The sequence below is a fragment of the Methylobacter tundripaludum SV96 genome (assembly GCF_000190755.2).
Lineage (GTDB): Bacteria > Pseudomonadota > Gammaproteobacteria > Methylococcales > Methylomonadaceae > Methylobacter_A > Methylobacter_A tundripaludum.
Genome location: NZ_JH109153.1, coordinates 399,764 through 457,434, shown reverse-complemented (window position 1 = coordinate 457,434; position 57,671 = coordinate 399,764). Strand labels below are relative to the sequence as shown.

The following is a 57,671-nucleotide window of genomic DNA, read 5'->3' as shown; positions in this document are numbered from 1 at the left end:
CCTTCACCGATGCCTCGCCGTTTGTTACGTTCATGTTGCAAGCCCTGCGGGATGCTATGCGCGAGGCGGGTGATACCGATCAAGTAAGCGATCAAGTTACCGACTAAGCCATGTAGGGTACGCTGTGCGTACCATCGAATGTTGAAAGGTACGCACAGCGTACCCTACGAGACTACAAGCCCTGCGGGATGCTATGCGCGAGGCGGGCGATACCGACCAAGTAAGCGACCAAGTAAAAATGCTGCTTGAAGCCATTGGCAACAGCGAACTGAGCGGTTCCGAGCTGATGAATGCATTGGGCTTTTCTCACCGTCCGACTTTCAGGGCAAACTACCTAAACCCTGCCATGGAAAGCGGCTGGCTTGACCGCACCCAACCCGGATCTCCTAGAAGCCCGACGCAACGCTACCGTTTATCCGAAAAGGCCAGGATCTGGCTGCAAACCAGGAATGAAGCGTGAGGATTACAAGGCTTGCATCCTCGCCGACTAATCAAATCACAACTATTTCCCGCTGATCAATCACTTCGCCTATAACACAAGCCTTGGCTACTCCATTTTGATGCAGGGCATTTAGACATTCCTGCGCCTGATCGGATGGCACTGAAAACAACAGCCCGCCGCTGGTTTGAGGATCGAACAGCGCCGGGAACTTTTGATGGCTCACATCGGCACTCAATGCTGTTGACTTAAGGGTGCGGACTCCTTCTCCCTCAGGGAGAAGGTTGGGATGAGGGGGGGCAAATAAGCTTTCTTCCTTATTCTGATTTCCCCTCACCCAACCCTCTCCCTCTGGAGAGGGCTTTGTGCAGCTTAAGTCAACAGCATTGACCTCGGCACTCAGCACGGCGCTTAAAGACCGATAATTTTCCTCAGCAATAGACGCGTAATAGCCTTTGGCGAATAATTCGTCAACACCATCGAATAAGGGGATCGCCTTGTAGTCGATTTTAACACCCACCTGACCGGTATTTTTCCCCATCATCTCAAACGCATGGCCTAGCAGGCCGAAGTCTCGTAGGGTACGCACAGCGTATCCTACGAGACTGAAAGCTATGTTTAAAGAGGCAAGACGATGAAAAGAAATTTGTTCGATGAACTCAGTGAAGGTTTTGATGCTTTGGCGGAGCAGCGCCAAGGCAAGCGCACGTTGAGAACTCACGACGTTGAGATGAAGCCTGCGCCGGAATTAGCTGCCGCTGAATTGGTGGCATTGCGGGAGCCATGTAGGGTACGCTGTGCGTACCATCGAACATTGAAAGGTACGCGCAGCGTACCCTACGAGACTGGAACGGTGCTGATAAATTGGATTTTTATAAAAGAATCCATTTTCCTGTATTTTATGGTTGAAAAACTAAACCGGCTCACATGAACTACCAACCGCCCTATACCATCACCCCAGCCATCCTGAACTTGGTCGCAGAAATCAGTGAACTGATCGGCCGCTATACGATTTTGGCCGAGCAAAACCTGACGCCGCGGCTGCGCCGGGAAAACCGGATTCGCACGATTCAAGCTTCGCTGGCTATTGAAAACAACACGCTGACCTTGGAACAAGTGACTGCGGTGATTGACGGCAAACGCGTGCTGGGTCTGCCGCGCGAGATTCAGGAAGTTCGTAACGCATTTGCCGCCTATGAAGCGATGGATAACTGGCATCCGGCTTCTGAAGCCGATTTGCTGGTTGCGCATGGTTTGCTGATGTCGATGTTGGTTGACCAGCCGGGAGTATTTCGTTCCGGCGGTGTCGGCATATTTCGGGGTGAGCATCTGGTGCATATGGCGCCGCCCGCCGACCGGGTGCCTTATTTGATGGTCGATTTGCTGGATTGGCTGAAACGCAGCGAAGAGCATCCGTTAATCAGCAGTTGTTTGTTTCATTACGAACTGGAATTTATTCATCCTTTCGCCGACGGCAACGGTCGCATGGGGCGATTGTGGCAAACGCTGATTCTTCGTCAGTGGAAACCCTTGCTGGGTTATTTGCCGGTAGAAACTATCATTCGCGAACGGCAGAACGAATATGATCGAGTGCTGGCCGAAGCGGATGAGCGCGCCGATGCCGCGCCGTTTGTCGAGTTCATGTTGCAAGCCCTGCGGGATGCTATGCGCGAGGCGGGCGATACCGATCAAGTAAGCGACCAAGTAAGCGATCAAGTAAAAATGCTGCTTGAGGCCATTGGCAACAGCGAACTGAGCGGTTCCGAGCTGATGAATGCATTGGGCTTTTCTCACCGTCCGACTTTCAGGGCAAACTACCTAAACCCGGCCATGGAAGGCGGCTGGCTTGACCGCACCCAACCCGGTTCTCCTCGAAGCCCGACGCAACGCTACCGTTTATCCGCAAAGGCCAGGATCTGGCTGCAAACCAGGAATGAAGAGTGAGGATTACAAGGCTTGCATGCTCCCCGACTAATCAAATCACGACTATTTCCCGCCGATCAATAACTTCGCCTATCACGCAGGCCTTGGTTACACCGTTTTGATGCAGGGCTTTTAAACACGCTTCCGTCTGATCGGACGGCACTGAAAACAACAGTCCGCCGCTGGTTTGGGGATCGAACAGCGCCGGGAACTTTTGATTGCTTATCTCTGCATCCAATACGGCACTTAAAGACCGATAGTTTTCCTCGGCAATAGAAGCGTAATAGCCTTTGGCAAATAATTCGTCAACACCGTCGAATAAGGGGATCGCTTTGTAGTCGATTTTAACGCCCAAAGCTTGACCGGTATTTTTCCCCATCATCTCAAACGCATGGCCTAGCAGGCCGAAGCCGGTAATATCCGTGCAGCCGGAAACGCTAAAGGATTTGATGATTTCCATCGCGGTTTTGTTGGATTGCAGCATGCTCGAAAGCGCTTGATCCACCAATTTGCCGTTGGCCTGGGCCAGCATATTGGCGGCGAAGATGGCGCCGGTGCCGATGGGTTTGGTCAGTATCAGCCGGTTTCCGGGTTGAGTGAGCTGTTTTCTTAAAACCTGCTCCGGCGCGACTTCGCCCTGGACTGCGAGTGATATGGCAAGCTCCGCGCCTTCGCCGGTATGGCCGCCGACCAGGGAGGCGGCGCTTTGGGTCAGAATATCCAGCACGCCCGACATCACTTGGAAAATATCTTCCTGCTGAATCTTCTTGTTTGCAGCGCCGAGCGTCAGGCCGACTTGCGCGGTCTTGGCAACGCCGCCCATCGCATAGATGTCGCTTAACGCATGTTGGGTGGCGATTTGCCCCAGCATGTAAGGGTCCGAAATAAACGAGCGGAATTGGTCGATGCTTTGCAGGCACAGGGTATGCTCGGAAAACCGGGTCAACGCGCAGTCTTCGCCATCCTTAACGCCCAGCAAAACGGCGTCGTCGGTGGGGATGTCCAGCTTGTTCAAGCTCAGCGTTAGTGTGGAAGCGGCAAGTTTGCTGCCGCAGCCGCCGCAGGTATTGCTTTCCCAATCTTCGGGGACCAGCGTGGTCTTGGGCATCGGCATGGCGTTATCGAAATGCCGGGGCTTTACGCTGAAAGTCTTGGCCTGAAAGCGCTTCATGAAACGCCTGTCGATGCCGTCCTTAACCGTCCACAACAATGAAGGCCACATCCATCTGAGGATTGATGCGCTATCCTGATGAACCAAGGCTTTGCGCTCGCCGATGGTGATTAAAGACAGCACGTTTTTCTTGGGATGAAAGGTTTTCAACGCCGTTTTTCCGGTGAAAAAAGCGCGGATATTGTGCTCAAGCACCATGCCTTGCCGGACCGCATAAACGCCCGCTTTTTTCAGCGGGGACGGCGAAAAGTGTATGCAATCACCGGCGGCAAACAGATCGTGTTCGTTTTCAACCAGCAGGTTTTTGTTGACCTTTACAAAACCGTCCGGGCTCACCGGTAGCCCCGAGTGTGTAAACCACTGCGGCGCGGCGGCTTGCGTAGCCGTCAGCACCCGGTAAAAATCTTTAGTCTGGGCAAGTCCTTTGTCGTCTTTAAGCACCAGGCCGTTTTCCTGTTCTTTAAGCGCCTGGGTGTTTTTAAAGACTTTTATGTCCAGCTCTTCGAGCGTTTTTGACAGTCTTCTTTGGGCTGAAATATCTTTGGCTGAAACCAGGAACTCATGCCGGTGGATAAGGCTCACTTCGGCATTCCAGTTATGTTGGTCGATCAACATTTTCAGGATAATCGAGATTTCAACGCCGGATGCGCCTGCGCCAACCACGGCAATTTGCAGGGATTCGCTGCCTTTATAAGCTTTCAGATCGACGATCAATCGCTCCCAATGTGCAATAAACCTGGAAATCGGTTTAAGCGGAATAAGCTTTAACGCCGCCTCGGCCGATGAGTTTTCTAGGCTTTGAGGCGCTATGCCGACGTTAATGGACGCGCAGTCGTAACTAACTTCCGGCCTGTTCTCCAGCTGGATTTTTTTCCGTTGCGGATCGATGCCGATGATTTTGGCCTTGATAAAACGCTGGCCGAGTTCCTCGCAGATGCGTCTTAAATCGAAATGGCATTCTTCATAGGAATAATAGCCCGCCAAATAGCCGGGTATCATGCCGGAGTACGGCGAATGCGTTTGGTCGGATATCAGGGTGATCCTAAGCCCGCCTATCGGATTCATAACCAGCATTTTCAAGACCTGGATGTTGGCATGCCCGCCGCCGAGCAAAACCAAGTCTGAAACTATCGGGGTTGAATTTTTATTCATAATGCAAAGGATTTCCGATAATGAATCTAGCAAAAAGCATTGTCCACGAAAGGCACGAAAGGCACGAAAGGCACGAAAAATCGTAACTATTCAGCGTATGCCCAATAGAACACGGATTCGCTGGTTCCCAAGCTTCGGCTTGGGAACCAGCGCAAGATACGCTGAATAGTTACGAAAAATCTTGCAACAAGATTCTTTCGACTGTTTTTTTTCGTGTCTTTCGTGATTTTCGTGGCCCCTATTTTTTATAGATCGATCTCTTGATGGGAAGTTCTTTTTTGAGAATCGACTAAAAAATCCAGACAGTCCTGCCAAGTGCCTTGAAACAAGGTCTTTCGTGATTTTAATGACAGCGAATGGATATAAAGTTTGTCGTAATAATGCGTCAGCAGGCGCTCAATCCAGTCGAGATAAGCGTCTGCGTAAGCCTCATTCAGCGCATCGAATTGGAAGGATTGGCTCAGCATAGTCTTAATGTTATCGCACTCCAGACCGCCCAGCTTGTTCCTGATCCGTTCGACATTTTTGGCAAAGCCGGCCTCCAGTTCGTATAACGCCATGCCGCCTACAAAAGGCGCTTGGATATATTCCTTAAAAATTTCCAATGCCCGAACCCGGGCCGGTGTTTCGATCATCACCATCGGCGCAGGGACCATTCGCGCATAAAACTGATCAGGCACGTGGCATCGACCGATATTAGGGCTTTCATCCTCCAGAACAAAGTTATCTGGAACTTGATATAACGCTTGCGCCAACTTGTTTTCAAACGTGGCTTGCTGGGGCTGGCTTTTGCCAATATGGGCTCCGAAAGCGCTGCCGCGATGATCGGCAAGCGCTTCAAGATCGACAAAGTGCCGGAGCCGATGGATTAAGCGGGTTTTGCCCGATCCGGTCATGCCGGAAAGGACGACAAAGGGGGAGGGATTCTCTATGACCTTAAGCGCCTCATGTCTTAAACCTTTATAGCCGGAATCGACCCGGAAAACTTCAAGTCCGTTTTGATAGACCCAATCCTGGGCTAACCGGGAGCGCAGACCGCCGCGCCAACAAAAGATCAAAGCGGATTGCCGGGGATGGCTTTTAATCGAGTCGCACCATTGCTGAATCATCCTCTCCTTATAATCGCCGCTGACCAGTTTGTGTCCCAGCGCCTTGGCGGCTTCCGAACCTTCGGTCTTATAGGTCAGTCCCACATCATGGCGATGGGCATCTGATAGTATCGGGATGTTTAGCGTGTTTTCGAAGTGCGCCTTTTCATATTCCCCCTCCGACCTTACATCAATAACGGCCACTTGATTATTGGCGCTAAGCAGACTAAAAGCCTCGGCAGCGGGAAGGGTAGGGTGATGGTTCATATTGAAATTATGGTCAGCAAGAATTCGCCTTAATATAACAGAAACGGCTGGCGATCTTCTTGCTGCACCAGGAAGAGGGCGTTGATTTGATTTTTTGATTTGTCCGGTGAGATGGGCGTTTTTAGATGCAAACTATGGACTGTATTTATGTGTCGACAGGCCGGCATGCCCGCTTCCATGGACTTCACACGGAAAACCAGGTAGGGCGGCGGGTAATCTTGGTAGGGTGCGTTAAACTTAAACGCACCCTTATTCACGATATGAAAGTAATAAAGTACGGTGCGGATTTGATCCGCTACCTAATTATGCGCGGTTATTTACTCTTCCAATACCCGTTGCCGCCGCTGCAATTTGGCTACCCGTTTTTGCACAAGGGTCTTGGCTGCATCGGCACCGATATGCGCTTCGCCGCGCTGTTTGGCTAATTCCATTTGTTTTTCACGCTCCATGAAACGGGTTTTCCGCTCAGCGGTGATTTTGTCGTAACAATGGGGGCAGCTGACGCCTTGCTGATAGTGTTCGCTGGCTTTGTCGGCTTCGGTGATCGGCAGGCGGCAGGCGTTGCATTGGTCGTAGTTGCCTTTTTCAAGCTGGAGATTAACCGTCACCCGCTCGTCAAAGACAAAGCATTCGCCTTCCCAAAGCGTTTCCTGGGCGGGGACTTCTTCCAGGTATTTTAATATGCCGCCTTTGAGATGATAAACCTCGTCAAAGCCCTGTTCTTTTAAGAAAGCCGTGGATTTTTCGCAGCGGATACCGCCGGTGCAGAACATCGCCACTTTTTTGTGTTTCCCGGGGTCGAGATTTTCTTTAACATAGTCCGGAAATTCGCGAAAGCTTGTGGTATTCGGGTTAATGGCGTTTTTAAAAGTGCCGACTTTAAATTCGTAGTCGTTGCGGGTGTCCACCAGTATCACATCAGGATCTGAGATCAGTTTGTTCCAATCTTTAGGGCTGACATAAGTGCCCACCACGCGCTTGGGGTCGATACCTTCCACGCCCATCGTCACGATCTCTTTTTTGAGTTTAACTTTGGCGCGGTTGAAAGGTAGTGTGTCGGTCAGCGATTCTTTGTGATCTATATCGGCCAGACGCGGGTCGCTGCGCAACCAATCCAGCACCGTGTCGATGGCTTGGCGTGATCCGGCTATCGTGCCGTTGATGCCTTCGCCGGCCAGCAACAAGGTGCCGCGGACGTGGTTGGCTTCCATGACATCATGCAGGGGTTGACGTAAAGCCTGGTAATTTTCCAGGGTGACAAATTTGTACAGGGCACAAACTACTATGTGAGACATTAATTATTCCTTGTTGCGGGCTGGAACGTAAATCCAGTGCAGATAAAAACGATAGGCTTTCAGGGAATTAACTTTCTGAAATGTAAAAAAATCCTTTGAGAAAAACTTTCAAAGAAGCGGTTGAATGATAACACTAAATCTTTTCAAAATTAATTTATGGGAAACATAGGAAAACATATTAATAGCCCTGATGTTAAGCGGTATTAATGTCCCTGGATTCAAGTCATAAATGCCATCGTGGTAAATATTACACGTATTGAAAAAATATACCTTGACAGCATACTGTCGAGAAGATCATACTGCACCCAGCTTGAAAATAAGATTTACCCTCTGCTTACCATTTCGATGTATCTTCTGTAGTTCCTCGTCCTGTTTTTCATTTTGTAACTTCCAAATTTACCGGCTTGACCCGCCTTTTTAAGGCTTTTTATATTCAAATATTTTATAGGACTTTTTATGTCTACAATGACTACTGGCATCGTTAAATGGTTTAATTCTGATAAAGGCTTCGGCTTTATCGAGCAGCAATCAGGTCCCGATGTTTTCGTACATTTTCAACAAATCAATAACTCTGGTGGCTACAAATCGCTGGATGAAGGCCAAAAAGTACAGTTCAGCGTAGCGCAAGGCCAAAAAGGCCCGCAAGCTGAAAATGTAAGCGTCATCAGCTAAGTTATAAGTTACATGCTGCGGCACAATTACCCGTGCCGCAGTTTATATTCAAAAATTCAATCAAAGCCTGTCATAAATTAAAGTCGACTAACTTTAAATGTTATTAGCAAGGCTTCTTAATCATCCTGTCCAATCGGATGGTTTCAATCTGCTCGCTGTCGCAACCTTAAATATTTGCCGGTAAAGAGCATCAAAATCCACCCTGTAATAAAGCTTTCTCGCGTGGTTTTTAAGGCTTTACTTGTAGTCATTTGACTCCTTGATAGCGTCTACATCGCCGGATACGAAAACGGCAGAATTAATCTAGCAAAAAATTAGCCTGTTTCAGGCGATCATTCGGCTCAGCGTCGGTGGTTTCATCTTTTAAATTCACACCTGAAAACTGTAACTTTTCGGCCTCATTAAGCAAAAACAGTAATTTCTTTAACGCCTGCTGATAACTCAGTCCGTTGTTATGGATATTGGAAATGCAATTGCGGTCGGCATCGGTGCTTATGCCCGATCTGGCCTGATAGGTAAAGTAAATACCCATGCTGTCTGGCGAGCTTAAGCCCGGTCTTTCACCGATTAATACGATACACAGACTGGCTGCATAGTGTTCCGCGATAGCATCGCCAATCGCTACGCGCCCGTGTTTTACCAAACACAGCGGAGGCAATCTGTAGCCCTTTTGTTGCAGTTCGGGCAGCAATAAACTCAAAAACGGTTCGGCGTGATATTCAATGGCGGTAGACGATAATCCGTCGGCAACAACGACAACCGCATCAACCGGAATGGGCGCGCTGTGCTGCAAACAGGCCATAGCCGATGCGCTTAACAAGCGTCCGAGATCGGGGCGCTGCAAATAGACAGACTGATTTTCCGCCTGGGTTTGCAAGGTCAGCGTTTGATAGCCCTGCACATTCAAGCGCTGTTCGAGTCCTGCAAAATCCAGCGGGATGTTGACCGCATCGCGGGCCAACGCATGCGCCAGCTGAAAATCCAGACAGGCGCGGGTCGGCAGGCTCATTCCCGCCCGTCCCAAAGCGATGCGCGCCGGGGTGAATTGTTTCAGGCTATGCCACGGATCTTGGGCAATCGTCGGTTCGTTATCGTCGCTCATCGCCTTACTCGCTCAGGTTTTGCAAAGACGATTTAAATAATGCCGGTACATCAGGCCGTTGTAGCAACTGATTTTCGGCATTAAAAATGCCGTGTTGTTGCAGCCATTGCTCAAACTCCGGCGCGGGCCGCAAGTCCAGCAGTTGGCGCAGATAAAGCGCATCGTGGAAAGACGTGGATTGATAATTGAGCATCACATCATCCGCGCCGGGAACGCCCATAATAAACGTGCCGCCGGCAACGGCCAATTGGGTGAGCAGCATATCCATATCATCCTGGTCGGCTTCGGCGTGATTGGTGTAACAGACATCGCAGCCCATCGGCAGGCCCAGCAGTTTGCCGCAGAAATGATCTTCCAGACCGGCGCGGATGATCTGCTTGCCGTCGTAAAGATATTCCGGGCCGATAAAACCGACCACCGTATTGACCAGCAGCGGTTTGAATTTGCGCGCGACCGCATAAGCCCTGGCTTCGCAGGTTTGCTGGTCCAATCCTTGATGGGCATTGGCGGACAGCGCGCTGCCTTGCCCGGTTTCAAAATACATACAGTTATCGCCCAAGGTGCCCCGGCCCAGTTCAAGGGCGGCCAGCCGGGCTTCGTTTAATAAATCCAGGTTGATGCCGAAGCTGTCGTTGGCTTTTTGCGTTCCGGCAATCGATTGAAACACCAAATCAACCGGCGCGCCTTGTTCGATGGCTTTCAAGGTCGTCGTTACATGCGCCAGCACACAAGACTGCGTCGGTATTTGATAACGCTCGATCACATCATGCAGCATGTGCAGCAAGCGCGAGGTCGCCTCAAGATTGTCGGAAGCCGGGTTAATGCCGATAACGGCATCGCCGCAGCCATACAGCAAGCCGTCCAGCAGGCTGGCGGCAACACCGGCCGGATTATCGGTAGGATGATTCGGTTGCAAACGCGTGGATAAGCGGTTTTCCAGGCCGATGGTGTTCCGAAAGCGGGTGATCACGCGGCATTTTTTAGCGACCCAAATCAAATCCTGGATACGCATGATTTTGGATACAGCGGCCGCCATTTCCGGCGTGACGCCTGGGGCTATCGCGGTCAGCGCTGCTGTTGTCGCCTGCTCGGACAGCAACCAGTTACGAAAGTCGCCGACCGTCAGGTGACTGATGGCCGCAAAAGCGGCGCTATCATGCTCGTCGATAATCAAGCGGGTGACTTCATCCTGTTCATAAGGCACCAGCGCTTCATTAAGGAATTGTTTTAGCGGCACATCGGCCAGCACCCACTGCGCCGCGACCCGCTCAAGGTTATTGACGGCGCCCACACCGGCCAGATAGTCGCCCGAACGTGCCGGGGTAGCCTTGGCCATCAGGTTGCGCAGGGTTTTAAAATCGTAGGCCTGATCGGCTATGTGGGTCTTATACATGAGCGGCTTATCCAGAGATATTCGGGATGCTCAAGATAACATTATCTTGTGAAAACGGCGTTACATAAGCTTACGTATTGCCCGCGAAAATAGATGAACGGGCCTTAACTGAATGGCCGTGATGGATGAGATAGTGAGTAGGATGTTCCTACGCAGGAAACAAGATATATTCCCGTGTCATTCGTGGCCTGTCTTTTTCGCGGCGGTGATGGGCAATGCATAACATAAGCTTTTTAAGCAAAATAATCGGCAGCGCCAAACCAATCTACCGCGTTTTGATTTACAGGCGTCGGCTTTTCGCTAACCAACTCGTCAAGGATATATTCCAGCCCATAAAAATTGCCATTATCAAAAGCCTGATTCATCGGTGCGACAATATCGCTATGCGTATCGAAATTCTGGTTAACCATTTGTTACCTTCCTATTTCACTGACTGATGCACAAAATTAAGTGTCATACAGATACATTTCTTGTCATGAGAGGAAATAATTTCTGTAATTCTTGGCTAACATGCGCTTTGCTCGCTGAACAGAAACTGAAGCGGTAGGGATAAGTGGCCGGTTCTAACATTTCGATGTGTTGAAATAGTAGAGCCTCTCTTTGCATGGCGGGATTGGGTGCTCGTAAGTCGCCTTGTATTCAGCAGATGCGCTGAATCTGTGATATTGACCGGCTATTTTCGCCCCGTAAGCGTTATTTCTGTTGCTCTGCGGTTTCCCGTAATTTTTGTCGAGTTTGTTCGAACAGTGCGGCCAAGCCTGCGCAGGGGTTTGGGGTATCGAGCGTTTTAAGCAAGGCGGCTGCCAGGCCAAAATCGGGGTCATTGTTCGTGGATTTATTGGAACCGCGTCTTGCAATGCCAGCAGCAATTGCCGCATCCGAACAAGCCAGTTCGATCAGTTTCGGCTGTAGCACTTGAGTACGGTAAACGCCCAGTTGCAACGGGTTACGGTATTCACATTCCAGCAAGGTTGGATTATCGCTGTAGCAGCCTGTTTGGCTGATCGGTTTTCCCGAGGGTAATTTCGTACCGGCGGAATTCATGCGATTCTGAAAGGCACTGAATTGTTCGCCCTCCAGTATCGGCTTGAGCGTTGATTCCAGCTTGCGTTGTTGCTGCTCGCTCCAATCCGACACCAAGCTTTCGGCAATGAATGCGCCATCGAGATTGGCTTGTGACCAGTCAATCCCCAGCAGTTCCGCTTCACGTAGTTCCGCACCCTGTAGTTCGGCCAAGGCCAAGTCAGTCCCCTGCAATTTCGCATAGACCAGATTTGCACCTTGAAAATTCGTCTCGCGCAAGTTAGCGCCCTGCAATTTTACCCCGCGCAAGTCTGCGCCCTGAAGCTTCGCCCCGTTCAGGTTTGCACCCTGCAAATCCGCCCCGCGCAGATCCGCGCTCTGAAGTTTTGCCCAACCCAGGGCTGCGCCTTGCAGATTCGCCCCGCGCAAATCCGCGCCCTGAAGATCAGCCTCGATCAGGCCCGCACTCTGTAGCTGAGTCCCACCCAAAATCGCACCCTGCAATTGCGTTTTGTCCCAACCGATTACGCCCTGTAGCTTCGCTTTTAACAGGATCGCGCCCTGTAACTGGACATGGCGAAGATCGGCTTTGGGTAATACGGCACCGAAAAAATTGGCAAAGCGCAGGTCGCGATTTTGTAAATTGAGTCCGTCGAATTCCTTAAAGGCCGCGTCACGGACTTGTTTATCAGGGTCTATTGCCCGAGTTAATAGCGACAAGGACACTTCTTTGGGTACCAGCCTGGCTTCTCTGAGATTCAGGTTGCGTGGAAATAAACCCAAATTGAACCATGAGCAGGGACCGAGCATCACCTGGAGAATGGATGCTTCTGATTTTTCAGCCATTGCCAGCGTCGTGCAGGACACAACATCATATTTATGGGCGGCGACACTCAGCCATGACTCAGGCACTTTGCGGATCAACCAATCCTCGAAGTAGCGGGGCGCATTCTCAGGCTGGTCTTGCCCCGAGGCGTAATAAGTCTGTACGGTAATACTGCCGGGTATCACCGCGATAATGCTGAGCAGAATAATCACCGGCACAGAGACTAATAAGAACACCATGCCCTTCGGTTCGGTTTCAGGGGGCAGCATAGGCTGGTGGGCAATTTCACGCGCGGGCAGATTCGGCCGGAGACGCTGAATCAATCGCGTTAGCCGGTTCCATCCGAGGGCGCTCAAATACCGGAGCCAAGCAGGCCAATAACCCAGCAAGCGAGCGCTAAAGTTCTGCCACCATTCCTGTGCCCGGTCTTGAGGCGAGGCGATCAGCGGCCACAAGGTAATCAGCATGGCCGCATCGACCCAAACCGAGAGGCGCTGCGACCAGGTGATAGCTTCGTCATGAAACGGAAGGAAGCGGATTTGTGCGGCCAGCAACATTAATAAAGGTAAAGCGATGACGGTAATGCCGACCACCAAGGATAGCAGCCAGCGGATCAACCAGACTTCAGAACGCCCTGCGATCAGATGAGTGAAAGGGAAGATGAACAAGCGGTTGCGCACCTGTTGCCCGGTCGGCGTATCGGGAAGGTCGCGATCCAGATTCCACAGCTTGCAAGAGAGCAATTCCAATTGCATGAGCAGGTTAAAATGCAGCAGGACTACCATCCACGGCACGAAGCCGTAAAAAGTGGTCAGCGGCAGATCCACATCCAGAATCGGCAGTTTGACCGGGCTGATGCGCAGCAGGTCATCATGCGTTGTGCCCCAGACGATGACGCCGAGATAGGTAACGAAGGCCATAAACGCGACATGCAGCGCCGCCACGGTCTGAGATGCGGAGTTGGCCGCTTCCAGAAGTTTCTCGATATGCGATGAGAGTTCGTCGTTGCTTTGCGGTAGCGGATCGGACATGGCGGTTGGGCTGGTTTCGGAGGCTTAATTTGATGAAGTATAAAGCAAATGAGGTCATTCATTTGAATTCAGCGCAGCTATCACCCGAATCTACAATCCTCCATCACTCTATTCTTAACCAATAACCCTGTTCAATCGATCCGCGATGGCAGATCCCAATATCCGCCGATAGAAACATGCTTGTTGTTTTAATCCAGTTAATGGGCGGGATAAGTGATGATTTATTTTCGCCTTTAACTCATTCCACAGGTACAGCATTAGGCGCCCAAACCTTTGGCGTACTCATGGCATTTTCCTTTCACTTCAAGCCAAACGCTTTTAACTGGCTACCGATAACTTTATCGTACCCCTCGACCCGGTAGATCATGACATACACCTTGCCATTCGCAACAACCGGCGGGATCATACGGGACATCATGCCGAGCCCTCCGTGGCAACCACCCACATTTCCCGTTGAAAACAGGCGCTTCATATTCCGGCTGCCGGGTAGGATAGACGTCGCATCGTAGGCAATCAATTCGCCCTCCGCAAATCCTTTATTGGCATCCCCGCATTTTGCATAAACGGCCCAAACAAGGGCTGTATCGAAGTCGATGGCGGTATCGGGAGCGCCTTGCAATTTGGATGGCTTGCCGGAAACCATCAACAAGCCGCCCGGCATCCCGCCTGGCGCACCAATGCGTGCGGACGCCAGCTCCTCGCCTTCCGCACGGAATACCGGACGCCGATCGCGTGTTGTTGAGAAATCGTACGCCTTGAGGGACGCATTCTCGCCCCACACATACACAATGCCGCCGCCAGCATCCTTCTGGGCCAACGCGAGGGCGTGGATGTGATGGGTCCTGCCGTTTTCGGGACCGCCTTCAATTTTGCAGGGCGTAAACCAATCATCGTCAACTACGCAAGGAATGCTTCGATTCAGTTCGTTTGCCCGCAGCCAGCTTTGTTGCGTCTCGCCGTCCTTATCGCCGCTGAAATAGGACCCTATCAGGGGCGGCCGAAACATTAGTTTATTGAACCGGTCGTTATGCCCCAGATCGGTTTTATCCAACGCATAAATAATGCCGTCTTTGGTTCCCTGCAACAAAACATCCGATCCGGGAATCAGCAGGGGTCCGGCAGAACCGAAATCCCAATCGGTCCCTGCTCGTAACCTAAATTCGCCATCCGGTCCACGAGGCGGCGGGACTGCACGTCCGCAGGAAACTTCGCTGGTGTTATCTTGCCAAAGACAGCCTGCGCCGGAAGTCCGCTCATCGAGAAAGGCTTTATACCAGTCCGTTTTTTGCAGTTCGGGGCGCTTGCCGGACAGACTGGGCAGGTAGCGCAACTTGATCATGCTCTCGGTAAGGTCGTCGCCGCCGTTATTGGATGTGCCATTCGACGTAGCGACGTAGATCATGTCGCCTTCCGTCACCGGTGCGCCACCCGCTTGCCAGATACCGCCTCCCCAGGAATTAAACGCTGTGGTACAAAAAATCGCCGGATCACGGGAGAAGCCTTGTTGATTGAGCAGGGCGCGGGTATCGTAAGCGATCACAAAACCGTGCGGATTATCGCGCTTATCGTCGTTAGGGTGCTCCCCATTTGCCGCAAAGGCGAGTACCAGGCCCTTGTTGCCGGTCAGCGCCAGACCGGCGCGCAGTTTCGGGTAAGTGTATTGTTTGCCTTGCCCGTCGACGGCATTGGCATCATTGAACCCGCAGTTGTTACCTTCCTGGGATTGACCGAAGATACGCACCGGCTCGGCTTTTTTGTCGCCGGTTTTGGCGTCGAGGATAAACACCTTATAGTCGCGATAACGGTCGTCACCTTTATTTTTTTGCACCCATGCTGCGACGAACAGGGTGTTAGTGGAGGGATCAATGATCGGGGTTGCCGAAATTCCCCAATCGGGCGTATGCCCCCACATGTCCATATCTTGCGTTTCCTTTCCATCCTTCCTGGTTACGGTATTAATGGGTGGGCCGAGCTCTTTCTCATAAACCTTGTTATTGGTCTTCGCATTAATGCCGATTACCTTATTTTTCATCGTCGTGACAATCACCAAATCATTTCCATTGATCCCCTTTTCGAGCACAAGGGGTTGAGTTTCCACTTTAGCGTCGAAATTGAAAGTGTTAAGCAGGCCAAATTGCGCATTATTGACGTTAGATTTATTCAGAATGAATTCTTGATTGTTGGATGCGGTTCTAAAGTGATTCCCGGCCCTTTCGTTGATGCTGACCGCCTGGCTAGCCGGCGGAGCGAGAAGAAAGAAAAACACCGCGCTTAAGTAACCGGCCGTTGCAAATTTCATAGCGTGTATCCAAAGGGAGGAAAATCAGCGGCCAAGCCGGGGTTTGGCTTAACCGCGATAAATTAACGGGCCCAACGCTATTCGCTCAAGCGTTTTGGGGATCAGCGAACTTCAGCAGGTTTCTGAAGAGGGCATGGCAGCCGCTCAATATGGGCTTCCAGCTAATGGGAGCCGCATTGACATAAGATTCATCATCGGAGTCCAGCAAGCCGTAAAACACTTCGGCGACGATACGCCCGCCAACCCCGCGCAGTTGCGTACCGACCCCTTTAGGATCGTTCAATAGAAAACTCTCTGGAAATTCGTCCAGTTGATTCCGGCTTGCAATCTCATCCACCAACGGCGCTTGCGCTTCGGCCAGGATATAGAACCATAGCGGCGTGTCGTCCAGAAGTTCATCGGGAATCGGGACAAATTTAAAAAACGTCTCGCCATCCCGGTCGAATGCCTGACGCGTTACCAAGTGCTGCTTTTCGATCGGAGTGAAGTTAAAGCCGCTGTTTTTAAGCAGCGCGGCAAATATCTGGCCGCTTTGGATTTTATAGGTATTGCCGCGCAGCAGATTGAGCAGGGCCAAAGAAGGGCGGGGCGGCTCTCCCACCGTATCGGGAAGCGCGCCAATCTGGGCAATCGCTTGTTGCGTCGTTTCCTCGCCGGCCACCTCTTCTCTCGGTAGAACGGCTAAGGGATCAACCAGCGTTGTGTCAATTTTGTAGGCAAATTGCAAGCGCTCCCGGCCATTTGGGGTTTCATCGGCCGCTTCCTCGCGAGACTCTAACGGAAATTCTCCGGGCAAGGTTTCAGGGAAAAACCGCCCCCAGGTATCGACCACCTGATTATTGGTTACCGGATCAAAACCCAGCAGGCTACCCGCACCGGCGAGTGTTGTATTGTCATCGCTAGAAGGAAAAATATTGAACCTGTTCTCAAGCCCCGAATTCAAGCGATAGCCGGTTCTGACCATCGAATGGCCAAAACGGTAGGCGGCGGCGACAAATTCTCGCGGCAAACTGCCGCGCTTATCTTCCGTGTAGAGCAGATACCTGTCTTTGCGCTCTTCAGGATCGCAGCATTGCAGGTCCTCCAACACTTCCGCAGCGATTATCCGAGGCAAAAAATCCTTTACGATGATTTTTTGATAGGCCCAGCGCACTTCATTTCGCGCCGACTCGAACAGTTTATTCGGGGTGTTCCAGTTCTCCGGGTCTTGCTGATTCAGTTCGTCAATCACCGCATTGTGATACTTGACGAAAGCCAGCTGGATTTGACTGACGATGGAATTTTCATCGTTGCGTTTATCACCGATAATCGCCCGTCCCAATGGATTGCGCAACAGGTCTTGTCCGGCAGGATCGTTCGGCTCTGGCGATTGAGGATCATTTTTGAATAATAGTTTGTCGCCATCATACATGAAGGGCTGTGCGGCCGGTCCGTCTCCATACAGGCAGTCCAGATCGAATCTCGGTGTGCGCAGATTTGTCGGGATTGCCGGGTTCGTTGGATCAAGCGAAGAGCTGCTGTCAAAGGTCAGATCGTGATCGATGAACTGGCCAAGATAGGTGTAGCCCGCGGGCACCAGCAGGTTTTCTTCGGGATCAGGGCCGTCTTTAACGGTATCGACTTCGCCTTTCATGTCTTCGGCAAGCTTGGCAAGGACTCGCGGGTGGTAGCTTTTTTTACGTAGAGGCAGTAGCGATGTAAAGTTTTGCTCGCGTTTCCCAACGTTACCATGACCTAGTTCATTCATTTGCGTCTCCTTTGTTTTGATGGATGAAAAACTCAGTTTCCTTAAGTATCCTTCACCTTCGTTTATCCTTTTTACAGGGCAAAGGCCGGATGTCTACTCAGTCGCATCTTCCATCTCGCTAACCTTTTAAAAGTTGTTTTTCCCGGCTGGAAAAACGGCGATGAATAGTGGGAAAAATTGAAAGCCGCTTGGCGTCCCACGGTAGGTTTGGTGTTCCGTCTTTTTTATGCGGATAGGTATCAGTCAGTTTTAGTTTCGTTAGTTTCGCCTTAAATTTCAATAGATTAAATATTAAATAAGCATTAAAAAATCGCATTTATACGACTTATTAGACTTATTACTTAAGCAACTGATGTTACGCAGTTAAGTAGTTACGCAAAAGTTATTTGGAATTTTTTACCGATGTCACTCAGGATTTCCAACACCCACTTTTTCAAGTGTCCGTAACTTTGATAGGCATCAAGCGGCAACCATTCGTACTTAACTTTACGCCAGAGTATTTCGATCAGGTTCAGCTCCGGGCTGTAAGGCGGAAGAAAATGTAAGCACACACCACGTTGTTGCCAGCCCGCCAGCTTTTCTTTGAATACGCCGCTACGATGAATGGAAGCATTATCCAACACCACACAGCACGGCACTTTAGTTTCTTCGTACTTGCCTGCATACGTTTCGACAAACGCATCAAAGGCATTGACAACCGTATCCGTTGTCACCGATTGTTCGGAGCTGTGGAAAAACAGATCATTGCTGCGACTCAAAAAACCTAACACATTCATGCGCTTGCTACGATAGCAGGGTATTTGTCGGGTCTCGCCAATCCGTTGCCATCCATAGGGTACACAGGGTGTCGTGCTAAATCCGGATTCGTCAAAGTAGTAAAGCTTCAATTCCCCATCATCCTCTTGCTGTTTCAAGGCCTTCAGATATGCCTTATCACGTTGGAAATCTGCTTCATTACGCTTTCCCTTCACTGATTGCCGACAACGTTTCCAGGCATAGGCACTTTTTTTAAAATTCGTTTAAAGGTGTCAAGGCTGGCTTCCTTGCCCGTCTCCTCCAGCAATCGTGCTGCGGCGGCCTTGGGCTGGTGTGGGTTTTTGTCAATATAGCCCAGAAAAACGGCTTGTTCCTCAACCGTGAAGCGCACAGGCCTACCGCTTCGTGGACAATCGTAAAGCCCTATTAATCCCTCTGTTTCCCATTTGTCTAACCATGAGCTGACAGTCTCATGCTGGGACTCAAACAATTCGCTCAGCCGTGCAATTACATACCTTCTATTATTCAATAAGATAGCATGTGCCCGTTGTCTAACCCGGAATAATGGGTGGTTACGATAGGCTTCGGTTAACGTTACTTCCTCTTCCGGGGTCAGTTTGGCGATGAATTTCAGGTGGACTCCTAATTTTTGTCTGTTATTGCAATCGTTTCCAGTTTGACACAATAAATTTACTTCCTAATAACTTTCGCATTACTACTTAGTCGAATTTCGACCGCTTTAACGTTAAGGAGTCGCTAGCGCGACACTTGATTGAATCGGGTTGTCGCACCCGAAGGCGAGTTACTTTCTTTTGCTTCGCCAAAAGAAAGTAACCAAAGAAAAGGCGACCCGGTTGCCGCTTATTTCCTGTGCTCCTCGCTTTTATCGAGGGTCAGCAGAAGGGGCTCCTGCCCCTCTGCTGACGTGCGGCATCCCTGCCGCGCCCCTAACGGGCTGTTCTCGATAAAAGCTCCGGTGCTCGGCGCGGCAAACGGGAGAAATACCATCCGTGCGTAATATCAGTTAAGCAATAAAACGCGCATTGATTGTGTAATTAAGGAAGCCGCTGAAAATATCGTGCTTCGACATGTTCAGCGTAAACGAAGCGTGTTACGAAAATAGGGGAGGAACCACGCCGCCGTCGTTAGAGTCGTCCACGGTGTCGATGCGGTCATTCTGCCGGAGCCAAAAGGCTGGTTTCCCTCGCTACAATGGACGGTCACTATTTCCTTAGGTACTCATGCGTATAGCATTTTAAGTTCAAAATGTTGTATTTTTAAGTTGTGGCGGGAAATACACGAGTAACTCTTGGATGCTTCAAATCTACATACTGACTCTGTTTATGAGGTATGCCGATTTGTTGCGTATAGCTTACTGGGGCGCTTTTCTTGTTTCAACGAGGGAACTTAGATTGCAGAAAGGAAGGCTTTGTATTGCGCCAAGATTCATCCCCTATTAGGGAGCAGGTTTTAATTAGGCTAGCCACATCAGGAGTATTCTTAATGCGCAGTGTCATAACCGAAATTTCATCCAAATTGTTCGGGTTATCAATTTTAATTTTTATTTTAGCGTTATTAATACCGTTACTGAGAGGGGCGCCTTCACCGGCAGAACAGGGCGACTCAGTGGTGCATGAGTCGGCTAACGCACCCAAGAAAACTAACGAGGGATTGGAACTGAAACACACGCAAAGTCCTGCGGTAGATGATGGATTGCAACCGCCGATAACGCAGCTTCAAGGCGAGGTTACGCAAAACCAAGCGAAGGGATTAACCGAATCCGCTCAAAACAAGGGATTGGAATTGGAACCTACGCAAAGTCCTGTAGATGAGGGATCGCAGCCACCCATAACGCAGCCGCAAGGCGAGGTTACGCCGGACCTGGCGAAGGGATTAACCGAATCCACTCAAAACAAGGGATTGGAATTGGAACCTACGCAAAGTCCTATAGATGAGGGATCGCAGTCGGCCATAACGCAGCCGCAAGGCGAGGTTACGCCAGACCAGGCGAAGGGATTAACCGAATCCGCTCAACCGGCAGGCGATTCCGGCTTTCCAACACCGGCAGCTGAAGGAAAACGATCTTCCCAGCACGAGCCAGTGAGTCTACTCGTTCTTGGCGGAGGTTTCTTTTCGTCGGGGCAGATAACGCCCCGTGCAAACATACAAGACGCGATCGATAATATTATCCCGCTCATCCAAACGCGACCTCTGGATAACGTCGTTGTTGAGGGACATGCGGACAAATGGGTGCCGTTCGGCGCAAGCCCTGCGCAGGTCTCAAAATTGAATGAAAACATCTCATTGCGGCGTGCAAATGCAATCGCCCAGGTGTTGAAGAAAAAGGGCATCGCCAGTGACAGAATCATTGTTCATGGTCTTGGTGACACTGTTCCGCTTGCTTCCAACCTTACTTATGATGGGCGAATGAAGAATCGCCGAGTGGAGATTAAGCTTTTGCCCGCTCAATAGTAATAGTTAAGTTTCACGTTGCTTGGAAATTATTTGTTGTTAGAACCCTGTCGTTTGAAAACGTTATTGATTAAAAATACTTTTTCGATCCAGCCTGCTATAGACGTTTGGTTGAATGATCGATGGTCTATGGGCGGAAAGACGTTTGACGGTAGTGGAGGGACTGATCGGTGACGAGTTGTTGCTTTCTCCCATACAAGAATTGCTGCGTATCAGCCCTGAATCATTTCGTCTTAAGGGATAGGAGTATTTGCTTAAAGTCCGCAACGAGGGCAATCGCTGTTGGGTGATTAAACTATCCGACGATGTGCTGGAGTGCATCCGGCTTTTGAACAATCTAGCTAGAGCAAGGTAGTATGTATACACATCATTTTTCATTGCAAAGTCTGCCGTTTGAAAACGTTCCCGATCCGGCATATTTTTTCGACCAAGGCGATTATAGCCGCGTGTTCAGTCGCATGATCGATAGTTTGTGGGCGGGAAGGGGCTTGATGGTGGTGGCGGGACCCATCGGCACAGGGAAAACCACCCTGTGTCAGAAACTGATGGCGTCCGTTTCCGAGAGAACCCGAATCATCTGGTTGGGCGAGCCGCCGGATACCAGCGAAGATCTGTTGCTTTTCCTCACGCAGGAATTTCATATCAGCCCCGGATCGCCCAGCAGGATTTTTGTTTTAAGGGATATTAAGGAGCATTTGATAAAACTCCACGACGCGGGCAACAGCTGCCTGTTGATTATGGATGAGGTGCATAAAATATCCGACGATGTGCTGGAGTGCATTCGGCTTTTGAATAATCTTGAACAAGGCAGCATTAAGCTGATCCAAATGCTCTTACTGGGGCAGGAGGAATTTCTCGTTACATTGTCCCGGCCTGAACTGGAGTCGTTTAAACAGCGCATCGCCTGGATGGAGACCATCGGCAAAATGACGCCTTTGCAAACGCATGAATATATAACGCATCGGTTGAAAATCGCGGGGAGTCAGTCGAGAATTTTTACTGACGATGCGATGGAAGCTATCATAATCGCTACGCGCGGTACGCCTCGCTTGGTCAATGCGTTTTGCGACAGGGCGCTACGCGTTAGCTATGAAGCCAACAAAACTATCGTTGATCTAGTCAGTGTGAGACGGGCGGCCGATGATATAGGGCTGGGGACCGAGGTTTTTTTATGGCTGACGAATCGGGATAAGAAAGCGGCAAAGATTGCTGAGTCGGAAGCTTCATCTATTAAAGCCCCTCCCAGTCCGGCTATGTCGTCCGCTCCAAAAAGAACAGAGTCCGCGCGCCCCGTTGACAAAAAACGGCCGGTGGATGCGCAGCGGGATGTTTCCCACTGGTCGGTATTTACGATCGTGAACGTGTTGTTCGATAAGACCCTCGGTAGGTTTTCAGACCATCCCATAGTGCAGCTTATCGCCTCTATTCTATTGTGTGCGGCGAGTGTTTATTTTTTTATTATAAATACGGGAATGTAGCGATGTATTTCATACGCGCTACCCGCTTATTCCGGACCCGCTGCCAGGGCAATCGCCGCCCGTTGATCTTTGGTGAAGGATAGCGGCGGAAGACGATCTTCGAGCAGGGTATCGACGATGGTTGCCGATGCATCGGGTTTGGCAAAACGCAAGGCATTGAGTTTCATTCGAGCCAACCTGTCAGGGTCTTCCAGCAAGCGCTCCAGTTTGAAGGGGAGGGTGGTCAAGTCGTTGCATTTGACCGCGATGCCTTCTTCCAAAAGATGATCGCTGTTTCTTTCCTCTTGGCCGGGAATCGGGGACACCACGCACATCGGCAGTCCGCAGGCGATAGCCTCGGAGGTCGTGATGCCGCCGGGCTTGCCGATGAAAATATCGGCCATTTTCATCAGCTTGTGCATTTCGTCGGTATAACCCAGAACCTTAAACCGGGCGCTTCGATTATCGACCAATTGCACGATGCGCTGTTTCAGTTCGTCGTTGCGTCCGCAGACAACCACGGTCTGCGCGTCGCTATTCAGGTTGAGTATTCGCTCCACCATGTACTCGGTGGGGCCTACGCCAAAAGCTCCGGCCGACAGCAGCAAAACCGGATTTTCAGGATTTAGTCCCAGTCGAAGCCGTTCTTCTACGCGGTTGACGGGTTGTTGGAATACGGGGTCGATGGGTATGCCGGACACGGTGATTCTTTCGTTGGGAATGCCGAGCATTTCAAGATGCGCTTTGGTTTCATCGATAGCAACAAAATAGCGATGAAATGAGCGCGACAACCACATCGCATGAAAATCGAAATCCGTGACCACAATGGACAGGCGCGCTTGCAACTGTTGGGTTGCAATCAGGTGGGAAATGATTCCGGCGGGCATGAAGTGGGTGCAGACGGTGATGTCCGGGTCGAATTCCCGGATAAATCGCACCAGCGGCTTGGTATTGAGCCGGTCTATCATGTGCCGCATTCTGTCCGTGTGCCAGGGTTCGTCGCTGGTTTTATACCACCAGCCGAGGAAATTCGGCGCAGATCGCACCAGCGAGGTATAAAAGCTGGAATAGAAATCCCGGAACAGCTTGTTGGTGTATTGCAGCGCATCGTTATTGACGACTTCGGCAACCCGGCCGTCGGCGGCAAAGGACAGCTCCAACGCTTCGGCCGCTCTGATGTGGCCGGTTCCCGCACCCGCCGACATAATTAAAACCCGTTTTTTCATCAGCGTATTAACAGCCAACATTAATCCTGGTCATGACCGTGTTTTTTAAATAGCAAACCCATTGCAGCCGACAAAAATAGCCCAAACACGATCACAACGGTATGCACCGAAAGTCCGGCGTCAATCATCAACGCATAAGCGCCCAGCATCAATAAAATGCTAAGATTTTCGTTGAAGTTTTGTACGGCGATAGAATGTCCCGAACCCATGAGTTGATGGCCCCGGTGCTGTAGCAATGCATTCATGGGTATCAAAAAACAGCCTGCCAGGGCGCCAATCAAGATCAGCAACAGCGCCGCCGGTCGCCAGTCGGTCACCAAGGCCATGGCTAATACGACGAAACCCATAGCGATTCCCAAAGGTAATACTTTCACCGCATGTTCCAATGGCACAACCTTGGCCGCCACCACCGAACCGATGGCAAGACCCACCGCAACCAGGGCAGTCAATTGAGTGGCTTGCTCCAGATCGAGCTTTAGCGCTACCGCAGCCCAGGCCAGAATAATCAAACGCAAGCTGGTTCCCGCTCCCCAAAACAGCGAGGTTACCGCGAGAGAGACTTGTCCCAACGGATCTTTCCACAGCAGCAGGAAGCCGCGCCAGAAATCCGCCAACAGGAACCCTGGGGTTCGATTCGGCAGGGTATGTTCAATGGACAGTTTGGGAATATAGCAATTGAGTATTGCCGCGACGATATAAAGACCGAAAATAATAAAGATCGCAAACTCGGGAGCGGTATCAATGCCGCCATTGAACTCAAGCGCTCCCAGTTGATGAATGACTTGATCCTCAACGCGATGACCGATCAATAATCCGCCGAATATGGCGCCCAAAATAATGGACGCAACGGTCAGGCCTTCCATCCAGCCGTTTGCCCACACCAATTTATCGGTTGGGAGATATTCGGTCAGGATGCCGTATTTAGCCGGCGAATACAAAGCAGCACCCACGCCGACAAAGCCGTAGGCGAGCAGCGGATGCAAACCCAACAGCATGGTGGCGCAACCGACTATCTTAATGCCGTTGCTAATGAACATGACCTGGCCTTTCGGCAGAGCATCGGAAAATGCGCCGACAAAGGGGGCGAGTACGATAAAGGAGAACACGAAAAATTGCTGTAAGACAGGAATTTGCCAGGAGGGCGCATCCAGGCTTTTGAGCAGCGCGATAGCGGCGAACAGAAGCGCGTTATCCCCCAGTGATGAAAAAAATTGTGCTGCAAGAATGGTGGTAAAACCGCGATTCATAGAATTATTTGCCCTGTGCGACGCTACGAAAACCGGAGTCGTTGCACTGTAAATGGTTAAAAAAGTTTGTTTAGTTTATCAGCTACGGGCTTAAATCGGGGCAAGCGATGTGTTAATCGTTAATCCTAAAGGGTTCGCTAAAAATAACTTCCTCTTAGGGTTCACACGCTCCGTCCCGTATATACTGAGGTTGGTCGTGACTCGCGGCGCAGCGCGCCTTGACTGATAGCTGGAGTGCAGGCTTCGCCTGCAAGCGCAAGCAAAGCTTGCACTCCCGTTGCAATAAAGCCGTCTGCTCGCAGAGTCCCTCGGACACTTGTGCATAAGGATGAGCGCAGAGCGCGGAAACGATAAGTTCATGTTTGGGGAAGTTATTATTGACCAAATCCTAAAAGCCGCAGTTAGTCCGCGAAAAGCACGGAAGACTCATTACAGCCGTTCAGCTTTTTTGGCGATGAGTGACAATTTGCTCTCTAGTCAATGTTTACTTCCATGATCTCATTATGGGCGATAGCCGACTCAATCCTGTGCCACCTTACGAGTTCCAACGTTCCATTGAAGTGCTCCACTATGGCTGTGCAACTTTCCACGAAATCCCCCGTGTTGACATATAAAAATCCGTCTATTTCCTTAATTTCAGCGTGGTGTATATGCCCGCAGATAACGCCATCAAGATCCTGGTCTTTAAGCGTGCTGACGATACTTTCTTCATAATCGGAAATAAACTGAACCACATTCTTGACTTTGAATTTGACAAAGGCGGCAAGCGAGAAGTTCGACTGCATGCCAAACCATCGCCTGACCATTCGCAGCAAGCGGTTAATCTCAATCAAAAAGTCATATCCATCGCTGCCCAGCTTGGCAAGCCACTTGTGGCACTTGGCAATGGTGTCGTACTCGTCGCCATGGACAACCAGAAACTGCTTTCCGGCGGAGGTGACATGCACATCTGAGTTTTTAACGACGATGTCGCCAAAGACGTAATTGTCGTAATGCCTGACGTTTTCGTCGTGGTTGCCGGGAATATAGATGACCTGGGTGCCATGTCTGGCTTTGCGCAGGACTTTCTGAATCACCGTATTGTGATCTCTGGGCCAATACATTTTCTTGGAAAGCGCCCAAAAATCGATAATGTCGCCCACCAGGTAAAGTTTTTCACTCTCATTGTATTTTAGAAAGTCGAGTAAAAGGTCGGCCCGGCATTGGGTGGAGCCAAGATGTAAATCGGAAATCCAGATGGTTCGATAGGTGGTGATATTCATAATCAAACTTTTAATAGTGTATTACCAGCAAGAGGGGTTATGTCGATGACCGTTTAACCGGTATTGGTTGAGTTCTCATGGTTTGCCAGGAAAAGTCTACGTTATTTGAATATTAACAAACGCAGATGAAAGTTATGTTACAAGTCGGCAAAATGACTGTCTTGAGCCGTTGGAATAAACTTCAAGGTTCGGTTGGCTAATTCAGGAACCGGTTCGCGCTGATGGATAACGGGATTTTTGAATGGGCGGAGTGAAATAAGGCGCTCGATACTAACGTAGCCATTTCCGGCAGAGGTTATGGCGGGCGGTAGCACCTTTCTGAAATTTATCATTTTTAGAGGCTGTTTTTATTAAATTACACGCAGAATAAACAGGGAAGGGGAACCCGTATTTATATGAATTTCAATGTCTTGTTAGCAAGTTTTTTATTTAAAAACAATGCGATAATGAACTTTTACGGTCAAATTAGAGGCTGGAATGAGTCTGGCAAAGTGAACTCGCATGCTCGGCAGTTGTTGCGGTCGCTGTCGGCATTTTATCGATATTTAAACAATAATTTCTTGCCGAAGAGCGAGTGATTATTTTGTTGCTTTTACACAAAAAAGCAGACAAAGCAGTCAAAATTCATCTGTTTGTTTAACCGTATGCGGTGCCAATAGTAAGCACCTTCTTGGCGGGTAATGATGATGTTAAATGGACTGTTGCAGACTAACAACGGGTAGGCGGGACACCGGTCAAGACGCCGGAATACTTGGCTTTGCTTAGCTTGATTAATAATTAAATCACTTGTTTTGCTTATTTAACGGGAGGATTATTTGCGCTCGGATTAAACAAATATCAGGTAACTAACAATGAAAATTATCACAGTAATAGTTTTGCTAGCCTCTTTTTTTGCGATAGCTGGCGCTGCTCTTTTCCAGCTTTTTGTTTTGCTGACAAATAATCTATTTTTCCAGCAAGATTACAATCGGCGTATCTCACGGCAAGGTTAAGTTCATGGCGAGAAATGCGTTAAGTCTGCGTAGTGAGTTGGTCATCAAGTATTGATGACCAACGAACCTCATGCCGATTACAGGGACTTGTTCAGCAAATTAACCTGAACATCCATGCCCTTCAAAATACAACCCAAGCCGAATTGATGAAATATCGAAACATCGGCAGCATCGCGTCCAAAAGCAATAATCACCCTGCCGCCGCGTAAATCGCCCTGAGTGGCATCGAAAGCATACCATCGATCGCCGATATAGGCCTCAAACCAGGCATGCAAGTCCATCGGTTCAAGCTGATACAAATACCCTACCACCAGTCGCGCAGGTATGCTGATACTTCGGCACAGTGCGATGGCGAGTTGCGCAAGATCCCTGCAAACGCCATAGCCGCGGTTATGAACTTCAATCGCCGACAGCGGCAAATCGCTGGAACCTGGAATATATTGGATGGAGCGGCGAACCCAATCAGTAATTTTGCCGACCTGATCGTAACCCGGCAGTGCATCGCTCACTATCTCTCTGGCAAGATCGCCAAATCGGTCCGATTCGCAATAGCGGCTGGGTAACAGATAAGGCAGGATTTGATAAGGAAGATTCTGGATCTCAATAAAATGCGCGCCAGGTGCGCTATCTATATATTCAGCCGTGATGACCTCGGCAGAGGTACGAATAATAAATTCTCCGGGCGGAGCAACCAGCCGTTGACAGGAATTGCCGTAGTTGTCTTTGCTCTCGATTATCGGCACGTCAGGCTCGACAACATAACTGGATTTTGTAATCCATTGCTGTATACCGTTCAAGGGGCGCAGCATTAAAATTAACACCGTCGGGGCGTCCAGCTGGAAATGAAGATTGCAACTAACACCCAATTTCATACTGATTTTACTTTTAAAAAAGCGCCTACTCGCATAAAAGTCCCACCGATTGAATCTGGCTGTAGGCGTGTCTCAGCCATATTTTGACGCGTTGCCGCTCCAATAAACCCAAGGCGTTCAGGCTTTCGGTATCCTTGTTTGTTGCTGCCCAAAAACTGGAGCTGTTGCCGTCAATCTTGGTCATTACCGGCGAATGCAGCCGCTTCAATGTCATCACCCCGGCATTCAACGCCAAGGCACGCTCTTTAACGCCTGACGATTCTAAAAGAGCGAAGCTGTCGTCGCGAAGCTGGTTCTGTACCAGTATGTAATTCAATCGAGAGCCGTATTGATCGAGCAGTTTGCCGAGCAAATCCACGCAATCCTTGCCGGAGTCCATCACATTCCAGTAGTACAGGGCAATTCCCAACTCTTCCGCCAGTTCCAGCACGCCGGATTCATCGATCCATTTTGCCAGCGGATGATGGGTTTGGGCTGCGAGATCAACCAGGATGCGCTGCCCCGGATTCGCTAAGGCCGTCTCCATAATCGCATCCAGACTTTGGTAATGATCAATGACGGTAGGCGATGCATAGTCGGTATAAAAACGCAGCAAGGAACCATGCGAACGGTCCGTGTCGAAACCGATAAACGGTATTTCGTTGTCTATCATGTATTGAGCCAGCACACGGGCTACGACGGACTTGCCTACGCCGCCTTTTTCGCCGCCGATAAAATGAATAGCGCTCATTGTTTCTCCATTAAGTTAAAGTTTCAGGCTCATCCTAAAAACCGCAGTTAGTCCACGAAAAGCACGAAAGACACGAAATAAATCAGCCTGTTTTATATCGCTTCGAATATTTTTGTGCTTTTCGTGGACGAAATGATTTTTCTAGGTTCATGGTTTTATTGAAATCCGGGTTATTTATTCAAGCCGTAACCGAGTTAAAAATGTCCATTCAGTCAGCAGAAAGCAATAATCAAACCAATAGCCTTTTATTCATGGCCGGCACCCGGTACGTGCAGCGCAGTACGGGATGACTGTTCGGGGAAAAGCGTTGTTGCGAATCGATCCACAATAGTTGTGGGCATTTTTAGTGCAAAAAACAGGTTTCCATCTCAAATTGGTGCAAATCATTGCGAAGATAGGCTGTTTCGGTAAGCCGTGATGCAGGGCAAGCCGCAAGGCTAAGCGTAACCGCAAAGAATACGAAGTCGTCCTCTGTTGGTGGACTTAAATTATGGCGCATTAATTGCTGGTTATTACGTATCCATGGGATTATAGTCGCGGCTCGACGCGGCTGAGCGGCTATCCTGAGAGTCTATATTCTAAAATGACGCATTAATTGAACATGAATCCGACTCAACACGACAAACTAGAAACTTATTTCCGGCAGGTGCAGGACATTATCCTGATCCGGCAGGATTGGGTGACCGGCTTATTGCCGGCCAGTACCGCGGTCAACGTGCATGGCAATTATACCGATGCCTGGGTCAGGGATAATGTTTACAGTATTCTTTCGGCATGGGGGCTGGCGCTTGCTTACCGGCGCGTTGAAGACAGCTACGTTGAAAAAAACAGCGGACGCGCTTATTTGCTGGAGCAGAGCGTCGTCAAGCTGATGCGCGGACTGCTGACGGCGATGATGCGCCAAGCGCCCAAAGTCGAGAAATTCAAGCACACGCAGAATCCGCTGGACGCCTTGCATGCCAAGTACGATACGAAAACCGGCGCGGTGGTGGTGGGCGATCATGAATGGGGACATTTGCAACTGGACGCCACGTCTTTATTCCTGTTGATGCTGGCGCAAATGACGGCGTCCGGCTTGCGCATTGTGTTTACGATAGACGAAGTCAATTTTGTGCAAAACCTGGTTCACTATATCAGCCGGACTTACCGCACGCCCGACTACGGCATCTGGGAGCGCGGCCACAAAACCAATCATGGCATTGCCGAGTTGAACGCCAGCTCAATCGGCATGGCAAAAGCGGCGCTGGAAGCGCTGTCCGGCTTTAATCTGTTCGGCAAGGAGGGCGGGCAAGCGTCTGTCGTTCATGTGATCAGCGACGACATCGCCCGAACGCGAATTACCCTGGAGTCGCTGTTGCCGAGGGAGTCCATTTCCAAAGAGGCGGATTCCGCCGTGCTCAGCATCACCGGGTTTCCGGCTTTCGCGGTTGATAACCCGATAATCCGGGCAAGAACAGAAGCGATTATTTGCGAAAAACTGGAAGGCCGATACGGCTGCAAACGCTTCTTGCTGGATGGCCACCAAACCGCCATAGAAGACAGTCATCGCCTCCATTACGATCCGCATGAATTAAAACAATTCATGGATATTGAATGTGAGTGGCCGTTGTTTTTTACCTATTTACTGCTTAACAACGTGTTCACCGGCGATAACGATGCGGCCTTGCGCTATCGCGCTAAATTGGAAAGTCTGCTGGTTGAACAAGATGGGCGGCAATTATTGCCGGAACTTTATAGTGTCCCCAAAGACTTAATCGAAGCGGAAAAAGCCAATCCACACAGCCAGCAACGCGTCCCGAATGAAAATGTGCCTCTGGTTTGGGCGCAAAGTCTTTTTATGCTGGGCAGCCTTATTCAGGACGGTTTGCTGTGTTGTGAGGACATCGACCCCTTGGGGCGGCACAAAGTCGTTAAACAAGCTCAGGATCGCAAGCTGCAAATTCAGTTACTTGCCCAGGATGAAATCGTACAAAACAGCTTAATGAAATACGGCATTCGCACTCAAACACTCGCCGCGATAGCCCCTATCCAAATCAGGGAAGCCAATGAACTCGCCGATGCCTATACGCATGTCGGCAGGAATGACCGTATCGGCTTGACAGGCAGGCCGTTGAGGCAGCTGCGGACGCTGGCAACCTCCAAGATGTATATACTGGCAGGCGAGTGTCTGCTTTTCCTGCCGCAATGTCTTAATCAAAAAGGCTTCTACCTTGCGATGGACAACCGCTTGCTCATTCAGCGCTTACGACTGGAACTGGCCTATATCTATAAGCATTGGGACAGACCGGGTAATCCATTGGTGGTGATGACCATAAAACAGAATATGTTGGGCAGCCATAACCGTGAAGTCCTGATTGAGTTCATCAAAGAACTGCAACAAGGCTCTACGTTGAGTATTCCGGTGCAACTCGGAACCCTTGCCGATTTCGCGGAAACTTCAAGCCATGAAAAAATCAACTATCTGCATGACTTCCAATTTTCAAAAGCCACTTGGGAGGAAGCCGAGCGACCTTTTTTTTCGGTATTACCCATAGGCACGGTGCCATCGGCACCGCTGGATACCTACACGGTGACGGAGTGGGAAATCAGCGCCGATGAAGTGCTTATCGAGCAACTAAAAACCAACGCCAACCTGTACGCACAACTTGAACTCTTAAATTTACTGAGTTTTCGTCATGGGCTGGATTACGACACCGGATTATCGGCGGCGGATGGCGCTATCGGTTATGTGCGCGACTTGCTGGAAGAAATCTACCAGCGGGCCGGAGATCAACATGCCTGGTATATTGTCAGGCGTTGTGCGGGTCTGCTGGGCAAATACGACATCAACCTGGAACAGGCGGCCACCGATATACTGGTTCGCCAACATGCATTGACCTTAGGTCGTGCTTACAGCGGCAGGGCAACCTTGACGCGCCCGGCCGATTCCTCGGAAATTTTGCAAACTATCCGCGCCTACAATAATAATGATGCCAGTGAACACATCATTATTCAGGAATTGATCATTTATTTGGGCATGTTGATCAAGTCTAACCCCGAATTGTTCATCGATATGCATACCGTAAGAGTAGGGCATATCCTGCAGCTGCTTGTTGCAAGACAAAAACGCGAATCAGGCTGCGGCACATTAGACCAGGCGTTTAATGCAATCCTTTCTTTGCCGCCTTACCAATTGTCCGGAAATGTAAAAGAAACGCTGGAGGATTACAGTAATACGGAAGATCAACTGGGTTTGGCTGAAACGCTGCACTATGAAGGCGATTGTCGGGAGTTAACCGGCGCGCGCTTCCCGAAAAACATGGACCCGAAAGATCATTCGGAAATTGACGATTGGTACGGATGGCGTGAACAGCAAGGCAGTGTCGGCAGGGAAAATGATGTTTTTTTTGCCAGTGTCTGGGACATCCTGCACCACTGCAAAGGCTTGGCGATAGGCGACAAGCTCAACAGTAAGAATCGGCTGGATAGCGAGAACACCCTGTCGCAATCAACCGCGGGCGAGCAAAGTTTCAAGCTGCACGTCAACCATTTGCTTAACAAAATTCAAGCCCCGGTTTATCGTCAATTAACGGTAGAAGCGCTAAAAGCAATGGCGTCTATTTTTCGCGAAACCCCATCGTTACATATTGACGATACTTTGTTGACGGACATTATTATCGGCCATGCCGTAAGAGTCAGCTGGTTGCAAGCTCATCCTGAAAGCAAAGACAACTACGAAGAGTGCGTATCGTTAGCATGGCAGGATTTTTATCGATTGCCGCCGCATAAAGTAGCTAACGGCATCCTGGACGCTTTAATATATCTGCTTAACAATAACGAGAGAGCAACATTATGATACTGGCCGGAGATATAGGCGGAACGAAAACGGTATTATCCATTTTGACCGGAGATGCCAACGGCTCACTGACCTGCGTGCAGGAACAAACCTACCCAAGCCGACAATACCCGGAATTTGACGACATTCTGACCGCCTTTTTACCCGCCGGCGTTAACATCAAGTCGGCGTGTTTCGGCGTAGCGGGCCCGGTCGTCAATCAGCGTTGCCAAACCACTAATTTGCCGTGGCTGCTGGACGCGGCAGCGCTGAAAATAAAACTGGGCACGGCTAAAGTAAAACTCCTGAATGACCTGGAAGCCATGGCGCTGGGCATGTTGTACCTGCCCGAACACGATCTGGTAGAGCTCAATCCGAATGCGGAAACCCAGGAGGGCAATATTGCCGTCATCGCGGCTGGAACAGGCTTGGGCGAAGCCATTCTTTATTGGGACGGCAACAAACATCATCCTATGGCTACCGAAGGCGGGCACAGCGACTTTGCCGCTCAAAATCCCCGGCAGGATCAGCTGTTGGCTTATCTTAGAAAAAGTTATCCCGATCATGTCAGCTACGAACGTATCCTGTCGGGCATCGGCTTCAGCCATCTGTATGATTTTCTCTGTGAGCAGGACTTTGCGCCGCCTTGCACTGATGTTCCCGATAACAATGGCGATATAGACAGGAATGCCGTCATTTCCGGGCTGGGGGTTTCCGGTGAAGACCGGTTATGCGCGGAGGCAGTCAGGCTTTTTGTTGAACTCTATGGGGCTGAAACAGGCAACCTGGCATTAAAGTCGCTTGCCATCGGCGGGATTTTTATCGGCGGGGGAATTGGTCCGAAAATATTACCGGCGATGCAGGACGGTAACTTTATTCAGGCGTTTAAAGCTAAAGGCCGATTTCTCCCCTTGCTCGATAAAATCCCGGTGAAATTGTCATTAAACCCGCGTACACCTTTAATTGGTGCCATTAACTATTTTGATCTGTGAGGGGCCGGCAGCGTAGATCATCCTGGAAAAATCATTTCGTCCACGAAAAGCACAAAAAGCACGAAAATATTCGAAGAGATATAAAAGGGGGTTCTATTTGTTAGGCGAGATAGTTGTAGGGCGTGCCGCGCGCCAAAGAGTTTACGCTGGTTCCCAAGCTCCAGCTCTCGTCGTTATACACATCTTTAAGTAGGCCGGAATAAGCCGGTTCGAGCGATAGCGCGAGGTGGCGTTTCCGGCAAACATCCTGGAACATACACAAGTTCTGCGAGCCGTCTCCGCTATGAAGACGGCTTTATTGCAACGGGAGTGCAAGCTTTGCTTGCGCTTGCAGGCGAAGCCTGCACTCCAGCTATCAGCAACGGTCTGGACAGTCTTTACGCGGGGAGATTTGGGTATCCGCCGAGGATGTGTATAACGACGAGAGCTGGAGCTTGGGAACTAGCGCAAGCTACAAATCAACCCGCATGACCTTAACCGCTTCTTTATTGAGACTGGGCAATGCGCCTATCGCTTCACGGAGCTTGGCTTCCCAGCTGCGCCGAAGTTGCAACAAATAATCGTCATCGCCGTCAAAGCAATAATACTCGTCAAAGCTGAAACTGTTTTTGCGGTAAATGAGCATTTCTACCGGCGGCCCGACGCTGGCATTACTGCGGATGGTCGAGTCCATCGACACCAAACAGCAGCGCGCCGCTTCGTCGATTGAGGTGTTCAATTTAAGAAAACGGTCCAGTATCGGCTTGCCGTATTTACTCTCGCCGATTTGTAAAAACGGCGTATTGGCTGAACTGGTTATGCTGTTGCCTTCCGCATAAACCATATAAGCGCCGTGCGGCTCATCGCCGATTTGACCAGCTAAAATAAAACTGGCCGAAGGATTAAATGCCGATTGTCCTTCGGAATTAACGTGTTGTTTTTGTTTTTCGACGCTGACATGGCCCAGATAGGCAGCCGCCTCGGACAAGCACTCCACATTATTGATATTGACGCCGGCATTCTTGATTTTATCGCGGTGCAGCTGCTCCAAAACCGCTTGAGTGGTAGCAAGATTACCGGCGCACAATAAAACAATCTTGCGGTCATCGTTGGTTTTAAATGCATGCATTTTGCCGTAAGTACTGACGTTATCAATACCGGCATTGGTCCTTGAGTCGGAAACCAGGATAAGTCCTTCATCTATAGAAGCGGCAATACAATAAGTCATAAAAAACGTTCGATTGTGGTGTTTAAAGATACTTTCAGGCCATTATCCAATAAAGCAACGCCAACGTCCAACACGCCCGGCGCTTAGCAGAGGTGTTTGTTATTCCAATCTAAGCACATCCACCGACACCGACAAGGTATGCTGCCCCCCGCCAAAGGCAATGCCCTTTAGCGGAGTGACATCCGTGTAGTCGCGTCCCCAAGCCAAGGTGATATGCTGATCGAACGGCACCGCATTATTGGTTGGGTCGAACTCCAGCCAACCGGTACCCGGCACATACACTGCAAACCAGGCATGTGACGCATCCGCCCCGACCAAACGCTGCTTGCCCGGCACCGGCTGCGTTTCCACATAGCCGCTGACGTAACGCGCGGCAATACCGAAGGAACGCAAGCAACCGATCGCCAGGTGGGCAAAATCCTGGCATACGCCGCGGCGAAATTGCAGCACGTCGGATAACGGCGTGGCAATCGTGGTACTGCTCGGATCGTAAGTGAAATCGGCATGGATGCGCTGCATCAAATCCGTCACTACCTGCACCAGCGGCCGATTGGGCAAAAAGGAGCTTTGTGCGTAATTAGCCAGTTCGTCGCTGGTGACGACCATCGGCGAGTCCAGCAGAAACAGCTTGGCATCCAGTAGCTCGTCATAGCCATCTTGCTGCTGAGACTGGCTTTGCGATTGAGACTGCGATTGCACTTGTGATTGTCCGGGGCCTGGCCCTCCTTGCAACTGGTCGCGTGCCTGCTCCCAAGTTATTAAATTAGCCAAATCGTCACGGTTTTGCCTGGGAAATACCGTGACTTCACTCACGGCAGTGACCACCAAGCGTTGATGCGCTTGTTGTATGGCGAAATAAGCGACACGATTGCCGAAAAAATCCCTGCGTTCGTGAAAGTCGTTAGGCTCGGGGCTAATGTCAAAGCGGCTGCTTTGACATTGCTGACGCCAGAAATCGCGGGGCTGCAATCGCGCTTCATTCTGGCACAGGCCGACCAACTGGCTGTATTTGTAAAGAGTGCTGTGGGTAATGCGGTATTTCACAGATCATCCTCCGGTTGCGTCGGCGTCATCAATTGCGGCACTTGAGAATGGCTGAAATAAGCTTGAGCAAGCACTTCATAAAGCCGCCATAACAGTTCCGTCATCGCCGACAAAACGCTTTCCAGCTCACTGTAAACGCCGACATCGTCAGCAACGTTAACCAACTCGGACACTTTGACCAAGCGCAGGTCGGTGTAAGCCTTGAGTATTAAACGTTCTTCCTCGCTCAATTGCCCCTTGCCGCGTTCCCTCGGCAATGCACCGATATGGTCGGATAATTGATGTAACTGATAAGCCAGCGAACGGGGATGCGTTTCATCCATCAGCAATAATTCCAGCACCATCGGCAATTTGATAAATGAGCGGTAGCGGCGGCGGTAAATGCTCAAACTGTCGGTGGAGATCAACACCGCTTCCAGCAGCTGGTTTTGCAATGCCGACTCATGACGCTGCACCACCGTGGCGCGCAGCAACGCGATCAATGTCAGTGAATGCTCCAGGCGACGGCCGCTATCCAGCATCAGCCAACCTGCTTCGCGAGTCATGCTCTCGGTGGTCAAGCCGATAAATGCGACAAAGCCGGTAATTAAATCGTCCAGGTGTTTTTGCAGTTGTTCCAGATCGCAATCGCCGTTCACGACCCGTTGTTGCCAGCGCCGTTGAATATTATCGACGCAGCGCCAGGTATCCTGCGACCAGACATCGCGGATACTGAAGGCGGTTTGGGCAAAGGCTTGGATGTTGGCCGCCAGCGTGCCGGAGCGCTGGACATTTTTAGCGAGCGCCAGTAACTCATTTTGGGGCTCTTTTAACACCGACGCATTGCTGGTAACAAAGCCCGGATAGGTGCCGGTTACCTGAGTCAGGGCGCTCAATAATACATCGAGGCACTGGCTGTCGAGCGGATCGTTAAGTTCCGGGGCTTCCGCTAATTTGAGCAATATCGTGCGCATCAAGCGAGTCGCCGCTTTGATACGCTCCAGGTAGCGTCCAACCCAAAACAGGTTATTGGCAGCGCGACTGGTCAAGGGTTCGGTGTCCGCAGCCAAGACCACATCCCGGCCGGGCTGAAACCACAAACTGACCTGCTTGTCCGGTTCATCCGCCAACACCCAGGTGTCTTTACTGATGCCGCCGGCCTGATTCGACACAATAAAATCGTCCTGCTGGCGGGCAATCCGGGTCAGACCGCCGGGCATCACTTGATAGTCGTCGCCGCTGGCAACCGCAAAGCTCCGCAATACCGCAAACCGCGGCTCGATATGGTGGTCGATAAACGAGGGCACGGTAGAAAAACTGACATGCTCCTGGCCGACATAACAATGCGGTTTGGCGATAATGGCGGCACGTAAAAGTTCTTTTTCCTTGGCGCTTAACAGGCCGCCGAACAGGGCGTAATTCCCCGAACTGCGATTGATCGGTTTAATAATCAGCCGATCAAGGTTTTGCAGCACAAAATCCCGTTCGCGGCGCTGACCGCACCACCACGTGGCAACCGAAGGCAGTATCAATTCCTGGTTTAAAAAATACCGCGAGAGCCGGGGTAAAAAGGCCAATAGTCCCGGATTTTCCAGAACGCTGCTGCCCAGCGGATTGGCAATCGCCACATTGTTTCGGCGCACGGCTTCGAGCAATCCGGCAACGCCCAGCCGGGACGCGCTGCGCAATTCCAGCGGGTCGCAGAACGAATCGTCAACGCGCCGCAAGATAACGTCGACCGGTTGCAGGCCGTCCAGCGATTTAAGCCAGACCCGGCCGTCGCGTACCGTCAGGTCGTCGCCTTGTACCAGTGAAAAACCGAGATAAGACGATAAATAGGCGTGCTCAAAATAGGTTTCGTTAAGAGAACCCGGCGTGAGTATCACAATCCGCGGATCTTCTTTATTATGCGGCGCAATATCGGCCAGTCCCTTGCGCAGGGCCTTAAAAAAACCGGACAGCCGATGCACTTGCGTTTCGCGGAAAATGTCCGGGAGCACCCGTGTCATCACCGTGCGATTTTCCAACGCATAACCGGCGCCGGAAGGCGCCTGGCTGCGGTCATCCAATACCAGCATGCGGCCGTTCTGACCACGGGCAAGGTTGGCCGAATAAACAATCAGCTCGCGTTGCAGATGGGGCAGGGCGCCCACACAGGGATGCAAAAAACCGTCGTGCGCCAACACCAGTTCGCTGGGCAGCAGGCCTTTTTTCAACAGTTGTTGCTTGCCGTAGATGTCTTTCAAAATCAGGTTGAGCAGCTCGGCGCGTTGTTTAAGGCCCGCTTCAATAAGCGACCAATCTTCACTGCTGATCAGCAGCGGAACAGGGTCGAGCCGCCAGGGCCGGGTGAGCTTTTGCGTATCGCCGTAAACATTGTAAGTGACGCCGTTTTCCCGCAACAGGCGCTGGGCTTCGCGGCGGCGCAACTCCAGTTGTTCGCTACCCAGCGTTGCAATGGCGTCCATAAAGCGCTCCCAATAAGGCAGCACTTTATGTTCTTTGGCGAGCATTTCATCGTAAACGCCAAGTTGGGTGGCGTAAAACTGCGCGCCAATATCGCCGGTTGATTCGTTCACGATGAGACCTTGTTGCTGTTTAGGTTGTTTCCAATAATGAATCCACCAAAAGAATTGACCATGCTTTTTCTAAGGCCGTTGTTCAATATCTTGATAGCGACGTAACGGCTCGCCTACATAGATCTGACGGGGGCGGGTAATGATCACTTGCTCGCCGTGCAGCATTTCCCGCCAGTGGGCCAGCCAGCCGGGCATGCGGCCGATAGCGAATAATACCGTGTACATATTGGTCGGTATGCCCGCGGCCCGGAGAATCAACCCGGAATAAAAATCGACATTCGGATACAGTTTTCGGGAGATGAAATAATCGTCCTTTAAGGCAATTTCTTCCAGTTTCCGGGCAATATCGAACAAAGGATCGCTGACGCCGGCTTTATCGAATAATTTGTCGCATTGTTTCTTTAATACCGTTGCGCGCGGATCGAAATTCTTATAGACGCGATGGCCGAAACCCATCAGTCGGCTTGACGAGTTTTTGTCTTTCGCCTGGTTGATGAATTCAGTGCCGTCGCCGCCGTCGGCATGTATTTGTTCAAGCATCTGTATCACTTGCTGATTGGCTCCGCCATGGCGCGGCCCCCAAAGCGCCGAAATGCCCGCCGAAGCCACCGCATACACGTTCGCCATACTGGAGCCCGCGGTGCGCACCGAAGAGGTGCTGCAATTTTGCTCATGGTCGGCATGCAGGATCAGGAACATATCGATGGCTCTGACAATGTCGTCATCCAATTGATAATCACGCACCGGCGATGAAAACATCATGTTCAGGAAGTTGCGCACATACTTAAGCTTGTAGGACGGATAAACCAGCGGTTCGCCGATCGATTTCTTGTAAGAAAAAGCCGCGATAGTACGCACCTGGGAGATCAAGTTGATAACGATCTGTTGTTCCGTCGCCGTATCAAGCCGGTCGGGAATCGGGTAGAACGTGGATAACGACGCCACCATGGTCGCCAAAATACCCATCGGGTGCGAGCCGCGCGGAAAGCCGTTAAAAAAATGATGCATGTCTTCATGAATAATCGAAGACTCATTAAGGTTGGTAGAAAACTCCAATAATTGTTGGCTGTTAGGCAGCTCGCCATTCAGCAGCAGATAGGCGACTTCAACAAAACGCGAATGTTCGGCCAGTTCCTCAATAGGGTAACCGCGATAACGCAGTATGCCTTTCTCGCCGTCAATATAGGTGATGGCGCTTTCGCAGCTGGCGGTATTGCCATAGCCTTCATCCAGGGTCACGTAATGACTTTGACTGCGTAATTTGGAAATGTCGATGGCTTTTTCGCCCTCGGCCCCTATCAAAGTGGGCAGTGAGTAACTTTTATCATCCAGCGTCAATATGGCCGGGGGTAGTTGTTTTAATTTATCGGTCATTTGAATCAATCTCCAAAGCGGATGGCACGATTTATCAGTTAATTTTATTTAGCCGCGTAGGGTACGCTGTGCGTACCTTTGGCAGTCAATGGTACGCACAGCGTACCCTACGCGGCTCATGTTTATCTGCTGGTTCCCAAGCTCCAGCTTGGGAACCCACGTCTTGGAAGCTCCAGCTTCCCGACACGCGAAGCTTGAGCTTGGGAACCAGCCACATCGGCGCACTTGTTGGTATTACCCGCTCCGATGCCGCAAGTCCATTGTAAACGGATATTCGTGACTTAGCTCCTCAATGGGCGGAGACATGGGTCTCGGCACGGCTTCGCTGACGCTGAATTTCGCGTCGGACGCTGCAACAGTCGGCATTATCATGGGCGGGCGCGTAATAATGCCGGGCGTATGGCCGAAATCCCAAAAGCGGGTGACGCGCCGCGCCTCGGCTTCATAGCTATTCACCGGGAATGCATCGTAACTTCGGCCGCCGGGATGGGAGACATAATAAGTGCAGCCGCCCACCGAATGTCCGTTCCAGGTATCGATCACATCGATCACCAACGGTACATGCGGGCTGATCGTAGGATGCAGCGCGGAGGGCGGTTGCCAGGCGCGGTAACGCACACCGGCGACATATTCGCCCTTGCGGCCGGTGTTGCGTAACGGCAGGCGCCTGCCGTTACAGGTCAACACATAGCGGCCTTCGGTGAAACCGGTCACCTTGACCTGCACGCGCTCCACCGATGAATCCACATAACGCGCGGTGCCGGTGCTGCTGACTTCCTCGCCCAACACGTGCCAGGGTTCAATCGCAAAGCGCATTTCCAGGTCGATGCCGTCTATGAAAGTATTGCCGTAACGGGGAAAGCGGAACTCGAAAAACGGTTCCAGCCATTCCAGTTCAAAACCGTACCCGGCTCGTTGCAGATCTTTGCTGACCTGCTTCATATCCTCCCGGACATAATGCGGCAGCATAAAACGGTCGTGCAATTCGGTACCCCAACGGATTAAATCGTGTTTGTAAGGTTCGCGCCAAAACCAGGCAATCAGCGAGCGCAATAGTAAGGTTTGCACCAACGACATTCGGGCATGCGGGGGCATTTCAAAGGCGCGCAATTCCAGAATGCCCAAGCGTCCGGTCGAACTGTCCGGCGAATACAGTTTATCGATGCAGAACTCGGAACGGTGCGTGTTGCCGGTAATGTCGGTCAGCAAATGCCGCAACAAGCGATCCACCAGCCACGGCGCAGGCACTTCGCCTTCCGGCATTTGCTGGAAGGCGATTTCCAGTTCATAAAGCTTTTCGTCGCGGCCTTCATCAACCCGCGGCGCTTGGCTGGTCGGGCCGATAAACATGCCGGAAAACAAGTACGACAATCCGGGATGATGCTGCCAGTAGGTGACCAAGCTGCGCAACAAATCGGGACGGCGCAACAGCGGGCTGTCGGTCGGCGTCTCGGCGCCCATGGTGATATGGTTGCCGCCGCCGGTTCCAGTATGGCGGCCGTCAAGCATGAATTTTTCGGTGCCCAATCTAACCTGATGCGCGTGTTCATAAAGAACGGTGGTTTTATCGACCAACTCTTGCCAAGTTTTCGACGGATGAATATTGACTTCGATCACGCCGGGATCGGGCGTTACCATCAAGCGCTCGATGCGGTAATCCCGCGGCGGCTCATAACCTTCCAGCACCACCGGGATCGACAGGTTTTCTGCGGTGGCTTCAATGGCCGCAATCAATTCCAGATAATGTTCCAGCGAAGTCAGCGGCGGCAGGAATATATGCACGCGGCCTTCGCGGGCTTCGACGCAAACTGCGGTATGAGGCACTTCCACCTCGACGCTTTGATCGTCGCCTGAATCCTGCTCGGTAATCTCGGGATGGGCCTTGAGTTTTTTCTCGATATGGCTGTAACGGCGCGTGACTTCGCCGTAATAATCGCCGAGCTCGGGCAGCGCCTCAAACAGGCTTTGTTCTTCCTGAGTGTCGCGTTTGTCCGGCGCAACCCAAGGCAAACTGCCTAAGGGCAAGCGCATCCCCATTGGTGAGTTGCCGGGAATCAAGAACATCTGCCCGCGGCGAAAATTCCAGGGGCCGCTTTGCCATTTTTGATGGGTCCAGTCCCATTTTATCGGCAAGGTAAACCCTGCGGCTTTGCCTAAATCGGCATCCAGCAGCTGCGCCAAAGTCTTGCGTTCAATCGAATCCTTCAGGTTGCTTTTTAACGGATCGATATTTTCCGGAAGCCCGCCTTCCTGCCAGAGATAGTAAAAACTGTCTTCAAAAGCGGTTTTGATATAACGCGGTTGCAAGCCCAAGCGTAACGTAAATTGCTTGATAACCGATTCGGCGTGTTCAGAAGTATGACCGTAATCCTTGGTAATATCGGCCAGCAATTCGGGATTGCGCCAAATCGGTGTGCTGTCTTTACGCCAGAAAATACCGTATTGCCAGCGCGGCAACGCTTCGCCCGGATACCATTTGCCTTGTCCGTAATGCAGCATCGCGCCTTTTGCAAATTCATCGCGCAAGCGTTTGGTCAGCGCATTGGCCCGCTCGCGTTTGTGCGGGCCGTCGGCATCGACATTCCACTCCGCGCCTTCCATGTCGTCGACGGACACAAAGGTCGGTTCGCCGCCCATGGTCAAGCGCACATCATCGGCCAATAATTGACGGTCAACCTGTTGGCCCAGCGCGTCGATGCGCTGCCATTGGTCATCGGTATAAGGCTTGGTGACGCGCGGATCTTCGTGCAAACGGGTTACCGTATTGCTGAATTCGAATGCCACTTCGCACTTATCGGTGCCGCCGGTGACCGGCGCTGCACTGGCGGGATCGGGTGTGCAGGCCAGGGGAATATGTCCTTCCCCGGCCAGTAAGCCGGAGGTCGGATCAAGCCCTATCCAACCGGCTCCGGGGATATAGACTTCGGTCCAGGCGTGCAAGTCGGTGAAATCCTGTTCAGGACCGGAGGGGCCGTCCAGCGATTTGACGTCGGCGGTCAGTTGCACCAGATAACCGGAAACGAACCGCGCAGCCAGTCCCAAATGACGGAGTATTTGCACCAGCAACCAGGCCGAATCGCGGCACGAACCGCTGAGCGAAGTCAGCGTTTCCTCGCAGCTTTGGATGCCGACTTCCATGCGGATGTTGTAGCTAATCGCCTGAAAAACTTTGCGATTAACGTCAACCAGAAAGTCGTTGATATTACGTTTGCTTAGATCGAAATCGGCTACCCACCGTTTGAGTAAGGGACCTTGCTCGGTGATTTCCAGATAAGGCTGCAATTCTTTCAGCAATAGCGCGTCGTATTTAAACGGGTACTGTTCTGCATAGTCTTCAACAAAGAAATCGAAGGGATTGATCACGGTCAACTCGGCGATGACTTCGACCTCAACACTGAGTGTTGAGCATTTTTCCGGAAACACCACTCGCGCCAGCAGGTTGCCGAACGGGTCCTGCTGCCAGTTGATGAAATGGTTTTCAGGTTTGATGCGCAAGCTATAGCCTTTAATCGGCGTCCGGCTATGCACCGCCGGGCGCAACCTGAATACATGCGGCGACAGGGATACCGGTCTATCAAAGCTGTATACGGTTTTGTGACGGACAGCTACTCGAATGGTCATGATTTTTTCCTATTGCCTAAGTGTTGGGCGTTGCAAATGTATGCGCTGGTTCCCAAGCTCCAGCTTGGGAACCCCAGTCCTGAAAGCTCAAGCTTTCTGTGTTTCGGGAAGCTGGAGCTTGGCGCTTGGGATCGAGCGAATATTCCCTGTGTTCTCGTTCCCACGCGCTGCGTGGGAATGCAGTCAAGGCGCGCTGCGCCGCGAGTCTCGACCAACGTCTTGCGTATACGGGACGCAGCGCGTCCAGCATCGCATTCCCACGCAGCGCGTGGGAACGAGGGGATCAAGAAGCGCTTTGTTCTTTAAACCTTCGTGTCTCGGCAACTGCTCCTGCGTTGCTCTACCTCCTGCATAACCCACATGGATGTGGGGAATGCAGATATTGCAGGAGCAAATATCTGTCCGTGCAGTCGTTCGTGGTGAAAATTTCTTAGCCATTGCGTAGTTATTGGCGAGCCATTAAACCCGAACAGGTTTTTGCGCTTCGGTCTGCATCCGCATCAACTCTTCTTCGACACCCGCAGCATGGGTTAGTTCGGCGACATTATCCTTGGTAAAGAATCCCTGGAAACCGCCAAAGCGCTGCACATACTCAATAATCAATGACGAATGCTCGGAGGCGCTGGAAAAAATCTGTTTTAAGCCTTCGTCCTTGGAGCCCACAACATCCAGCAAAAAGCTTTTGCCTTGCTCGCTTATGGCGTTGACTACAAAATCGATATTTTCCATCCCCTGCTGATTGCCGTCTTTAACCGCCAGTGCAATATGGTGCAATCTCGGCCCGTAATTGCGCACAAAGTTCTCGGTCGGCGAGGGGAATATTTTGAAATGATTGACAAAATAAGGCGTGTTATTGGCGGTGAACACCTTGGCCGGACTGTGCATCTCATCAGTGTAATGGATGCTTTTGGTGACATTGGTCGATGAATTCTGGTCGACTATATCGAACGAGCCCCAGTAGTAATAACTGGATAATGACAGCCATTCCAGAATCGCTACTTCCCTGTTTTGGCTGTAAATACGCGTCGCCAAATGATCCACCGGTAAAATCAAGCCGTCTATGCCTAATGCCTTTTGCTGTTGTTTGGCAAGCTCGCAAGCTTGTTGGGCATCGATACGGAAACTGCTGACGCCCAATGCATAAACGCGCGGCTCCTCGGGTTCCCGTTCCAGATAGGCGACGATGTTATGGGTGTACGGAGAAGGTTTGGTGATCGCCAGGTTGCCCGGCAGCTCCAGCTTACGCACATCATCCTGGGAGAAAAACAAAAAGCCCCGTTGCTGCTGCAACTTAACCACTTCATGCCGGTTGGTTACCCTCAGAACTTCGCCCATATAACGGCTGTGCGGCTTGCTTGAACCAATCGGGAACACTTCGTTCAGGCTGCGAAAAATGCCCTTGGTGTCATCGTTTTTCACTTCACGAATAATCAGGTCCGGGGCCGTCATATCAATGCGCAATACGTGGGTCCAATGCGACTCGCTTTCCAGGGTGACCAGATAATGGTAAGGCGACATCAGACAGAGTTCCCCGATGTATTCAATCGACTTTCCGGGCTCGACGGTCAGCATCATGGCATCGATTTCATGAATCATGTTGCTTAAGTTCAAGCTATCGCGCTCTTCGAGCAACTTGCCCAGGTAATCATTAAAGAAGGATGAGTTGTCTTTGTCACCCTGAACAGGGAACGATAAAGAGTGGCTAATGGTTGGCATAGTGAGTCCTTTACAAGTTTTATCTCTAAAAAGCAAAGCAAGTGCCATACCAAGTAGACAATCAGGCAGCATCATATAAGCGATACTCCTATGCGTCGGTTGGAGGAGTCATTTAAAAGTTCAAGCTGCACCAAATTGATGCGGATAAAGTCCAAAATAGGGTTATTTAAGCGGCATTACTGTAGTTATCACCCTTAAAACAGGCATCGCATTTCATGTTGCTTAGGACAGGGTCGGTAATAACTTCCAGACATCTGGACTCATCGTTTCCGAGCAGGGCGACACTGCCATTAAGTTAAGAAATACGCGGGTTCCCAAGCTCCACCAGCTTGGGAACCCGGATGACGAAGCTCTCGGCAACTGCTCCCTGCGTTGCTCTACCTCCTGTATCCATGTAGTCGCAGCTTCGCGAGACGGGAAGCTGGAGCTTCCCACACCGAATTCCCAAGCTGGAGCTTGGGAACTAGCACTCAAATTGAACCGTTGTAGGGCGTGCTGTGCGCGCCTTTCGCGACGCATGAAAAATCTTGCCATTCCTTTGGGGCGAACGGCACCCCATACTGGAACAACATTTTGTTTATTAAGTGTTTTTTATTAACTTAATGGCGGTGACGCAGGGCGTGGGAACCCTAAGTACACAAAATTGAATTATGCGGATAATTCCACTCGAAATAAGAATGGCACAAATCATGCTGTTTTTTCACTGAAGCCAACTAGCCTTATGAAATAACATGAAATCAATCTGGGAAAACTACAAAACCGATAGTGCTTACGATGAACTCATGTGCTCTGAGTTCCAACCCAGGCAAATCAGTTACCGTCTGTGCCAATATTTAAATTCGCTCAATACGAGCGATATCGATAAACGCAAAATGGCTGCCGAACTGGCCATTTTGGAAATGGGCATCAGTTTCACGGTCTACAGCGATGAGGGCAACATAGACCGGGCCTGGCCGTTTGATATTATCCCTCGCATCATCAGCTCTACAGAATGGCGAATGATAGAAAAAGGTTTAAAGCAACGCTTGACGGCCTTGAATTGTTTTATAGCGGATGTTTACGACGAACAAGCCTTCATTAAAGCGGGCAAGATGCCTGCCGAGATCATCAATAGCTCAAAGAACTTCCGTAAAGAATGTATCGGCATGAAACCGCGCCACAATGTTTGGGCAAACATTTGCGGCACCGATTTGGTACGCGATAAAGACGGCGTTATGTACGTGCTGGAAGATAATTTACGGGTACCCTCGGGCGTTTCCTACATGCTGGAAAACCGCGTGATTACCAAGCGCGTATTCCCCGAGCTCTTGCAAAACATAGACATTTTGCCTATCGACGACTACCCCAGCCGCTTGCAGGATATGTTGGCGTCGCTTGCGCCCGGGCACATCAGCAAACCGCAAATCGTGGTATTAACGCCCGGCATTTATAACTCGGCCTATTTTGAACATGCTTATCTGGCCCAGCAAATGGGCGCGCAACTGGTCGAAGGCGGAGATCTGGTGGTCGATGACGATGATTGCGTCTATATGCGCACCATCGAAGGACTGGAAAAAGTCGATGTTATTTACCGGCGCATCGACGATGACTTTCTCGATCCCGAAGTATTCCGAAAAGATTCCGCATTGGGCGTTCCGGGCTTAATGCGCGCCTGGAAAGCCGGTAATGTGTCGTTGGCTAATGCGCCGGGCGCGGGTGTCGCCGATGACAAAGTGGTTTATGCCTACGTTCCGGAAATGATCCGTTATTACCTGAACGAAGAACCCATCTTGCCTAATGTGCAAACTTACCTGTGCGACAATCCGGAGCACCTCGAATATGTGTTGAAGCACTTGCCGGAGCTGGTCGTCAAACCTGCCAATGAATCGGGCGGCTACGGCATGTTGGTAGGGCCGCATGCAACCAACAAAGAAATAGCAGAGTTTCGGGAGATTATCCAAAAAAATCCCCGTAATTACATTGCCCAGCCGACCTTGGCGATTTCTACCGCACCGACTTTGTGCAAAGGTAAACTTGAGCCCCGGCACATCGATCTGCGGCCGTTTATTTTGCAGGGCGAAAATACCTTTGTGACTGCCGGAGGCTTAACCCGGGTAGCGCTAAAAAAAGGCTCGCTGGTGGTCAATTCCTCGCAAGGCGGCGGCAGCAAAGACACCTGGATCATCGACATGGAGCACAACTAATGTTATCCCGCTCAGCAGAACGCCTGTATTGGCTGGCACGTTACCTTGAACGCACTGAAAATATCGCCAGATTGGTCAGTGTGCATATGAATTTATTGATGGATTTACCTAACGGCGTTGAAATGGGTTGGCAGCAGCTGATCCGTATCAATACCTCGGAGCCGCAATTTTATGAAAAATACAACGCGGCCAACGAACACAACATTACCCGATTTCTGTTAAGTGACGAAACTTATCCGGGCTCCTTGTTTTCATCATTAAGCGCCGCCAGGGAAAACATCCGTACCTCGAGGGACTTGCTGCCCGATGAGGCTTGGGAGCAGGTCAACGAAATGTATCTGTATGTAAAAAATAATAGAGATTCGGTCTACAACCGCAGCAACCGCGTCGTGTTCCTGAACGAGATTCTCAAAGGCTGTCAGCGATTTACCGGGCTGTTGTCGGGCTATATGAGCCACAATCATCCTTATCGATTCATTCGCTTGGGCAAGAATATTGAACGCGCCGACATGACCAGCCGGATTCTGGATTTGGCCTCCTTGCTGTTGGCCGATTCGCGCAGCGATGAAATGCGCCAATACGAGACTATTTTGTGGGTGAATATATTAAAGGCGCTCAACGCCCAGTTAATGTATCGGCAACATGTCAGAAGCAGCGTTAACGGTGACGATGTGCTTAATTTTCTATTACTGAACGCCAACCTGCCCCGATCGGTCAGCTGCTGCATCGCTGAAATTGCCGGCTGCATCAATGCCCTGCCGAATAACGATGCCTTGCCGGAAGAGGTCGTTAAACTGGAAGCTTATGTGCAAGCCATCGATACCCGGCACACGACCCAGGCGCAATTACGGGAAATTCTCGATGACCTGCAAAACAAGTTGGGAGAACTGCATGATCGGGTATCCAACAACTGGTTTAAGCAAGGCATTGCGGAATAAATCGGAACGGAATGGAACGCAGATGACGCGGATGAATATGATGAACACGGATGAAATCTTATTTATAGATAACGAAGCTGATAAAAGGACACCCTAGCCCTCTCCCTTCGGGAGAGGGCTAGGGTGAGGGCAGTTCAAATGTCGCTTTATCAACTTCGGCTTCTATAATCATAATTATCAACGTCATCAGCGTTCCATTTTTCTAACGGCTGAGTAGAAATCAAGGCGCGCACGGCACGCCCTACCCACTACCGCCTGATCTGTTACGGACATAATGGGAGCCGCGCTACGGCACAACAATGGAAATTACTCCTGCAAACGCTTCAGACATCCCGGCGCTTTGTGAATTGCTGGACCTCCTGTTTTCTCAAGAAGCGGATTTCAAGCCGGATCACGAAGCGCAAAGCCGTGGCTTGGCGCGCATCATTAGCAGCCCGGAGGTTGGGCTTATCGTCGTCGCCCGTCAAGACGGCCGGGTTGTGGGTATGGTCAATCTTCTCTACACCGTGTCGACTGCGCTCGGCGACCGCGTTGCGCTGCTGGAAGATATGGTGGTTTCCCCCGCCGCTCGCGGCTCCGGCGTGGGCTCCCAGCTTCTGGAGCAAGCCATTCAATTCGCGCGATTGAACGGCTGCAAACGCATTACCTTGCTCACGGATCGCGCTAACGAGTCGGCGCAACGGTTTTATCAAAAGCACGGCTTCGGTTTTTCGGCCATGATTCCACTGCGTCTTTCACTGAGTGAATAGGTCGCAAGCAGTTCGGCTTTGAATGCGCCTGATGATTCGCAGCAAGCGATGCTTAACAGCGATCGGTGCCGGGCTTGTTTTATCCCTTTGATAATTGCGATAAATACCGGTAGACTGTAAAAAACACAACGCAGTCAGATAATGATTAAACAGCGATTTTTATTATTGTTAATACTCATGATGGTCATTACGCCAGTTTGGTCTGCGCTTGGCTATTATTCGAGTATGGCGGAGTCGTTGTCTGCTGAACCTTCTTTCAAACAGGCTGTAGCTGTAGCTGATTCGGCTGATGCCGCACCACAGAGTTCAGAACACTGTCTTCATCAGGATAAATTTAAAGTAGCCTGCCATGCAAGCGGCAGTTGCACCTTTCATATTTGTGGTGATGGAGGAATCGCCACAGTTTTTTCATTTACTCAAGCTTATAGCGCGTATCGTTATGAGCATTGGGAAAAGTCCGTTTCCCGTTCCCTCGCATTCTCCCCCGAAATAAGACCGCCGATCAATAGCCTCTAACCGTCGTAGGAATGGACAGGCCTTTTTGTCCATCGCTCATCGGCATCAACTCAAGACATAAAAACCACGAACAGCTGCATGAAGCATACCTAGCGGGTGCCGAGGCATTTTCTTCGTGTCTCCGTAGTTAATCAAGCTGGTTGTATTATTGATTGAGTTCGGCTTAGTTGATAGGTATTGAGGTCTTTTTGTTCATTCCTTGCGCAAACTCAACATAATATATCCGTTTCACGGACTTTGTAACGAGTGTAGGAGGGTGCATGTCGCCACAAATTATTTTCAAGTGCTTTAGCTTGATTTTGCTGCTGCTTTCCGCCTGTGTATTTGCAGGTGAAGAGCCGGTAATCGAGCGAGTATTAACATTAAAAACAGCAACCGAGCAGGCCGTTCAGGATAATCCTGATCTGGCACAAATGCAGGCCAGGGCTCAAGCGATGGCTGCTATTCCTTCACAAATGGGTACTCTGCCTGATCCTGAAATCAGTTTCAATGCGATGAGCCTACCGGTTAATACCTTTAACACTAAACAGGAAGATATGACGCAACTGGGCGCGGGTATCTCGCTGGCTATTCCTTTTCCCGGCAAGCTTGCCTTGCGCGAACAAGCAGCAGCTTTTGAAGCAGAAGCCGCAACACAAAGCGTCACCGAGGTACGCTGGCGGTTGCTGAGCGAGGTGAAATCGACCTGGTGGTTGATCTTTTACCTGGATAGGGCGATTCAGATTGTTGATAGCAATCATGCACTGTTGCAGCAGTTTGTTCAGATTGCCAGGACAAAATATGAAGTCGGCGAAGGTCTGCAGCAGGATGTATTGCTGGCTCAACTGGAACTATCCAAATTGCTCGACCAGCAATTGATGCTGAAAGCATCGCGTCGCAATGCCGCCGCCAGCCTGAACGCGCTGCTCGATAAACCGGCCAACGAAGAGGTCCGTTTACCGGACAAGGTTGAATCGCAATTGCCGACCATCAAGCGGGAAAGCCTGCTCTATCGACAGGCGGAAACATCGAGAGCCGTACTGGAGAGTAACCGGCAAGGCATTAATGCCGCGCAATCCCGTTTGGAACTGGCTAAAAAAGATGTGTTGCCGGATTTTAATCTGGGCGCGTCGTATGGAGCCAGAGCCAACACGCCTGCCGGTGACAAGCGGGCCGATCTGTTAAGTTTGAACCTGAGCATGAATGTGCCGATCTTCGCCGCCCAAAAACAGGCCAAGGCGGTTGATCAGCGTACCAGCGAATTAATGCAGGAAAAATACGCTTTACAGGATCAGTGGAACAAGGTTCGCTCGCAAATTTCTCAAGGCTACAACGATTACCGGCGTGCTAAAGATCAGGTGGTGTTGTTTGAAACCGGTATTGTGCCGCAGGCAAGACAGACCGTTGCCTCGATGCTGGCCGGTTATCAGGTCAACAAAGTTGATTTTCTTAATTTAGTACGTAGCCAGATTACCTTATTCGAATACGAAACTCAGTATTGGAAAGCGCTTACCGAAGCAAATCAGTCGCTGGCTCAGTTAAACGCGGCTGTTGGCGAGGAGGAAATTTATGAATAAGCAGATATTAATAACAGCGGTGTTGATGCTGGTTTTGGGTGCTGGCGGTGGATATTGGTTGGCTAATCAACATCATGAACAGCCAGTCAGTTCATCAAACAGAAGCAAACAGCCTTTGTTTTATCGCAATCCCATGAATCCATCGGTCACCTCCCTTGTACCAGCAATGGATAACATGGGCATGGATTATGTCCCTGTCTATGCCGACGACAATAAGGATGTAGGAACCGTTGCCAAGGATAATAACCCCCAACAACGCAAAATTCTGTTTTACCGGAATTCGATGAACCCCTCAGTCACTTCACCCGTTCCGGCTAAAGATACGATGGGCATGGACTATCTGCCGGTTTATGACGATGGTAATGTCAGTGTTGCTGATGCAGCCGGCACTGTCAAAATTGATGCCGTTATGGTGCAAAACATGGGGGTACGCACCGCTATTGCAAAAAAGACCTCGCTTTCGCATATTGTTCGAGCCGTTGGGCGTGTGGCTTATGATGAAGAACATATTGTACGTTTACATCCTAAAACGGAAGGCTGGATTGAAACGCTACGTGTAGATAAAACCGGACAATGGGTAAAGAAGAATGAAGATTTACTGAGCATTTATTCGCCGCAACTGGTTGCTACTCAACAGGAATATATTCTGGCATTAAATAATCTTAAGGCGCTGGAAAAAAGCCCTATTGAAGACATACGCCTTGGTGCGGAGGAGATGGTTACCAGTTCCCGTGAACGGTTAAAACTGTTGGATGTACCCGAGCATCAACTGCATGATCTAGCTAACAGTCATAAAGTCAAAAAAGGCCTGCATATCCATACACCGGCGGACGGTATCGTGATCAATATAGGCGCTCGTGAAGGGCAGTATGTGACGCCCGAAACCGAACTGTACATGATCGCCGATTTATCCACAGTCTGGGTTTATGCCGAAATTTACGAATATGAATTGCCCTGGGTTAAAGAGGGCGATCCTGTTGAAATGCAGCTGGCCGGTGTGCCGGGGCGCATTTTTAACGGGCATCTGGCTTTCATTTATCCTTATGCCGAAGCAAAAACCCGAACCATCAAGGTGCGTTTGGTATTTGATAATGCCGAATTGTTGTTAAAACCCGATTTGTTTGCCGAAGTGACTATCTACGCGGGTAAGCAAGTGGATGCGGTGGTGATTCCATCCGAAGCGGTTATACGCTCTGGGGCAAAAAACCAGGTTTTTATTGTGCGCGGCTCCGGCAAGTTTGAACCTCGCCTGATTACCACGGGCTTAGCATCTAATGGCGATATTGCCGTGCTTAACGGAGTAAAAGCAGGCGAAGAAGTCGTCACTTCAGCGCAATTTCTGATCGATTCCGAATCGAAGCTGCATGAAGCCACGGCAAAAATGATGGAACCTTCGACACCGCAAAAGCCGGAGCCGAACCGATTGATCATGGAGCAAGGAGCGCATCAACATGACTGATTTCATCATCAATACATGTTTGAAAGACCGTTTCATGGTGCTGCTCGGTGCGATTATCCTGGCGCTGGCTGGGTTGTGGTCTTTCAAAAACATGCCGCTGGATGCGATACCGGATTTATCCGATGTACAGGTTATCGTTTTCACCGATTATGCAGACCAGTCGCCGCAGGTTGTTGAAGACCAAGTCACCTATCCATTAACCACTGCGATGCTGGCGGTGCCTCATGCCAAAGTGGTGCGCGGCTATTCCTTCTTCGGCCTGTCATTTGTCTATGTCATTTTTGAAGACGGCACCGACATATACTGGGCGAGATCCCGTGTACTGGAATATCTCAATTACGTTAAAGGCCGGTTGCCGCAGGGCATCACGCCGACACTAGGCCCCGATGCGACCGGCGTTGGCTGGATTTACGAATACGCACTGGTGGATAAAACCGGCAAGCATGATCTGGCGCAGCTGCGCTCCATTCAGGACTGGTATTTGCGCTATCCGTTACAGACCGTTTCCGGCGTGTCTGAAGTGGCTTCCATGGGCGGCTACGTCAAGCAATATCAGGTGGAAGTCGATCCTAATGTTTTGCAGGCCTATCAAATTCCATTATCTACTGTTATCACCGCGATCAAGCGCTCCAATAATGATGTCGGCGGCCGTCTGTTCGAAATGGGCGAAACCGAATATATGGTCAGGGGCCTGGGTTACATCAAATCCATCGCTGATCTTAAAACCATCCCGGTGGGTGTCGATACCAATGGCACGCCGATACGTTTACAGGATGTAGCGCATATCCAGATTGGCCCTGAACTGCGCCGAGGGGTGACCGAGCTGAATGGCGAAGGTGAAGTTGCTGGAGGTGTGGTGATTATGCGCTTTGGCGAAAATGCCCTGGCGACCATTGAGGACGTGCGTAAAAAACTGGACGAATTAAAAAAAGGCTTGCCGGAAGGTGTCGAAATTGTCACCGTTTATGATCGTGGCAGTTTGATCGAACGTGCGGTAGATACCCTGAATAGCGCGCTGTCTCAGGAGCTGATCATCGTCTGTGCATTGGTCGCCTTGTTTCTGCTGCATCTGCGCTCATCGCTGGTGATCGTTATCACCTTGCCGCTGGGCATTTTGATGGCCTTCATCGTGATGAAATGGCAAGGCATGAACGCCAATATCATGTCGCTGGGCGGTATCGCGCTGGCGATTGGCGACATGGTCGATGGCGCAGTGGTGATGGTTGAAAATGCCCACAAACACCTTGCCGAAGCGGTTGAGAAGAAACAAGCCAAACTGACTTCAGAGGAACGCTGGCAAGCAATCGGCAACGCTTCCCGTGAAGTCGGTTCAGGGCTGTTTTCCTCGCTGTTAGTCATTACCGTTTCCTTTCTGCCTATTATCACCATGGAGGCGCAGGAAGGGCGTTTATTCAGCCCTCTGGCCTATACCAAAACCTATGCGATGGCTGCGGCAGCGATATTGACCATCACACTGGTGCCAGTGTTGATGGGTTATTTTGTTCGTGGCAAGATCATTCCTGAGCAAAAAAATCCGATTAACCGTTTTTTGCACTTTATTCACTCGCCCGTTTTGAAGCTGGCAATGCGCTGGCGTACGCTGACGGTAATACTGGCCGCCCTGTTGATGGCATCAACGCTATATCCATTGTCCAGGATAGGCAGTGAATTTATGCCACCTTTGTATGAAGGCGATCTTTTATACATGCCGACCACTTTTCCTGGTATATCCATCACCAAAGCCAAGGAAGTATTGCAACAGACCGACAAAATACTGAAAACATTTCCGGAAGTGCAACAGGTGTTCGGCAAAATAGGCAGGGCTGAAACGGCAACTGACGCAGCTCCGCTAATGATGGTGGAAACGACCGTGCAACTAAAACCCCAGGAGCAGTGGCCTGATCCGGACAAAACCATCCGGCAACTGATGGATGAAATGGACAAGGCCATTCATTTTCCAGGCATTACTAACGCTTGGACGATGCCGATTAAAAATCGTACTGATATGCTGGCTACCGGCATCAAAACGCCGGTAGGTATCAAGGTTTCCGGGCCCGATCTGAACGTTTTGCAGACCCTAGCACTACAAATTGCTGAAGCGATGAAAACCTTGCCGGAAACGCTGTCGGCATACGGAGATCGGGCGGTCGGCGGCTATTTCCTGGATTTCGATATTAACCGGGAAGCGGCCGCGCGTTACGGGCTGACCACCGGCGATGTCCAGGATGTCATTCAAAGCGCTATCGGCGGTATGAATATCACCGAAACCGTCGAGGGCCTGGAGCGTTACCCGGTCAACCTGCGCTATCCGCGCGATCTGCGCGATAACCTGGAAGCGTTGCGGCGCGTTTTAATTCCCACGCCAACGGGTAGTCAAATACCATTGACTTCAGTGGCGGGCATAAACTTCAAACGCGGCACGGATGTGATTAAAACTGAAGATGCACGGCCTAATGCATGGATTTATGTTGATATTAAAACTTCCGATATAGGCGGGTTTGTCACGCTGGCGAAACAAAAACTGGCGGAACGCGTCACGATACCGGCAGGTTACACCGTCGCTTGGTCCGGACAATTTGAATACATGGAACGCGCGGCGGAACGGTTGCGCATAGTGGTACCCATCACATTGCTGCTGATTTTTATCCTGTTGTATTCCGCTTTTCGCAATATCACCGAGCCCACTATCGTTATGCTGGCCATTCCATTCAGCCTCATCGGAGGAATATGGTTCGTGTACTGGCTGGGGTTCAATCTGTCGATTACAGTATATGTGGGTCTTATCGCCCTCGCCGGTACGGCTGCCGAAACCGGCGTCATGGTGCTGAGTTTTATCGATATTGAAATTGAGAAACTGCGGCAACAAAAACAGGCTCCCTTGACCGGCGATGAAATCAGGGCGGCTTGCGAAGCCGCAACCGCTATGCGGGTGAGGCCTGTAGCGATTACCTCGCTGGCCAACATCGTGGGCTTAATCCCCATTATGTTGGCCACCGGCGCAGGCGCTGATGTTACTCAGCGCATCGCCGCTCCGGCGCTGGGCGGGATGTTGACCGTGCTGATATTGAGTCTGCTGGTATTTCCGGTGATCTACAGTTTGGTCTTGCAGTTCCAGGAAAAGCGCAAGCAACAAACCGTTGCTGTCGTTCATTAATACAATTACATGAGGTCGAAAACATGAATACATTATTTAGAGGTCGGAAACGTGTTGTTTTATTAATCGCACTTTTCTTGCTCACTGTTACTGCGTGCGCATCACGTACTAAAGTCATTAAAAATGTCTACTCGTCACATCCTGGCGGTCAAGGTCATCCTTGGGATAAGGGGCGTTCATTTTAAATAACAGTCATGCTGGGTTTAGTAACCCAGCATTCGCTAAGAAAAGCTGGATTTCATTGTTCAACCCACGCGCCATAAAGGAGGTAAAACTGATAACAAGCTAACTAACAACCTGAAAAAACGATCATTTGAACTATATAAATTATTTTGGAGAAAACCCATGAAAACTAAATTACTGATTACCCTGCTTTTGGCTCTTGGTTTGTTGTCCGCATGTGCCGAATTTAACCCGCATTCTATGGATATGAATCAAGCCGTGCATAACGCAAAAACCAAAGCCGATCATGAGGCGCTGGCGCAGCACTATGAGGAAGCGGCCAGAGAAATGCAGGTTAAGGTTGAAGAACACAAGAAACTGCTTAGCCAGTATCAGTCAAAAAGTTATCTCTACGGTAGACAGGCTGAAGATTTTAAAGCGCATTGCGAAAGGCTGATTGATGTCTATGAAAAAGCTGCCGAGGAAAACTTGAGTATGGCAAAGATGCATCGCCAAATGTAACGTTTCACTGTGTTTAGCATATCCTACGAGTTACCCGCTCTGGATATGCTGATGCGCTCTTTCGCGTCGTTGTGTTCCTTTAGATTAGTTTGTTGCTTCTATGAAAAATAAAAAATGAATAACCTTTTACAGCTAATTACCCAATACAAAACCGATACACAGAGTGTCTACAATACTTGGTTTATTGATAATGACCAACGCCTTAAAGCCTTTCGCACCATTCGCAGAGGCGTTTTACAGGTGGTGGAAGACATTAAAAATAAAACGTTTCCGAATGATTTTAAGGGGAGCTCTTTAGAATTTGTTTTGAACTGCATTGCCGAACAAAAACAGGTATTTGTCGGGGTATCGCACCCTTTTTATTGGAAACCTAAATTACGGATACCTGATATTTACGAAAATCAAAGTAATAACATTGCCTTTGGTCAATTCCTGGAAAACTGCATCAATGCTAAATCCGAAGAACAAATTATTAAAGAAATAGTACGGTTAGATGCTCTAAAAATAAAAGGTTTGGGTCCCGCTGTAGCAAGTATTTTATATTTTTTGCATCCGACTTTGTTCCCGCCTTTCAATACCGCCATCGTCAATGGCTTTAACGCTTTATTTAACGATAAAAAGAAATTAGGTTCTTGGACTGAATACCTAAAAATCCGAGAAGTATTAATTGAAACCAACAACAAACACAAAGCTCAACTTTCCAACGATTTGGGGGCGATTGCGGGTTTGTGTTTTGAAATCGGTACGCAAAAAATGCTTATCGGCAATGATGAATATTTAAGTGAAGACGAACGAAATAAATTAGAAAAAAACATTGAAAAACGCCAAAAAGAAATTCAAGACGAAAAGCAGCAAGAAAACCTGCATTCCGAAATGCAGTTTCATCTTTTGAAGATTGGTCAAAGCTTGGGCTACGATGCTTTTGTGGCTTCAAATGACCGTTCAAGGTCTTATGCAGGAAGTAGTTTTTCGTTTATGAGTCCCGATAAATTTCCCGCTATCAATTGTGATAAAGAAACCGCCAATACTATTAAATTGATAGACGTGTTATGGTTTGAGAAAGAGACAAATAATGTGATTTGTGCCTTTGAAGTTGAAAAAAGCACCAGTATTTATTCCGGAATTTTACGACTGACCGACCTTTCTTATTCCATTGCTACCGGCAATGAAACTTTTTATTTGGTGGTACCCGATAGCAGAGAAAAAGACGTGGTTTCACAGCTCTCACGGCCTTCGATCAAGCAAATCAAAACCCCGATTGAATATATTTTATTTTCTGAGCTTCGGCAGCATTGCGATGCCCTTTGCAAATTTGGCGATAACCACCACATCATGAGAAAAATTGCCAAAACCGCATAAGCCGGAAGTCAAGCAGGAGAAGCGCATGAGAGTCACAGAAAAACCTATTTCCAGTTACCCTTGGTACCTTCGTCCATTCTTTTGGAATCAAAAAAGAAAATACGGACAAATCCTTAAGCCTGCATTGATTTGGGCCAGAGTCCCCAGGTTGTTTGCAGCAATAGCCCTGCTCTATGGGGTGCTGGATAGAAAAAGCAGCCCTATCGATCCGGTTCTACGCTCCTTGATTACAGTGAGAGTATCGCAAATAAACGAGTGTCATTTTTGTATTGATATTAACTCCGCCGTGTTGGCAAAAAGAACGG

The 57,671-nt window shown here is 50.2% G+C and carries 45 protein-coding genes (2 of these 45 running past the window's edge); 20 read left to right on the top strand and 25 right to left on the bottom strand.

Annotated features, from left to right (window positions below):
- Both METTU_RS24085 and METTU_RS15150 read left to right on the top strand, forming a co-directional pair.
- Nucleotides 1–107: the 3' portion of a hypothetical protein gene (locus tag METTU_RS24085; RefSeq protein ID WP_006892634.1), read on the top strand. The gene continues 79 nt to the left of window position 1, outside the view; 107 of the gene's 186 nt are visible here — the last part of the coding sequence; its start codon lies off the left edge, out of view; its stop codon occupies nucleotides 105–107.
- An 86-nt stretch (nucleotides 108–193) separates the two neighbouring features.
- Nucleotides 194–460 carry a Fic family protein gene (locus tag METTU_RS15150; protein WP_040580872.1) on the top strand — a complete coding sequence of 89 codons (267 nt, stop codon included), beginning with the start codon at nucleotides 194–196 and terminating at the stop codon, nucleotides 458–460.
- A 31-nt stretch (nucleotides 461–491) separates the two neighbouring features.
- Here METTU_RS15150 and METTU_RS15145 read toward each other — a convergent pair whose 3' ends face one another.
- The gene (locus tag METTU_RS15145) at nucleotides 492–1,028 is read right to left on the bottom strand and encodes an AIR synthase-related protein (RefSeq protein ID WP_150107866.1); all 537 of its coding nucleotides are present in this window, start codon (nucleotides 1,026–1,028) and stop codon (nucleotides 492–494) included.
- A gap of 45 nt (nucleotides 1,029–1,073) precedes the next feature.
- Between METTU_RS15145 and METTU_RS24080 the strand changes: the two genes are divergently transcribed.
- Nucleotides 1,074–1,370, top strand: a complete 297-nt coding sequence (locus METTU_RS24080) for a hypothetical protein (protein WP_006892633.1) — start codon at nucleotides 1,074–1,076, stop codon at nucleotides 1,368–1,370.
- Nucleotides 1,367–2,383, top strand: a complete 1,017-nt coding sequence (locus METTU_RS15135) for a Fic family protein (protein ID WP_006892632.1) — start codon at nucleotides 1,367–1,369, stop codon at nucleotides 2,381–2,383. The genes METTU_RS24080 and METTU_RS15135 overlap by 4 nt, the downstream gene beginning before the upstream one ends.
- Before the next feature lie 31 nt (nucleotides 2,384–2,414).
- On the opposite strand, the gene selD is transcribed toward METTU_RS15135, so the two are convergent.
- The 3 genes from selD to trhO form a co-directional block, all read right to left on the bottom strand.
- Nucleotides 2,415–4,685 (bottom strand): selenide, water dikinase SelD, encoded by a 2,271-nt coding sequence (gene selD / locus METTU_RS15130; RefSeq protein ID WP_006892631.1) that lies wholly within the window; start codon nucleotides 4,683–4,685, stop codon nucleotides 2,415–2,417.
- 245 nt (nucleotides 4,686–4,930) lie between these two features.
- Entirely contained in the window at nucleotides 4,931–6,040 is a 1,110-nt protein-coding gene (gene mnmH / locus METTU_RS15125) for a tRNA 2-selenouridine(34) synthase MnmH (RefSeq protein WP_006892630.1), read from the bottom strand.
- A gap of 317 nt (nucleotides 6,041–6,357) precedes the next feature.
- Nucleotides 6,358–7,335: an oxygen-dependent tRNA uridine(34) hydroxylase TrhO gene (trhO, locus tag METTU_RS15115; RefSeq protein ID WP_006892628.1), complete on the bottom strand. Its 978-nt coding sequence runs from the start codon at nucleotides 7,333–7,335 to the stop codon at nucleotides 6,358–6,360.
- A gap of 456 nt (nucleotides 7,336–7,791) precedes the next feature.
- Here trhO and METTU_RS15110 point away from each other — a divergent pair, with 456 nt between their 5' ends.
- Nucleotides 7,792–8,007, top strand: a complete 216-nt coding sequence (locus METTU_RS15110) for a cold-shock protein (RefSeq protein ID WP_006892627.1) — start codon at nucleotides 7,792–7,794, stop codon at nucleotides 8,005–8,007.
- A 298-nt stretch (nucleotides 8,008–8,305) separates the two neighbouring features.
- On the opposite strand, the gene eutC is transcribed toward METTU_RS15110, so the two are convergent.
- The 8 genes from eutC to METTU_RS24565 form a co-directional block, all read right to left on the bottom strand.
- Nucleotides 8,306–9,109, bottom strand: coding sequence for an ethanolamine ammonia-lyase subunit EutC (eutC, locus tag METTU_RS15105; protein ID WP_006892626.1), 804 nt, complete (start codon nucleotides 9,107–9,109; stop codon nucleotides 8,306–8,308).
- A gap of 4 nt (nucleotides 9,110–9,113) precedes the next feature.
- Nucleotides 9,114–10,502 (bottom strand): ethanolamine ammonia-lyase subunit EutB, encoded by a 1,389-nt coding sequence (locus METTU_RS15100; protein WP_006892625.1) that lies wholly within the window; start codon nucleotides 10,500–10,502, stop codon nucleotides 9,114–9,116.
- A gap of 233 nt (nucleotides 10,503–10,735) precedes the next feature.
- Entirely contained in the window at nucleotides 10,736–10,912 is a 177-nt protein-coding gene (locus METTU_RS23725) for a hypothetical protein (protein WP_006892624.1), read from the bottom strand.
- Between the two features lie 283 nt (nucleotides 10,913–11,195).
- Nucleotides 11,196–13,382 carry a pentapeptide repeat-containing protein gene (locus METTU_RS15095; RefSeq protein WP_006892623.1) on the bottom strand — a complete coding sequence of 729 codons (2,187 nt, stop codon included), beginning with the start codon at nucleotides 13,380–13,382 and terminating at the stop codon, nucleotides 11,196–11,198.
- Nucleotides 13,383–13,680: 298 nt separating this feature from the next.
- Nucleotides 13,681–15,681 carry a hypothetical protein gene (locus METTU_RS15090; protein WP_006892622.1) on the bottom strand — a complete coding sequence of 667 codons (2,001 nt, stop codon included), beginning with the start codon at nucleotides 15,679–15,681 and terminating at the stop codon, nucleotides 13,681–13,683.
- Nucleotides 15,682–15,766: 85 nt separating this feature from the next.
- Nucleotides 15,767–17,428 carry a peroxidase family protein gene (locus METTU_RS15085; protein ID WP_006892621.1) on the bottom strand — a complete coding sequence of 554 codons (1,662 nt, stop codon included), beginning with the start codon at nucleotides 17,426–17,428 and terminating at the stop codon, nucleotides 15,767–15,769.
- A gap of 371 nt (nucleotides 17,429–17,799) precedes the next feature.
- Entirely contained in the window at nucleotides 17,800–18,399 is a 600-nt protein-coding gene (locus METTU_RS24570; RefSeq protein ID WP_050897707.1) for an IS630 family transposase, read from the bottom strand.
- Nucleotides 18,396–18,869 (bottom strand): helix-turn-helix domain-containing protein, encoded by a 474-nt coding sequence (locus METTU_RS24565; protein ID WP_006893918.1) that lies wholly within the window; start codon nucleotides 18,867–18,869, stop codon nucleotides 18,396–18,398. The genes METTU_RS24570 and METTU_RS24565 overlap by 4 nt, the downstream gene beginning before the upstream one ends.
- A gap of 818 nt (nucleotides 18,870–19,687) precedes the next feature.
- On the opposite strand from METTU_RS24565, the gene METTU_RS21865 reads away from it, so the two are divergent.
- Together METTU_RS21865 and METTU_RS15060 are read left to right on the top strand one after the other, a co-directional pair.
- Nucleotides 19,688–20,656 (top strand): OmpA family protein, encoded by a 969-nt coding sequence (locus tag METTU_RS21865; protein ID WP_006892620.1) that lies wholly within the window; start codon nucleotides 19,688–19,690, stop codon nucleotides 20,654–20,656.
- 356 nt (nucleotides 20,657–21,012) lie between these two features.
- On the top strand, nucleotides 21,013–22,134 hold the full coding sequence (locus tag METTU_RS15060; RefSeq protein ID WP_006892619.1) for an ExeA family protein: 1,122 nt from the start codon (nucleotides 21,013–21,015) through the stop codon (nucleotides 22,132–22,134).
- 26 nt (nucleotides 22,135–22,160) lie between these two features.
- Here the strand turns inward: METTU_RS15060 and METTU_RS15055 are convergent, their stop codons facing one another.
- From METTU_RS15055 to METTU_RS24075, 4 genes are all read right to left on the bottom strand, one after another.
- A complete protein-coding gene (locus METTU_RS15055) occupies nucleotides 22,161–23,360 on the bottom strand; it encodes an MGDG synthase family glycosyltransferase (protein ID WP_006892618.1) in 1,200 nt (399 codons plus the stop codon).
- Nucleotides 23,360–24,586: a lysophospholipid transporter LplT gene (gene lplT, locus METTU_RS15050; protein ID WP_006892617.1), complete on the bottom strand. Its 1,227-nt coding sequence runs from the start codon at nucleotides 24,584–24,586 to the stop codon at nucleotides 23,360–23,362. Before lplT ends, METTU_RS15055 begins: the two co-directional genes overlap by 1 nt.
- A 473-nt stretch (nucleotides 24,587–25,059) precedes the next feature.
- Nucleotides 25,060–25,848, bottom strand: a complete 789-nt coding sequence (locus METTU_RS15045; protein ID WP_006892616.1) for a UDP-2,3-diacylglucosamine diphosphatase — start codon at nucleotides 25,846–25,848, stop codon at nucleotides 25,060–25,062.
- A gap of 137 nt (nucleotides 25,849–25,985) precedes the next feature.
- On the bottom strand, nucleotides 25,986–26,180 hold the full coding sequence (locus tag METTU_RS24075) for a hypothetical protein (RefSeq protein WP_040580862.1): 195 nt from the start codon (nucleotides 26,178–26,180) through the stop codon (nucleotides 25,986–25,988).
- 519 nt (nucleotides 26,181–26,699) lie between these two features.
- Between METTU_RS24075 and METTU_RS23720 the strand changes: the two genes are divergently transcribed.
- On the top strand, nucleotides 26,700–26,840 hold the full coding sequence (locus tag METTU_RS23720) for a hypothetical protein (RefSeq protein ID WP_169624946.1): 141 nt from the start codon (nucleotides 26,700–26,702) through the stop codon (nucleotides 26,838–26,840).
- A 77-nt stretch (nucleotides 26,841–26,917) separates the two neighbouring features.
- Here the strand turns inward: METTU_RS23720 and METTU_RS15030 are convergent, their stop codons facing one another.
- Both METTU_RS15030 and METTU_RS15025 read right to left on the bottom strand, forming a co-directional pair.
- Nucleotides 26,918–27,712: a transglutaminase-like domain-containing protein gene (locus METTU_RS15030; RefSeq protein WP_006892615.1), complete on the bottom strand. Its 795-nt coding sequence runs from the start codon at nucleotides 27,710–27,712 to the stop codon at nucleotides 26,918–26,920.
- A 25-nt stretch (nucleotides 27,713–27,737) separates the two neighbouring features.
- Nucleotides 27,738–28,442 (bottom strand): P-loop NTPase family protein, encoded by a 705-nt coding sequence (locus METTU_RS15025; protein ID WP_006892614.1) that lies wholly within the window; start codon nucleotides 28,440–28,442, stop codon nucleotides 27,738–27,740.
- A 601-nt stretch (nucleotides 28,443–29,043) separates the two neighbouring features.
- On the opposite strand from METTU_RS15025, the gene METTU_RS15020 reads away from it, so the two are divergent.
- Together METTU_RS15020 and glk are read left to right on the top strand one after the other, a co-directional pair.
- Nucleotides 29,044–32,277 (top strand): glycoside hydrolase family 15 protein, encoded by a 3,234-nt coding sequence (locus METTU_RS15020; RefSeq protein WP_006892613.1) that lies wholly within the window; start codon nucleotides 29,044–29,046, stop codon nucleotides 32,275–32,277.
- The gene (glk, locus tag METTU_RS15015; RefSeq protein ID WP_006892612.1) at nucleotides 32,274–33,248 is read left to right on the top strand and encodes a glucokinase; all 975 of its coding nucleotides are present in this window, start codon (nucleotides 32,274–32,276) and stop codon (nucleotides 33,246–33,248) included. Before METTU_RS15020 ends, glk begins: the two co-directional genes overlap by 4 nt.
- Nucleotides 33,249–33,699: 451 nt before the next feature.
- Here the strand turns inward: glk and METTU_RS15010 are convergent, their stop codons facing one another.
- The 7 genes from METTU_RS15010 to METTU_RS23290 form a co-directional block, all read right to left on the bottom strand.
- Complete coding sequence (locus tag METTU_RS15010) at nucleotides 33,700–34,455, bottom strand: proteasome-type protease (protein WP_006892611.1); 756 nt, start codon at nucleotides 34,453–34,455, stop codon at nucleotides 33,700–33,702.
- A 99-nt stretch (nucleotides 34,456–34,554) separates the two neighbouring features.
- A complete protein-coding gene (locus tag METTU_RS15005; RefSeq protein WP_006892610.1) occupies nucleotides 34,555–35,499 on the bottom strand; it encodes a transglutaminase family protein in 945 nt (314 codons plus the stop codon).
- Nucleotides 35,496–38,057 carry a circularly permuted type 2 ATP-grasp protein gene (locus METTU_RS15000; RefSeq protein ID WP_006892609.1) on the bottom strand — a complete coding sequence of 854 codons (2,562 nt, stop codon included), beginning with the start codon at nucleotides 38,055–38,057 and terminating at the stop codon, nucleotides 35,496–35,498. The genes METTU_RS15005 and METTU_RS15000 overlap by 4 nt, the downstream gene beginning before the upstream one ends.
- Nucleotides 38,058–38,126: 69 nt before the next feature.
- Nucleotides 38,127–39,431 carry a citrate synthase gene (locus tag METTU_RS14995; RefSeq protein ID WP_006892608.1) on the bottom strand — a complete coding sequence of 435 codons (1,305 nt, stop codon included), beginning with the start codon at nucleotides 39,429–39,431 and terminating at the stop codon, nucleotides 38,127–38,129.
- A 234-nt stretch (nucleotides 39,432–39,665) separates the two neighbouring features.
- Nucleotides 39,666–43,052, bottom strand: coding sequence for a transglutaminase family protein (locus tag METTU_RS14990; protein WP_006892607.1), 3,387 nt, complete (start codon nucleotides 43,050–43,052; stop codon nucleotides 39,666–39,668).
- Nucleotides 43,053–43,511: 459 nt separating this feature from the next.
- Entirely contained in the window at nucleotides 43,512–44,768 is a 1,257-nt protein-coding gene (locus METTU_RS14985; RefSeq protein ID WP_217182912.1) for a hypothetical protein, read from the bottom strand.
- Nucleotides 44,769–44,990: 222 nt separating this feature from the next.
- Entirely contained in the window at nucleotides 44,991–45,203 is a 213-nt protein-coding gene (locus METTU_RS23290) for a hypothetical protein (RefSeq protein WP_150107863.1), read from the bottom strand.
- A gap of 296 nt (nucleotides 45,204–45,499) precedes the next feature.
- On the opposite strand from METTU_RS23290, the gene METTU_RS14980 reads away from it, so the two are divergent.
- The 10 genes from METTU_RS14980 to METTU_RS14940 all read left to right on the top strand — a co-directional run.
- The gene (locus tag METTU_RS14980; protein ID WP_006892605.1) at nucleotides 45,500–46,951 is read left to right on the top strand and encodes a circularly permuted type 2 ATP-grasp protein; all 1,452 of its coding nucleotides are present in this window, start codon (nucleotides 45,500–45,502) and stop codon (nucleotides 46,949–46,951) included.
- A complete protein-coding gene (locus METTU_RS14975; RefSeq protein WP_006892604.1) occupies nucleotides 46,951–47,889 on the top strand; it encodes an alpha-E domain-containing protein in 939 nt (312 codons plus the stop codon). The genes METTU_RS14980 and METTU_RS14975 overlap by 1 nt, the downstream gene beginning before the upstream one ends.
- 299 nt (nucleotides 47,890–48,188) lie before the next feature.
- The gene (locus METTU_RS14970) at nucleotides 48,189–48,638 is read left to right on the top strand and encodes a GNAT family N-acetyltransferase (RefSeq protein WP_006892602.1); all 450 of its coding nucleotides are present in this window, start codon (nucleotides 48,189–48,191) and stop codon (nucleotides 48,636–48,638) included.
- Between the two features lie 141 nt (nucleotides 48,639–48,779).
- Complete coding sequence (locus tag METTU_RS23285) at nucleotides 48,780–49,154, top strand: hypothetical protein (RefSeq protein WP_150107862.1); 375 nt, start codon at nucleotides 48,780–48,782, stop codon at nucleotides 49,152–49,154.
- Between the two features lie 260 nt (nucleotides 49,155–49,414).
- The gene (locus METTU_RS14965; protein ID WP_006892601.1) at nucleotides 49,415–50,710 is read left to right on the top strand and encodes a TolC family protein; all 1,296 of its coding nucleotides are present in this window, start codon (nucleotides 49,415–49,417) and stop codon (nucleotides 50,708–50,710) included.
- On the top strand, nucleotides 50,703–52,169 hold the full coding sequence (locus METTU_RS14960) for an efflux RND transporter periplasmic adaptor subunit (protein WP_006892600.1): 1,467 nt from the start codon (nucleotides 50,703–50,705) through the stop codon (nucleotides 52,167–52,169). Before METTU_RS14965 ends, METTU_RS14960 begins: the two co-directional genes overlap by 8 nt.
- Nucleotides 52,162–55,323: an efflux RND transporter permease subunit gene (locus METTU_RS14955; protein ID WP_006892599.1), complete on the top strand. Its 3,162-nt coding sequence runs from the start codon at nucleotides 52,162–52,164 to the stop codon at nucleotides 55,321–55,323. Before METTU_RS14960 ends, METTU_RS14955 begins: the two co-directional genes overlap by 8 nt.
- Before the next feature lie 345 nt (nucleotides 55,324–55,668).
- Complete coding sequence (locus METTU_RS14950; protein ID WP_006892598.1) at nucleotides 55,669–56,007, top strand: hypothetical protein; 339 nt, start codon at nucleotides 55,669–55,671, stop codon at nucleotides 56,005–56,007.
- 114 nt (nucleotides 56,008–56,121) lie between these two features.
- Entirely contained in the window at nucleotides 56,122–57,366 is a 1,245-nt protein-coding gene (locus tag METTU_RS14945; RefSeq protein WP_006892597.1) for a type II restriction enzyme NmeDI-related protein, read from the top strand.
- Nucleotides 57,367–57,391: 25 nt separating this feature from the next.
- Nucleotides 57,392–57,671, top strand: the beginning of a protein-coding gene (locus tag METTU_RS14940) for a carboxymuconolactone decarboxylase family protein (RefSeq protein ID WP_006892596.1). The gene runs 290 nt beyond the window's last position; only the first 280 of its 570 coding nucleotides appear in the window; it begins with the start codon at nucleotides 57,392–57,394; its stop codon lies off the right edge, out of view.

Bases quoted from the DNA above. Each gene is read 5' to 3' on its own strand.
- METTU_RS15030 (WP_006892615.1), bottom strand. From the start codon at position 27,712: ATGAAATTGGGTGTTAGTTGCAATCTTCATTTCCAGCTGGACGCCCCG.
- METTU_RS14965 (WP_006892601.1), top strand. From the start codon at position 49,415: ATGTCGCCACAAATTATTTTCAAGTGCTTTAGCTTGATTTTGCTGCTG.
- glk (WP_006892612.1), top strand. From the start codon at position 32,274: ATGATACTGGCCGGAGATATAGGCGGAACGAAAACGGTATTATCCATT.
- METTU_RS14955 (WP_006892599.1), top strand. From the start codon at position 52,162: ATGACTGATTTCATCATCAATACATGTTTGAAAGACCGTTTCATGGTG.
- METTU_RS23720 (WP_169624946.1), top strand. From the start codon at position 26,700: ATGAAAATTATCACAGTAATAGTTTTGCTAGCCTCTTTTTTTGCGATA.
- METTU_RS14960 (WP_006892600.1), top strand. From the start codon at position 50,703: ATGAATAAGCAGATATTAATAACAGCGGTGTTGATGCTGGTTTTGGGT.
- METTU_RS15045 (WP_006892616.1), bottom strand. From the start codon at position 25,848: ATGAATATCACCACCTATCGAACCATCTGGATTTCCGATTTACATCTT.
- METTU_RS14950 (WP_006892598.1), top strand. From the start codon at position 55,669: ATGAAAACTAAATTACTGATTACCCTGCTTTTGGCTCTTGGTTTGTTG.
- METTU_RS21865 (WP_006892620.1), top strand. From the start codon at position 19,688: ATGCGCAGTGTCATAACCGAAATTTCATCCAAATTGTTCGGGTTATCA.
- METTU_RS15025 (WP_006892614.1), bottom strand. From the start codon at position 28,442: ATGAGCGCTATTCATTTTATCGGCGGCGAAAAAGGCGGCGTAGGCAAG.
- METTU_RS15095 (WP_006892623.1), bottom strand. From the start codon at position 13,382: ATGTCCGATCCGCTACCGCAAAGCAACGACGAACTCTCATCGCATATC.
- selD (WP_006892631.1), bottom strand. From the start codon at position 4,685: ATGAATAAAAATTCAACCCCGATAGTTTCAGACTTGGTTTTGCTCGGC.
- METTU_RS14980 (WP_006892605.1), top strand. From the start codon at position 45,500: ATGAAATCAATCTGGGAAAACTACAAAACCGATAGTGCTTACGATGAA.
- METTU_RS14985 (WP_217182912.1), bottom strand. From the start codon at position 44,768: ATGCCAACCATTAGCCACTCTTTATCGTTCCCTGTTCAGGGTGACAAA.
- METTU_RS15055 (WP_006892618.1), bottom strand. From the start codon at position 23,360: ATGTTGGCTGTTAATACGCTGATGAAAAAACGGGTTTTAATTATGTCG.
- METTU_RS15010 (WP_006892611.1), bottom strand. From the start codon at position 34,455: ATGACTTATTGTATTGCCGCTTCTATAGATGAAGGACTTATCCTGGTT.
- trhO (WP_006892628.1), bottom strand. From the start codon at position 7,335: ATGTCTCACATAGTAGTTTGTGCCCTGTACAAATTTGTCACCCTGGAA.
- METTU_RS15110 (WP_006892627.1), top strand. From the start codon at position 7,792: ATGTCTACAATGACTACTGGCATCGTTAAATGGTTTAATTCTGATAAA.
- mnmH (WP_006892630.1), bottom strand. From the start codon at position 6,040: ATGAACCATCACCCTACCCTTCCCGCTGCCGAGGCTTTTAGTCTGCTT.
- METTU_RS15060 (WP_006892619.1), top strand. From the start codon at position 21,013: ATGTATACACATCATTTTTCATTGCAAAGTCTGCCGTTTGAAAACGTT.
- METTU_RS15085 (WP_006892621.1), bottom strand. From the start codon at position 17,428: ATGAATGAACTAGGTCATGGTAACGTTGGGAAACGCGAGCAAAACTTT.
- METTU_RS24075 (WP_040580862.1), bottom strand. From the start codon at position 26,180: ATGATAAATTTCAGAAAGGTGCTACCGCCCGCCATAACCTCTGCCGGA.
- METTU_RS14945 (WP_006892597.1), top strand. From the start codon at position 56,122: ATGAATAACCTTTTACAGCTAATTACCCAATACAAAACCGATACACAG.
- METTU_RS14975 (WP_006892604.1), top strand. From the start codon at position 46,951: ATGTTATCCCGCTCAGCAGAACGCCTGTATTGGCTGGCACGTTACCTT.
- METTU_RS15090 (WP_006892622.1), bottom strand. From the start codon at position 15,681: ATGAAATTTGCAACGGCCGGTTACTTAAGCGCGGTGTTTTTCTTTCTT.
- METTU_RS23725 (WP_006892624.1), bottom strand. From the start codon at position 10,912: ATGGTTAACCAGAATTTCGATACGCATAGCGATATTGTCGCACCGATG.
- METTU_RS15100 (WP_006892625.1), bottom strand. From the start codon at position 10,502: ATGTATAAGACCCACATAGCCGATCAGGCCTACGATTTTAAAACCCTG.
- METTU_RS14990 (WP_006892607.1), bottom strand. From the start codon at position 43,052: ATGACCATTCGAGTAGCTGTCCGTCACAAAACCGTATACAGCTTTGAT.
- METTU_RS15150 (WP_040580872.1), top strand. From the start codon at position 194: ATGCGCGAGGCGGGCGATACCGACCAAGTAAGCGACCAAGTAAAAATG.
- METTU_RS14970 (WP_006892602.1), top strand. From the start codon at position 48,189: ATGGAAATTACTCCTGCAAACGCTTCAGACATCCCGGCGCTTTGTGAA.
- eutC (WP_006892626.1), bottom strand. From the start codon at position 9,109: ATGAGCGACGATAACGAACCGACGATTGCCCAAGATCCGTGGCATAGC.
- METTU_RS23285 (WP_150107862.1), top strand. From the start codon at position 48,780: ATGATTAAACAGCGATTTTTATTATTGTTAATACTCATGATGGTCATT.
- METTU_RS24080 (WP_006892633.1), top strand. From the start codon at position 1,074: ATGAAAAGAAATTTGTTCGATGAACTCAGTGAAGGTTTTGATGCTTTG.
- lplT (WP_006892617.1), bottom strand. From the start codon at position 24,586: ATGAATCGCGGTTTTACCACCATTCTTGCAGCACAATTTTTTTCATCA.
- METTU_RS15135 (WP_006892632.1), top strand. From the start codon at position 1,367: ATGAACTACCAACCGCCCTATACCATCACCCCAGCCATCCTGAACTTG.
- METTU_RS15020 (WP_006892613.1), top strand. From the start codon at position 29,044: ATGAATCCGACTCAACACGACAAACTAGAAACTTATTTCCGGCAGGTG.
- METTU_RS14995 (WP_006892608.1), bottom strand. From the start codon at position 39,431: ATGACCGATAAATTAAAACAACTACCCCCGGCCATATTGACGCTGGAT.